Origin of the sequence: Streptomyces sp. NPDC058880 (assembly GCF_042742535.1) — a bacterium.
In the GTDB taxonomy this organism is placed as follows: Bacteria; Actinomycetota; Actinomycetes; order Streptomycetales; family Streptomycetaceae; genus Streptomyces.
Map to the genome: position 1 here is coordinate 1 of NZ_JBHYMC010000033.1, position 56061 is coordinate 56061.

Here is a 56061-nt window from a genome sequence, read left to right on the forward strand (position 1 = left end):
GGGGGGGGGGGGGTCCCCGGGGGCCCCCGCCGCCCCTCCGGGGGTTCCGCCGCGTGCGGACGTACAGGCCCGGACCCGGGTCGGCGGGCGTGCGGGCCGCAGGGCGGCGGGGACTGTGGGGATGGCTACTGCTTGTGGACGGCCCAGGCGTGCTGGATGACCAGGTCGGCCTTCAGTTCGTTCAGCTGGGCCGCGACCGCCGAGGGGGCGGTGCCGCCGCGGCCGTTGCGGGAGGCGAGCGCGCCCCGGACGTTCAGGACGGTGCGCACCTCGGGGGTCAGGTGCTCCGAGATCTTCGCGAACTGCTCGTCCGTGAGCTCGTCCAGCTCGATGCCGAGCCCCTCGCACTCCTTGACGCACTCGCCTGCCACCTCGTGCGCCACGCGGAACGGAACGCCCTGCTTGACCAGCCACTCCGCGATGTCGGTGGCGAGCGAGAAGCCCGCCGGGGCCAGCTCCTCCATCCGCTCCCGGTTGACGGTGAGCGTGGCCATCATGCCGGTGAAGGCCGGCAGCAGGACCTCCAGGGTGTCGCAGGAGTCGAAGACCGGCTCCTTGTCCTCCTGGAGGTCCCGGTTGTAGGCCAGGGGCAGGGCCTTGAGGGTGGCGAGCAGACCCGTCAGATTGCCGATGAGGCGGCCGGACTTGCCGCGCGCCAGCTCCGCGATGTCCGGGTTCTTTTTCTGCGGCATGATCGACGAGCCCGTGGAGAAGGCGTCGTGCAGGGTCACGAAGGAGAACTCCTTCGTGTTCCAGATGATGATCTCCTCCGCGATCCGGGACAGGTTGATCCCGATCATCGCGGTGACGAAGGCGAACTCGGCGACGAAGTCGCGCGATGCCGTGCCGTCGATCGAATTGCCCACCGAGCCCCGCTCGAAGCCCAGCTCCGCGGCAACGGCCTCCGGGTCCAGGCCCAGCGAGGAACCGGCCAGCGCGCCGGAGCCGTACGGGGAGACCGCCGTACGGGTGTCCCACTGCCGCAGCCGCTCCGCGTCCCGGGACAGCGACTGCACGTGGGCCAGCACGTGGTGGGCGAAGAGCACCGGCTGCGCGTGCTGGAGGTGGGTGCGGCCCGGCATCGCCACGTCCGCGTGGCTCTCGGCGAGGCCGACCAGCGCGTCCTGGAGGTCGGCGATGAGGCCGCCGATGATGCGGGCGTGGTCGCGCAGGTACATCCGGAAGAGGGTGGCCACCTGGTCGTTGCGGGACCGTCCGGCCCGCAGCTTGCCGCCGAGATCGGCGCCGAGCCGCTCCAGCAGGCCCCGCTCCAGCGCGGTGTGCACGTCCTCGTCGGCGATGGTGCCGGTGAAGGAGCCGTCGGCGACATCCGCCTCCAGCCGGTCCAGGCCGTCGATCATGCGCGTGAGCTCGTCGGCCGTGAGCAGTCCCGCCGTGTGCAGCACACGGGCGTGGGCGCGCGAGCCGGCGATGTCGTAGGGCGCGAGGCGCCAGTCGAAGTGGACCGACGCGGACAGCTTCGCGAGGGCCTCGGCGGGGCCGTCGGCGAACCGGCCGCCCCAGAGCCGGACGTCACCAGCGTTGTTGCTGCTCACAGCTACTGCTCCTCTAAGACTGCATGGATGGATGTGCAACGGCCTCCCCGCCGCGGAGGTAACGGGGAGGCCGCCTTCGGGCGGGCTGGGCAGCGCGGCGATCAGGCCGGGTCGCGCCCGGCCGGCGTCTTCGGCGACCGGTCGAAGACGTCGGTGGGGCCGGGGGGTGTGCACGCCGCCGGAGCAGGCGGGTACGCCGTACTCCATCGCGGGACTCCTCATCGGCACACCCATCGACAGGCATAACTATGCATTGCTCTGCATGTTTCGTCAATTGGCGCGCCCGCACGCATCGGCGAGCAGGGCAGCCGAAATCCTGCGACCTACACCGCAGTCGTGGGCAGATAATCTGCCCATGGGAAAGATCTACGAACGCATAGACGGCAGGCTGCGCACCTTCATCGAGGAACAGCCCGTCTTCTTCACCGCGACCGCCCCGCTCTCGGGTGACGGCCACGTCAACCTGTCCCCCAAGGGCCGCGCCGGCACCCTCGTCGTCATCGACGAACAGCGGCTCGCCTACCTGGACTTCGGCGGCAGTGGCGCCGAGACCATCGCCCACATCCGGGAGAACGGCCGGATCACCCTCATGTGGTGCGCTTTCAGCGGGCCCCCGAACATCGTCCGCATCCACGGCGAGGGCGAGGCCGTCTTCCGCGACGACCCGCGCTGGCCCGAACTGATCGAGCTGTTCGGCGAGGCCGACGGGCCCGGCGCACGGGCGGTCATCCTGGTGCACGCCCGCCGGATCGCCGACGTGTGCGGGTACGCCGTCCCCCTCATGGAGTACCAGGGTGAGCGCACCCTCCATTCGGAGTTCCTCGCCCGCAAGACGGACGAGGAGTTCGCCGAGTACTGCGAGAAGAAGGATCACATCGGGACGAGCCTCGACGGCCTGCCGGGGCTGCCCCTGCCCCTTCCTGCCCGTACCGTCTGACATGTGCTGCGTACTGCTCTCGTCACGGGCTCACTGCTCGTCACCGCCCTGCTCCCGCACGGATCCGGGGCTCCGTCCGGGCCCCTGCCCGACCGTCTCGCCGACACCGGCGGGGGCAGCCAGCTGATCACCGCTGTCGCGCCCGCGCCCGGCTCCACGACCGGCCGCCTGACCTGGTGGGACCGGCGAGCCGGGCGCTGGTACGCGGCCGGGAGCGCGCCCGCCCGGTTCGGGGCGGGCGGTCTGGCCGAGGGTGCGACCCGGATCCAGGGCACCGGCACCACCCCGACCGGCCTGTACGAGCTCCCCTACGCCTTCGGGATCCGGCGTGCGCCGGCCGGGACGGAGTACCGCTACCGGCGGGTGACCGCGGAGTCCTGGTGGTGCCAGGACAACGCCTCGGCGGCGTACAACCGGTGGGTGGAGCCGCTGGCGGCGGACTGCGCGCCGGGCGAGGCCGAGCACCTGGTCGGCTACGAGCAGCAGTACGCGCACGCACTGCTGATCGCCTTCAACTACGACCGCCCGGTGCGCGGCCGGGGCGCCGGGATCTTCCTGCACGTCAACGGCAAGGGAGCGACGGCCGGTTGCGTGTCGGTGCCCGAGCGGGACATGCGGGCGATCCTGCGCTGGGCGGATCCGGACCGGCGTCCGCACATCGCCATCGGCACGCAGGACGGGCCGCTCGCGGTCACCCGCTACTAGGCGGCGTCGGTCCCGGCCCGGCCCGAACGTCCCGCTCAGCCCTCTTTCTGCGCCAGCCGCAGGAGGTGGTCGGCGAGGGCCTGGCCGCCCACCGGGTCACGGCTGATCAGCATCAGGGTGTCGTCGCCGGCGATGGTGCCGAGGATCTCGCGGAGTTCGGCCTGGTCGATGGCCGAGGCCAGGAACTGCGCCGCACCCGGCGGGGTGCGCAGGACGACGAGGTTCGCGGAGGCCTCCGCCGAGATCAGCAGTTCCCCGGAGAGGCGCCGCATGCGCTCCTCCTTCGCGGATTCGCCGAGCGGGGCCTGCGGGGTGCGGAAGCCGCCCTCGCTAGGCACGGCGTAGATGAGCTCCCCGCCCGTGTTGCGGATCTTCACCGCGCCCAGCTCGTCGAGGTCGCGGGAGAGCGTCGCCTGGGTGACGCTCAGGCCGTCGTCGGCGAGCAGCTTGGCCAGCTGGCTCTGGGAGCGGACCGGCTGCCGGTTGAGGATGTCCACGATCCGGCGGTGGCGCGCCGTGCGGGTCTGCGGGACGGCCTGCCCGCCGTGCTCGTTGTCCTGCGCCTGGCTCATCGTCGTCTCATTCTCCGGATCCGTCCCCGCTGCTCGCGTCAAGGATGCCGGGCAGCGCCCGGACGAACGCGTCCGCCTCGGCCTCGGTGAGCACGTACGGGGGCATGAGCCGTACGACGTCGGGGGCGGGCGCGTTGACCAGGAAGCCGGCGTCCTGAGCCGCCTGCTGCACCGTGGCTGCGATCGGCTCGGTCAGCACGATACCCAGCAACAGTCCGGCGCCGCGGACGTGGGACACCAGCGGGTGCTCCGCCGACTCGATGCCCGCGCGCAGCTGCTCGCCCCGCGCCTTGACCCGGTCCAGCAGGTCGTGCGCGGCGATGGTGTCGATGACGGCGAGGCCCGCCGCGCAGGCGACCGGGTTCCCGCCGAAGGTGGTGCCGTGCTGCCCGGGCCGGAGCAGGTCGGCGGTGGCCCCGAAGGCGACCAGGGCGCCGATCGGCAGGCCGCCGCCCAGCCCCTTCGCCAGGGTGACGATGTCGGGCTCGACGCCCTCGTGGGCCTGGTGCTCGAACCACTGGCCGCAGCGGCCGATGCCGGTCTGGACCTCGTCCAGGACCAGCAGGGTGCCGGTGGCGCGGGTGATCTCGCGGGCGGCCGTCAGGTATCCGGCCGGGGGCACGACGACGCCGTTCTCGCCCTGGATCGGCTCGATGACGACGAGCGCGGTTTCCTCGGTGACGGCGGCCCGCAGGGCGTCGGCGTCGCCGTAGGGGACGTGGGTGACGTCGCCGGGCAGGGGCACGAAGGGCTCCTGCTTCTTCGGCTGGCCGGTGAGGGCGAGCGCGCCCATGGTCCGGCCGTGGAAGCCGCCCTCGGTGGCAACCATGTGGGTCCGCCCGGTCAGCCGGCCGATCTTGAAGGCGGCCTCGATCGTCTCGGCGCCGGAGTTGCAGAAGAAGACCTTGCCGGGGCGGCCGAAGAGCTGGAGCAGCCGTTCGCCGAGCGCGACGACCGGCTCGGAGGCGAAGAGGTTGGAGACGTGGCCGAGCGTCGAGATCTGCTCGGTCACGGCCGCCACGATCGCCGGGTGGGCGTGGCCGAGGGCGTTGACGGCGATCCCGCCGACGAAGTCGGTGTACTGGCGGCCGTCGGCGTCCCAGACCTGGGCGCCCCGGCCGCGTACGAGGGCGACGGCGGGCGTGCCGTAGTTGTCGGTCAGCGCGCCCTGCCACCGGGCGCCGTACTCCTGGTTGCCGGTGCCCTTCGTCATGCTGCTCCCCCTGGCTGTTGGTCGGGCACGACCATCGTGCCGATGCCGGAGTCCGTGAAGATCTCCAGCAGGATCGAGTGCGGAACCCGTCCGTCGAGGACGCGGGCGGTGCCGACACCGCCGCGCACGGCGTGCAGGCAGCCCTCCATCTTGGGCACCATGCCGCTGGACAGCTCGGGCAGCAGCTTCTCCAGCTCGCTGACGGTGAGCCGGCTGATGACCTCGTCGCTGTTCGGCCAGTCGGCGTAGAGGCCCTCGACGTCAGTGAGGACCATCAGCGTCTCGGCACCGAGGGAGGCCGCGAGCGCCGCTGCCGCCGTGTCGGCGTTGACGTTGTAGACGTGATGGTCGTCGGCGCTCCCGGCGATGGAGGAGATGACCGGGATGCGGCCGTCGGCCAGCAGCGCCTCGATGGCACCGGTGTCGACGGCGGTGATCTCGCCGACCCGGCCGATGTCGATGAGCTCGCCGTCGATCTGGGGGCTGTGCTTGGTCGCGGTGATGGTGCGGGCGTCCTCGCCGGTCATGCCGACGGCGAGCGGCCCGTGCTGGTTGAGCAGACCGACCAGCTCGCGCTGGACCTGGCCGGCCAGGACCATCCGTACGACGTCCATGGCCTCCGGGGTCGTCACGCGCAGTCCGGCCTTGAACTCGCTGACCAGGCCCTGCTTGTCGAGCTGGGCGTTGATCTGCGGGCCGCCGCCGTGCACCACGACCGGCTTGAGGCCGGCCTGGTGCAGGAAGACCACGTCCTGGGCGAAGGCGGCCTTGAGGTCCTCGTCGACCATGGCGTTGCCGCCGAACTTGATGACGACGACCTTGCCGTTGTGGCGCCGGAGCCAGGGCAGGGCCTCGATGAGGATCTGCGCCTTGGGCAGGGCGGTGTGCTTGCGGGCGGTGCCGCCGGAGGTGCCGGGCTGGCCGGCCTTGTCGTCGCTCATGAGGAGTAGGCGCTGTTCTCGTGGACGTACTCGGCGGTCAGGTCGTTGGCCCAGATGACGGCCGACTCGCCGCCGGTGGACAGGTCGGCGGTGATGCGGACCTCGCGGTCCTTCATCGAGACCAGGTCGCGGTCCTCGCCGACCGAGCCGTTCTTGCAGACCCATACGCCGTTGATGGCGACGTTGAGCCGGTCCGGGTCGAAGGCGGCCCCGGTGGTGCCGATCGCGGACAGCACGCGGCCCCAGTTGGGGTCCTCGCCGTGGATGGCGCACTTGAGCAGGTTGTTGCGGGCGATGGAGCGGCCGACCTCGACCGCGTCGTCCTCGGTGGCCGCGCCGATGACCTCGATGCGGATGTCCTTGCTGGCGCCCTCGGCGTCGCCGATCAGCTGGCGTGCCAGGTCGTCGCAGACCTTGCGCACGGCGTCGGCGAAGTCCGCGTACGCGGGCACCTCCCCGGACGCCCCGGAGGCCAGCAGCAGCACCGTGTCGTTGGTGGACATGCAGCCGTCGGAGTCGACCCGGTCGAAGGTGGTGCGGGTGGCGGACCGCAGGGCCCGGTCGAGGGTGGCGCCGTCCACGTCGGCGTCGGTGGTGAGGACGACGAGCATCGTGGCCAGGCCCGGGGCGAGCATGCCCGCACCCTTGGCCATGCCGCCGACCGTCCACCCGTCCTGGGAGACGGTGGCCGTCTTGTGCACGGTGTCGGTGGTCTTGATGGCGATGGCGGCCGCCTCGCCGCCGTTCTCGGACAGGGCCGCGGCGGCGGCATCGATGCCGGGGAGCAGCTTGTCCATGGGGAGCAGGACGCCGATCAGACCGGTGGAGGCGACCGCGATCTCGCCCGCGTTGTGCTCGCCGCCGGATCCGTGTCCGTTGAGCGTGGCGGCCACCTTCTCGGCGGTGGCGTGGGTGTCCTGGAAGCCCTTGGGGCCGGTGCAGGCGTTGGCTCCGCCGGAATTGAGGACCACGGCGCTGACGATGCCGCCGCGCAGGACCTGCTCGGACCAGTGCACGGGCGCGGCCTTGACGCGGTTGGAGGTGAAGACGCCGGCGGCCGCCAGGCGCGGCCCGTTGTTGACCACGAGGGCCAGGTCCGGGTTGCCGTTGGCCTTGATCCCGGCGGCGACGCCCGCCGCCGTGAATCCCTGTGCAGCCGTAACGCTCACGGCGCGACTCCAATCGTGGAAAGCCCGAGCTGCTCGGGCAGCCCGAGGGCGATGTTCATGCTCTGCACCGCACCGCCGGCGGTGCCCTTGGTGAGGTTGTCGATGGCGCTGACGGCGATGATCCGCCCGGCGGACTCGTCGTGGGCGACCTGGACGTGGACGGCGTTGGAACCGTGGACGGACTTGGTGGACGGCATCCGGCCCTCGGGCAGAAGGTGGACGAAGGGCTCCTCGGCGTACGCCTTCTCGTAGGCGGCGCGCAGCGACTCCGCCGTGGTGCCGGGGCGGGCCTTGGCCGAGCAGGTGGCAAGGATGCCGCGGGCCATGGGGACCAGGGTCGGCGTGAAGGAGACGGAGACGCGCTCGCCCGCGAGCGGGCTGAGGTTCTGCACCATCTCGGGCGTGTGCCGGTGGCCGCCGCCCACGCCGTACGGGGTCACGGTGCCCATGACCTCGGCGCCGAGCAGGTGCGGCTTGAGCGCCTTGCCCGCGCCGGAGGTCCCGGTGGCGGCCACGATCACGGCCTCGGGTTCGGCGAGCTGCGCCTGGTAGGCGGGGTAGAGGGCGAGGGAGACGGCGGTGGGGAAGCAGCCGGGGACCGCGATCCGTCGGGCGCCTTCCAGTGCGGCACGGCCGCCGGGCAGTTCGGGGAGGCCGTAGGGCCACGTCCCGGCGTGCGGGGCGCCGTAGAACGCGTCCCAGTCGGCCGCGTCCTTGAGGCGGTGGTCGGCACCCATGTCGACGACGAGGACGTCCTCGCCGAGCTGGGCCGCGACGGCGGCGGACTGGCCGTGCGGGAGCGCGAGGAAGACCACGTCGTGACCGGCGAGCGCCTCCGGGGTGGTCGCCTCCAGGGTGCGCCCGGCGAGCGGCACGAGGTGCGGCTGCAGGGAGCCGAGGAGCTGCCCTGCGTTGGAGTTGCCGGTCAGGGCGCCGATCTCCACCTCGGGGTGCGAGAGCAGCAGGCGCAGGACTTCTCCACCCGCGTATCCGCTCGCTCCGGCCACCGCTACACGTACCACCATCGGACCCTCCTCATCGATGGCATGACTATACGTACCGCCGCAGTTTTATGCAATGCGGTGGATCTCCCGGCGGAGGGCCCTCACCGAAAGAAAGGGCGCGAAGGGCACCCTCTGGAAGATGTCTAGCAGGAAAGGCCGCGCCGCGGCGGCGATTGCGCCGATCATGCCGGGGACGGGGCGGGTGCCCGGACCGCGGCGGGGGCCGCAGGAGCCAGCCGGGCCCGGCCGGTGTCACGGGACCGTCACGCGGGGGCCTGCAGGCACAGGTGCCATTGGCCGGGGCAGCCCGTGAGGGTCACTGTCGACAGCGGCCGGACGTCCACGTTCCAGTAGGTCAGCGGGGGCGCCTTCAAGGCGTAGACGAGAGCGGCACGGACCACGGAGGGCTCCGCCACCGCCACGATCGCGCCGCCGTCGTCCGCCGGCCGGGTGTCGAGCCACCCGCCGATCCGGGAAATGAAGGCGAGCAGCGACTCCCCTCCGTGCGGGGCGGCCCAGGGGTCGCCGAGCCACTGGTCCACCGCCCCGGGCTCCCGGGCGGTCACCTCGGCGAGGGTCAGCCCGCGCCAGCGGCCCATGTCGCACTCGCGCAGCGCCGGCTGGGCCAACGGCGCGTACCCGAGGGCCTCGCCCGTGGCCCGGCTGCGCGGGGTCGGCGAGCAGTAGCGCAGCTCGGCCGCACCCAGGGGCACGAGCCCTCGCGCGGCGGACTCCACCGCCCGCCAGCCGGCTCCGTCCAGCGGGCGGTCGTCGTCGAAGCGCTCGGCGAGCAGCGGGGAACTACGGGCTGCGGCGACCAGCGAAACCCGAACATGCATGCGGCGATGGTGGGCCGCGCGGGGCGGCGGGTCAAGCGTCCGGAGCCCTCGCCTCCTCCCGCAGACCCGCGCGCATCCGCTGGACGGCCTCCACCAGATCGCCCGGGCCGGAGACCCCGGCGAAGCCCAGCCGCACGTACGGGGCGGGCGGCTCGGCACAGAAATAGGGGCGGCCAGGAGCCACCGCAACCCCGGCGCGCAGGGCCGTGGCTGCGAAGGACGCGTCATCGCCACCCCCGGCCATCCTGGCCCACAGCTGGTAGCCGCCCGAGGGCAGATGGGCCACGGTCAAGCCGGGCAGCTCCCGCCGCAGCGCACCGGCGAGCACGTCCCGCCGGTGGCGCAGTTCGGCGGCCACCGTGCGCAGGTGGCGCGGCCAGGCGGGTGCGCCGACCAACTCCAGGGCCGCCTCCTGGAGCGGCCGGGGCACGAAGAAGCTGTCGACGACCTGGACGGCGCGCAGCCGGTCCACGACCGGCCCCCGCGCGGCCAGCGCGCCGACCCGCAGGCTGGGCGAGGTGGCCTTGGTCAGCGACCTGACGTGCACGACCACTCCGTCCTGGTCCTCGGCGGCCAGGGTCGCGGGCAGCGGCCCGGAGTCGTCGTGCCCGAGGGCGCGGGCGTAGTCGTCCTCGACCACGAACGCCCCGGCGGCCCGCGCGATCCGCAGCACCTCGGCCCGCCGCGCGGGCGCCAGCACCGCGCCGGTGGGGTTCTGGAAGAGCGGCTGGCAGACGAACACGCGCGCCCCGGTCGCTTCGAACGCGGCGGCCAGCAGTTCCGGCCGGACCCCTTCGGCATCGACCGGCACGGGCACCGGCCGGCACCCGGAGGACCGGGCGATGGCCAGCAGCCCCGGGTAGGTCGGCGACTCCACGAGGATCGGCGCACCGGGCGGGGCCAGCGCCCGCAGGGCGGTGGTCAGCGCGCTCTGCCCGCCGGCGGTCACCAGGACGTCAGCGGCCCCGACCGCCCCGCCGATCTCGCGGGCGAACCAGTCCCGGAGCTCGGGCAGCCCCTCCATGGGCGGCCGGTCCCAGGCCCCCGGGCGCCGGCCGGCCCGGGCGAGCGCGGCGGCCATGGCCCGTTCGGGCTGGATCGAGGCGTGCAGGTAGCCGCTGTTGAGGGCGATCACCGACGGCGGCGGCGCGGCAAGACAGGCCAGCACCCCGGAGGCGTCCACCGAGCGGGGGACGACGTCACCGGCCCCCTCGGCACTGAGCGCGACCTCCTGCCAGGAGGTGTCCCCGGCCGTGGGGAGCGCCGCCCGCGGGGCGGCGCGGAAGGCGCCGGCACCCGGCCGGGTGACCACGAGGCCCTCGGCGGCGAGCTGCGCCAGGGCCCGGGAGACCGTGACGGGGCTGACCCGGTAGCGCTCGATCAAAGCCCGACTGGAGGGCAGCTTTCCACCCACCGAGTAGCGGTTGAGCTCGGATCGCAGAGAATCCGCCAGCTCTACCACACTGCTACGCTCATACATGACAGCACAGAATAGCGCTACTCTCCCGACCGCGATAGCGGTGAAGAATCCGTTGGCGCGGGGCACGGTCCTCGCCGCGCTCGGCGTGGTCGCCTTCTCGCTGACCTTCCCCGCCACCGCCTGGGGCCTGGAGAGCTTCGGCCCGTGGTCGCTGGTGGCCCTGCGCTCCGTCCTGGCGGCCGCCATCGCGGGCGCCTTCCTGCTGGCCCGACGGGTGGCGCCGCCCGCCCGCGCGCACTGGGCGGGCCTCGCCGTCGTCGCCGGCGGGGTGGTCGTCGGCTTCCCGCTGCTGACGACCCTGGCGCTGCAGACCTCCACCACCTCGCACGCCGCCGTCGTGGTCGGCCTCCTGCCGCTGACCACGGCAGCCCTGTCCGCGCTGCGCACGGGCCACCGCCCCCCGCGCGCCTTCTGGGCCGCGGCCGTGGCCGGGGCCGCCGTGGTGCTCGGCTTCACGCTCGCGCAGAGCGGCGGCTCGCTCTCCGCCGGAGACGGCTACCTCTTCGCGGCGCTGCTGGTGTGCGCGGCGGGGTACACCGAGGGCGGCCGGCTCGCCCGTGTCCTGCCGGGCTGGCAGGTGATCGGCTGGGCACTGGTGCTGTGCCTGCCGCTCACCGTGGCCGGCTCCGTGCTCGGGCTCGTGTACGAGCCGGTGCACCTCACCGGCCACGGGCTGGCCGGCCTGGTCTGGGCGGCGGCCGGCTCCACCTTCCTCGGCCTGTACGTCTGGTACCGGGGCATGGCCGAGATCGGGGCACCCCGGGCCAGCCAGCTCCAGCTCGCGCAACCGCTGCTGACCCTGGTCTGGTCCGTGGCGCTCCTCGGGGAGCGGCTCGCTCCCGCCGCACCGGCCGCGGCCTGCGCGGTTCTCGTCTGCATCGCGGTGACCCAACGGGTCAAACAGCAGCAGAACGACCTAAACTGCTAGCACCGGATCGGAGCGCCACCGAGGAGGTCAGACATGCGAGCTACCGAGGGCGACCAGCTGGTGCAGCACGGCAGGATCGTCGGACAACCCGACAAGGTGGGCGAGATCACCCAGGTGCTCGGCGAGAACGGGACGCCCCCGTACCGGGTCCGATTCCAGGACGGACACGAAGCGCTGATGGCTCCCGGACCCGACTGCGTGGTCCGCCACCCTGCAGAGCCCAGGCACTGAATTCACCGCGGGGGCACGGCCGAGCCGTAATGGTCGGCGACCACACGTGCCATCGCCCCGTTGGGGTCCGCGGCCACCTGCTTCGCCGAGAAGTAGACATGGCCGCGGACCTCCGGGTATCCGCGGGCGAGACGCACGTGCCTCGACAGCTCCGCCGGATCCCGCCAGGCCGGCGTGGGGCTCGCGCCGTCGCAGCGGTACAGCGCCTCGCCCACGTACAGCTCGGTGCTGGTGCCCGCGACGGTCCGGGCCCACCAGGGGACGAGCGCCGCGTAGTCGGCCGCCGCGTGACCGATGTGCCAGTAGACCTGCGGAACGACGTAGTCGATCCAGCCCTCCCTGACCCACCTGCGGGTGTCCGCGTAGAGGTCGTCGTACGCCGCAAGGCCCCGGGTCTTCGATCCGGCCGGGTCGCGGTCGGAGTTGCGCCAGATCCCGAAGGGGCTGATGCCGAACCTGACCGCGGGGCGCAGGGCGCGCAGCCGCTGGGACATCTCGCGGACCAGGGTGTCGGTGTTGTTGCGGCGCCAGGCCGCCCTCGACCGGAAGGCGGCCCCGTACGCGTCGTAGGCGTCGTCGTCGTCGAAGTACTCGCCCGCCACCGGATAGGGGTAGAAGTAGTCGTCCCAGTGAACGGCGTCCAGGGGGTAGCGGGTGACCGCGTCGAGCATGGCCTCCTGCACGAACCGCCGCACCTCGGGCACGCCGGGGTTGTAGTAGAGCTTCCCGCCGTACTCGACCGTCCAGCCGCGCCGCCGCGCCGGGTGCTCGGGCACCAACCGGTCGAGGTCGGCGTGGTTGGCCACCCGGTACGGATTGAACCAGGCGTGCAGTTCCAGGCCGCGAGCGTGCGCCTCGGCGACGGCCGTGCCGAGGGGGTCCCAGCCGGGATCGACCCCCTGCTTGCCCGTCAGCCACTGCGACCAGGGCTCGAAGGGGGACGGCCACAGCGCGTCGGCGGTCGGCCGGACCTGGAGGACTACCGCGTTGAGCCGGCGACGGACGGCGGTGTCGAGCAGGCCCAACAGCTCCTTGCGCTGGGTCGCGGCCGATAGCCCGCTGCGCGAGGGCCAGTCCACGTTCGAGACGGACGCGATCCACATCCCACGGAACTCGGGGGTGCCGGCCCCCCGCCCGGAGTGCGGGCCCGCGGTCTGCGGCGCGGCGAACGCCGGTGCCCCCGAAGCGGCGGCGATCACCCCCGCCGCCCCTGCCAGCAGTGCCCGTCGGCCGATGTGCGCCATGTGATGACTCCGTTTCTTTGAGTGACGGTGTGCGGTGTGCGCCCAGCATGCCCGCCCCGGCCCGCGGAGCCGCGCAAGGTCGGGAGTAACGTCGGGGGGCGTGGCGGGCGCCGGAATCACACGGGGGACCCGCCGACGGATGAGCTGCGAAAGGCACGAAGTGACTGACCTCCCTTCCGACATCACACGGGTCGGCGTAGTGGGCTGTGGCCAGATGGGCGCGGGTATCGCCGAGGTGTGTGCCCGAAGCGGCCTTGAGGTCAAGGTCGCCGAGACCACCGGCGAAGCCCTGGAGATCGGCCGTACCCGGCTTCAGAACTCCCTGACCAAGGCCGCCGAGCGCGGCAAGATCACCGAAGAGGAGCGGGACGCCACCCTGGCCCGCCTCACCTTCACCACCGACCTCGGCGAGTTCGCCGACCGCGACCTCGTCATCGAGGCGGTCGTCGAGAACGAACAGGTCAAGACCGAGATCTTCCAGGTCCTCGACCAGGTGATCACCCGCCCGGACGCGATCCTCGCCTCCAACACCTCCTCGATCCCGCTGGTCAAGCTGGCCGTCGCGACCTCCCGGCCCGACCAGGTGATCGGCATCCACTTCTTCAACCCGGCCCCCGTCCAGAAGCTCGTCGAGCTGATCCCGGCGCTGACCACGGGCGAGGAGACGATCAAGCGGGCAGAGGCCCTGGTGCGGGACGTGCTCGGCAAGCACGCCGTCCGCGCCCAGGACCGTTCCGGCTTCGTGGTCAACGCGCTCCTCGTCCCCTACCTGCTGTCCGCGATCCGGATGTTCGAGTCGGGCATCGCAAGCCGCGAGGACATCGACAACGGCATGGAGCTGGGCTGCGCCCACCCGATGGGCCCGCTGAAGCTGTCCGACCTCATCGGTCTGGACACCATCGCCTCGATCGCCGACTCGATGTACGCCGAGTACAAGGAGCCGCTGTACGCCGCTCCCCCGCTGCTCCAGCGCATGGTCGACGCCGGCCGCCTGGGCCGCAAGACGGGTGCGGGCTTCTACCCGTACGGCTGACCGCCCGGGTCGCGGTGCCCTACCGGCCGAGCCGCAGGTGGTACAGCAGGAGCAGCCCGGCCGCCATGTTGGCGGCCGGGATCTCCCCGTCCGCGATCATGTCGGGAACGAGCCCCAGCGGGACCCACTCCCGGCGTGAGGACTCGAAGTCGTCCTCGGGGTGGCCGGTGTAGGTGGCCCCGTCCGCCCAGTACAGGTGGTGGCGGGCGTCGGTCAGCCCGTTGGACGGCTCGACCGTCATCAGGTGGTGGAGCGGGCCGGGCCGCCAGCCCGACTCCTCCTCCATCTCCCGGGCCGCCGCGGCGGCGATGTCCTCGCCGTCCTCGACCACCCCGGCGGGCAGCTCCCAGCCCCAGCTGTCGGTGATGAAGCGGTGCCGCCAGAGCAGCAGCACCTCGTTGGCCTCGTTGACGGCCGTGGCCACGGCGACCGGGCGCAGCCGGATCACGAAGTGGTCGAGGTGCCGGCCGTCGGGGAGTTCCACGTCGGCGAGATTCACGTCGAACCAGCGGTTCTTGTACACGGTCTGCTCACTCAGGTTCGTCCACTGCACGGTTGTGCCGCCTTCCGTTCGAGTAGGTGGCACACATCGCAGCAGCTGCCCTGTCACAGCGGAACGCGCAGGGCCCCGTCGATGAGCCGCACGGTTGCCTGCGCCTCGGAACAACCGCTGTTCAGCAGCTGCTCGCGAACCGCTCGCAGCCGGTCGCGCAGCCGCAGCGACTCCATCCCGCGAGCCCTCTCGGCCATCTCGGCCGCGCCCGCCGCGGCCCGGTCCGCCTCGCCCTGGCGGAGCTGGATCTCGCAGAGCATCGCCAGCCGGTGCACCCGGCCGCGATCGTGGGCCGGGGTACCGACGGCGGCGGCCGCGTGGACCCGCGCGGCCTCCAGATCGCCCAGACTGAGCAGCGCCTCGGCGACCTGCACATTGACGAGGCCCGGCTGTACGTAGCCGGTCTCGTCCGGCTCACTGCCCGGGCGGATCCGCGCGGCGGCCGCCTCCGCGCCCCGGATGCACGCCAGCGCGGCCTGGGTGTCGCCGAGTTGGGCGAACGCCTTGGCCTGCATGGCGTGCAGGTCGGCGGCGAGCGCCGGAGTGGTGTGCCGGCCTGCGGCGCGCAGTGCGGCCTCGGCGAAGGCGACGGCCTGGCGGTACTCGCGCAGGTGCAGGGACTGGTTGACGATCAGGGCGATCACGTACGCCCCGAGTCCCCGGTCGCCGCTCGCCTTGGCCAGGCGCAGCGCCTGGTGGAAGTAGCGCTGCGCGAGCCCGTGCGCGTCCGAGTCGTACGCGCAGATGCCCGCCACCGCCACCAGGGACCCGGTGGCCCGGTGCAGTCGGCGGCCGAGGTCGTCGGGGTAACTCCCGCGCAGCATCGGCGCGGTCTCGGTGCCGAGGAAGCGGACGATCCGATCTCGGGTGGCCACGCCGCCGGCCCGGCGGTACATCAGCTCGTAGTGGGCGCGGGCGGACTTGAGGACGTCGACGTGCTCGGGTCCGATCCGGTTCGGCCCGTCACGCGAGACGTCGGCGTCCTCCGGCGGGTTCTCCCACTCCCAGACCGGGATGACGGCCGGGGTGCCGGTGACCGCCCCGGCGGTGAGCAGTTGGGGCCGGGCCTGGCCGTCGGAGCGCCACAGGGCAGCGGCCCGGTCCACGAACCCGCTCAGCGGGGAGGCATGCAGGGCCCCGGGGTGGTCCGGCACTCCGAGTCCGATGTCGTCCAGCCCAACGGGCCGCCGCAGGCGGCCTCCGAGCACCTCGCAGATCAGGTCGGGGACCTGACCGCGGGGACGCTGCCCCTTCAACCACCGTGTCACGGCGGTGTGTTCGTAGCGCAGGGCCAGCCCGCGGGTACGCCCCGCCTGGTTCACGTGGGCGGCGAGCCCTGCGTGGGACATGCCCGCCTCGGCGAGGAGGGCGTCGAGCAGGACATTGGGCTGCATGGGCCGCTCCCGGAGCTCGTCGGTACCAGGCTAGTGGGTGTGCGGTTCACACGGGGTGTGAAGTGAGTACGCGCATAAATGCGATCCGCACTCTGCCGCACGGACCCCCGCAGGCGCTTCACTGAAGACCCTCGCCAAGAGGAGCTCGGGTCGTCGGCTCCCCCTCGAACAGTGCGACGACCCGTCACCGCGCCGCCCGTCCTGCTGTCTGCCCGACACTCCACGGCAGGCGGGCGGCGCCTTCCGGTTCCGCCGGCGCCCGGTTGGTCGCCGGGCCCCGGCAGCGGACCGGACCGGACGTGTGCCGGGCCCATCCACCAGGCCCGGCACGCGTGGCCGGCGCCGGGCATCGCGCGCCCGCCAGGGCCTCGCCGCCCGCGAGCCGCCCCGGTGCACCAACCGGACGGCTGCCCCCGGCATGGGCCGTGGGGACCTCACCCCGACAGGTGAGGCAGCGGCTCCCCGTACCCGCCATGGCGCGGGGGGGCGCATCCGGTTGCGGATACGCCCCCCATCAGGCACTGATCGGGTCCGGGGACCGTTCGGCTACGCGCCCCGGAGCACCGCCCCGGTCCGCTCGCCGGCGAGCGCCACTGCGGCGTCGCGCGCGGCCGTGGACTCCTCGGCGGTCAGCGTCCGGTCACCCGCCCGGAAGCGCAGCGCGTAGGCCAGGGACTTCTTGCCCTCGCCGACCTGCTCACCGGTGAACACGTCGAACAGGCGCAGCGACTCCAGGAGTTCGCCCGCTCCCTTGCGCAGCGCGGCCTCCACGGAGGACGCCGGGACGGAGGCGTCCACGATCAGCGCGACGTCCTGGGTCGCCACCGGGAAGGAGGAGATCCGCGGCGCCTGGACGGCCGTGCCGCCGGCCGCCGCGAGACGGTCCAGGTCGATCTCCATCGCGCTGGTGCGGGCCGGCAGGCCCATGGCCTTGACCACCCGCGGGTGCAGCTCGCCGGCGTGGCCGATGACCTGCTCCACACCGTCGACCGTGACGACCAGCTCGGCGCAGCGGCCCGGGTGCCAGGGGCCGTACTGGCCCTGGCGGACGACGAGCTCGGTACCGGCCTCGACGGCCAGTGCCCGGGCGGCCTGGACCGCGTCGGCCCAGTCGGCCGGGCGGCCCTTGCCCCACCAGCCGGCCTGCTCGCGCGCACCGGCCAGCACGACCGCGGCGTACCGCGGCTGCGCGGGCAGCGCCGCGTCCAGGGTGGCGATCTCCTCGTCGGTGGGACGCCGGTCGACGGGCAGCCGTACGGCGGCACCCGGCCGCGCGGCGGCCCGGAAGACCGAACCGGTCTCGAAGAGCGCGAGGTCGTGGCTGCCCCGGCTGTCGTTGCGGCGCAGCGCGCCGAGCAGACCCGGCAGCAGCGTGGTGCGCAGCGCCGGCTCCTCGTCAGAGAGCGGGTTGACCAGCTTGACGACCTGGCGGGCGGCGTCGTGCGCCGGCAGCTGGAGCTGGTCGAAGACGCCTTCGCCGAGGAAGGGGTAGCTGAGCGCCTCGACGTAGCCGGCACCGGCGAGCGCACGGCCGACCCGGCGGTGCAGCTGCTGCCGGGCGGTCAGACCGCGGCCGGAGGGCACCTGCGGCAGGGTCGACGGGAGGTTCCCGTAGCCCTCCAGCCGGATGACCTCTTCGGCGAGGTCGTTGGGCGCAGCGAGGTCGGGCCGCCACGAGGGCAGCGTGACCACGAGCTCGTCCTGGCCGTAGACGTCGCAGCCGATCTCCTGGAGGCGGCGCACGACGGTCTCGCGGCCGTACTCCATGCCCGCGACCCGGTCCGGGTGGTCGGCGGCCATCGCGATGGTGCGCGGCGCGCCCGGGGCGACGACCTCGGTGACCCCGGCCTCCGCGGTGCCGCCGGCGAGGAGCACGAGCAGGTCGACGGTCCGCTGGGCGGCCGCGGCGGCCGCCTGCGGGTCGACGCCCCGCTCGAAGCGCTTGGAGGCCTCGGAGGAGAGCTTCATGCGGCGGGCGGTGCGCGAGATCGACACGGAGTCGAAGTGCGCGGCCTCGATGACCACGTCGGTGGTCCCGGTGACGGCGCCGGTCTCCGGGTCGGTGACGGAGTCAGCGATCTCGGTGTTGGCGCCGCCCATGACGCCGGCGAGGCCGATCGGCCCGCTGTTGTCGGTGATCACCAGGTCCTCGGCGTCGAGCGTGCGCTTGACCCCGTCGAGGGTGGTGAACTTCTCGCCCTGCTCGGCGCGGCGGACGCCGATGGTGCCGTCGATCCGCGAACGGTCGTAGGCGTGCAGCGGCTGGCCGAGTTCGAGCATCACGTAGTTGGTGATGTCGACGGCGAGCGAGATCGGACGCATGCCGGCCTTCTGAAGGCGGCGCTGGAGCCAGATCGGCGAGCGCGCCTCGGGGTCGAGACCGGTGACGGTGCGGGCGGTGAAGCGGTCGCAGCCGGCCGGGTCGTCGATCCTGACCGGGTAGCCGTACGAGTTCGGGCCGGGCACGTCGAGCAGCGCGGGGTCACGCAGCGGCAGGCCGTAGGCGGTCGCCACCTCGCGGGCGATGCCGCGCAGGGACATGCAGTAGCCGCGGTCCGGGGTGACGTCGATGTGCAGCACCTCGTCGACGAGCTGGAGCAGCTCGATCGCGTCGGTGCCGGTCTCGTGCTCCGGCGGCAGCACGATGATGCCGTGCGTGCCGTCGTCGCCCATGCCGAGCTCGTCGCCGGAGCAGATCATGCCGTGCGAGGTCTTGCCGTACGTCTTGCGCGAAGCGATCGCGAAGTCGCCGGGCAGGACGGCACCGGGCAGGACCACGACGACCTTGTCACCGACGGAGAAGTTCCGGGCGCCGCAGACGATCTCCTGCGGCTCGCCGGTGCCGTTGGCGGTGCCGACGTCGACCGTGCAGAAGCGGATCGGCTTGCGGAAGCCCTCAAGCTCCTCGATGGTCAGCACCTGGCCGACGACGAGGGGGCCCTTGAGCCCGGCGCCGAGCTGCTCGACCGTCTCGACCTCCAGGCCGGCGTCGACGAGCTTGGCCGCGACGTCGCGACCGGATGCACCGGCGGGGAGGTCGACGTACTCCCGCAGCCACGAAAGCGGGACCCGCATCAGATCTCCATCCCGAAAGGCCGGGTGAAACGAACGTCACCCTCGACCATGTCTCGCATGTCTTCAACGTTGTGACGGAACATCAGCATCCGCTCGATGCCGAAGCCGAAGGCGAACCCGCTGTACTTCTCCGGGTCCACACCGCAGGCGGTCAGCACCTTGGGGTTGACCATGCCGCAGCCGCCGAGCTCGATCCAGCCCTCGCTGGAGCAGGTCCGGCACGGGCGGTCGGGGTTGCCCACCGACTCACCGCGGCACACGTAGCACTGCATGTCCATCTCGGCGGACGGCTCGGTGAACGGGAAGAAGTGCGGGCGCAGCCGGGTGGTGGTCTCCTCGCCGAAGAGCTCCTTGACCATGTGGTCGATGGTGCCGCGCAGGTCCGCCATGGTCAGGCCCTCGTCCACGGCGAGCAGCTCGACCTGGTGGAAGACCGGGGTGTGCGTCGCGTCGAGCTCGTCGGTGCGGTAGACGCGGCCCGGGCAGACGATGTAGACGGGCGGCTTGCGCTCCAGGAGCGAGCGCGCCTGCACCGGGGAGGTGTGGGTGCGCAGCACGACACCGGACTCGTCTCCCTCGGTGCCCTCGGGGCCCCGGACGAAGAAGGTGTCCTGCATCTGGCGCGCCGGGTGGTCGGGCGTGAAGTTGAGGGCGTCGAAGTTGAACCACTCCGCCTCGACCTCGGGGCCCTCCGCGACCTCGTACCCCATGCCGACGAAGATGTCCGCGACGCGGTCCATCAGCGTGGTCAGGGGGTGCCGGGCGCCCGCGGGGGTGCGGTCGTACGGCAGCGTGACATCCACCGCCTCCTCGACCAGCACCCGCTCGTCGCGCTCGGCCTCGAGCTCGGCGGTGCGGGCCCCGAAGGCCTTGTTCACGGCGCCGCGGGCCTGGCCCACGCGCTTGCCCGCCTCGGCCTTGGCCTGCGGGGGCAGGGCGCCGATCTCGCGGTTGGCGAGCGCCAGGGGCGAGCGGTCGCCCATGTGCGCGGTCTTCGCCTCGCGCAGCGCGTCGAGGTCGCCGGCGGACGCGAAGGCGGCGAGCGCCTCGTCCCGCATGCGCTCGATCTCTTCCGGTTTCAGTGCCTCGACCTCGACAGGGTCGTACGACTTGTTCGGTGCCGACATCTCTTCCCGTACTTCCGATGGCTGGCTGGTTGGGTCCCCCGCGCGACGCGCAGGACGCGCTCGGCACAAGGACACAAAGGTGCCAAAGGACGAGTCTAAGCGCCGCTGGGGGTGGAGGAGCCCGTGGGCCGCCCGGCGAGACGCTCAGCAGGGCTACTGCGTGAGGTAGGCCGGGGCGCTCACGGGCAGGATAAATCGGAACTCGGCGCCGCCGCCGGGGCCGCGGCCGACCGTGATGGTGCCGCCGTGCGCCTCGACGATGCCCTTGACGATGTAGAGGCCCAGGCCGGTGCCTCCGCGCTTGCTCCCCCGCCAGAAGCGGGTGAAGACGCGGGCCATCGACTCCTCGGGGATCCCGGGGCCTTCGTCGGACACGGTGATGGCGGTTCCCTTCTCATGCGGCGACACCCCGATGGTGACCGTTCCCTCGCCGTGGCGCACCGCATTTTCGAGGAGGTTGCCGAGGATCTGGTCGATCTTGTCCGGATCGGCCCACAGGTCGGGGAGCGGACGGCTGATGCTGACGAGGAAGCGCTCGGGCGCCTGGCCGTTCGCGGTGAGTGCCTGTACGTGGCGGCCCACCGCGGTGGCGATGTCGACCGGCTGGCGGCGCACCTCCAGGCGGCCGGAGTCGATGCGCGAGATGTCGAGGAGCTCGGCGATGAGGCGGGTGACCCGGTTGGCGTCGGCGTCGACGGTCTCCAGCATCAGCCGCTTCTGGTCGTCGGTGAACCGCTCCCACTTGGCGAGCAGGGTCGCGGTGAACCCCTTGACGGAGGTCAGCGGGGAGCGCAGCTCGTGGGCCACCGTCGCGATCAGCTCGGCGTGGCTGCGTTCGGTGCGGCGGCGGGCCTCGGTGCCGCGCAGGGTGACGACGAGCCGGCGGACCGGGCCGGTGGGGTGGGTGCGGATGTAGCTGGCCGAGACGAGCACCTCCCGGCCGCCGGGAAGCAGCAGGTTCCGCTCGGGCTGGCCGCGGCGGGTGGCGAGGCCTCCGTACGGGTCCGTCAGCGCCCACCAGCGGCGCCCTTCGAGGTCCTCCAGCGGGAGGGCCCGGTCGATGGGGGCGCCGAGCGCCTCCTGCGGCGCCAGAGCGGTGATCCGCGCGGCGGCCGCGTTGAAGCAGACCACCCGGCCGGTGTCGTCGGCGACGACGAGCCCGTCGGGCAGGTGGTCCGGGTCCACCTCGAAGCCGAGTCCGGCGCCCGGGACCTCGGCGGCCTCCCGCGCGGCGGGGACCACGGGCCGGGCGGCGCGGGCGCGGCCCGAGTCCACCGCCTGGGGCGGTACGCCGCACAGCCCGTCGGCGGCCGCGACCGGAGGGTCGAGGGCGTCCAGGAACGGCTCCTCGGCCGCGTCCGCGGCTCCGGGCCAGCTGTTCGTACCGACGGTCATGTCCCCGTACCCCACATCTCCGAGTAGCGCAGTGGGCCCCCCGGGCCGCCACACTACTAGCTGGGGGTCACGGAGCGGCACCCTCCGGGCGCCCGCTGTGCACGCGCGGACGCGTAGAGACACACGGCGGCGGCCGTCGCCAGGTTCAGACTCTCCGCCTTCCCGTGGATCGGGACCCGTACGACGGCGTCCGCGAGCGCCCGGGTCTCCTCCGGAAGGCCCCAGGCCTCGTTGCCGAACACCCAGGCGGAGGGGCCACCCATGGTGCCGGCGTCCAGTTCGGCGTCGAGGTCGTCCTCGCCGGCCCCGTCGGCCGCGAGGATCCGTACGCCGGCGGCGCGCAACCCTGCGACGGCCTGCTCCACCGGAACGCCGACGGCGACCGGCAGGTGGAAGAGGGAGCCCACGGAGGCCCGTACGGACTTGGGGTTGTAGAGGTCCACGGAGGCGTCGGTCAGCACCACCGCGTCGGCCCCGGCGGCGTCCGCGCAGCGCAGCACCGTACCCGCGTTGCCGGGGTCGCGCACGTGCGCGAGGACGGCGACGAGTCTGGGCCCGGCCTTGAGGATCTCTTCGAAGGGCGAGTCGAGGAAGTGGCAGACGCCCACGATCCCCTGGGGGGTGACGGTCTGGGAGACCTCGGCGAGCACCTCGTCGGAGGCGTGGTGCACACGGGCCCCCGCGTCCAGGGCCGCGCCGATGATCTCGGGATGGCGCTCGGCGGCCTCGACGGTGGCGAACAGCTCGATCAGGGTCGGGGCGCCCGTGGGACCGCGGTGCTCGACGGCCTCGCGGACCGCCTGCGGGCCCTCGGCGATGAACCGGCGCTCCTTGGTGCGGAAGTTGCGCCGCGCCAGTCGCCTGGCGGCGGCCACCCGCGGGGATCGGGGGGAGATCAGCTCGGCGGGGGTAGCCATGGTCTGCGGTTCTCTCTCGGGGTTCCGGAGCGCGCGCGGGCGCGGCCGGCGGGCGGACGTGGTGCGGGGCGAAAGCACACGGACCCGCAGGCGAATGCCTGCGGGTCCGTGGGGGCCGGCCGCGTGATCGCGGGCCGGCTAGCCCTTAGGCAGCGGCCTTGGGGGCGTTGACGTCGGCCGGGAGCGCCTTCTGCGCGACCTCGACGAGGGCGGCGAACGCGTTGGCGTCGTTGACGGCCAGCTCCGCGAGGATCTTGCGGTCCACCTCGATGTTGGCGGCCTTCAGACCCTGGATGAGGCGGTTGTACGTCATGCCGTTCTGGCGGGCAGCGGCGTTGATGCGCTGGATCCACAGCTGACGGAAGTCGCCCTTGCGCTTCTTGCGGTCGTTGAAGTTGTAGACCAGCGAGTGGGTGACCTGCTCCTTGGCCTTGCGGTACAGGCGCGAACGCTGACCGCGGTAGCCGGAGGCCGCCTCGAGGATCGCCCGGCGCTTCTTGTGGGCGTTTACTGCCCGCTTGACGCGTGCCACTTTTTAACTCCTTGTAGCGGGGCCGTGGGTGTCTTCACACGACCCGGAAATTCGATGGGGTCCCGGTCTCGACATGCTTCCGCTCCCGGCAGGGGGAGCGGAGATGTCAGATGCCGAGAAGCTTCTTGATCTTCGCGGCGTCGCCGGGAGCCATCTCCGCGTTGCCGGTGAGGCGACGGGTCAGGCGGGACGACTTGTGCTCGAGCAGGTGGCGCTTGCCGGCGCGCTCGCGGAGCACCTTGCCGGAGCCGGTGACCTTGAAACGCTTCTTGGTACCGCTGTGCGTCTTGTTCTTCGGCATGGCGCCGTTATCTCCTCGTCGGTGGCGCTCCCTCGCCGGTCCGCACCGGACCGGCTCGGGGGAGCGTCATGGTGTGTAGGTGATTCGAGACAGGTGCCTCGGAATCAGGCCTCGGCGTTCGCCTCACCGGCGTCGGCCTCGGTGACCTTGGCATCCTTGGCGTCCGTCGCCTCGACCGGGGCGGCCTCCTGGGAGGGAGTCGCTTCGTCGGCGGCGGCGGCGCCCTGGCGCTCGGCCTTGCGTGCGGCCTGCGCCTCGCGGGCTTCGGCCATGGCCTCGGTCTTCTTCTTGTGCGGACCGAGGACCATGATCATGTTTCGGCCGTCCTGCTTCGGGTTCGACTCGATGAAGCCGAGCTCCTCGACGTCCGAAGCGAGACGCTGCAGCAGTCGGTAGCCGAGTTCCGGCCGGGACTGCTCGCGACCACGGAACATGATCGTGATCTTGACCTTGTCGCCCTGCTTGAGGAACCGAACGACGTGACCCTTCTTGGTGTCGTAGTCGTGCGGGTCGATCTTCGGCCGGAGCTTCATTTCCTTGATGACCGTGTGCGCCTGGTTCTTGCGCGCCTCACGGGCCTTCATGGCCGACTCGTACTTGAACTTGCCGTAGTCCATGAGCTTGCAGACCGGCGGGCGTGCGGACGCCGCGACCTCGACCAGGTCGAGGTCGTACTCCTGTGCCAGCTCAAGCGCCTTGGCAAGCGGCACGATGCCGACCTGCTCGCCGCTGGGACCGACGAGTCGTACCTCGGGAACGCGAATCCGGTCGTTGATGCGGGGCTCGGTGCTGATGGATCCTCCTCGGTAGCACCACACGACTGCCTGGCAGACAGCCGCTGACGTGTATTTCCGTCAGACCGACCACAGCGGGAGAATGAAAAAGCCCCGCCGGGCACAGGCAGGGGCTCCAAAACGACCGGAGCACCGCCGCATGCAGCACGCGGGGCGCAGACTCGGGCGGCTTTCCATCGTCCGTACGGAACGATGGATGCCGCCTGACCGGTGACCCGCCGCCCCGGAAGGCGGTCAGGTGGGAGAACGGAGCCTCCACTTGTGGGCCGGACACCATGGCATCCGGCCGGTCGATGTACATACTAGCACCCGCGTTGCAAGCCCGCCGCACGGCATATCGTGGGGCTCATGACTGACGCGACACCCTCCACCGACCCCGCTGCCGACGGCGCCCCCGACTACGACGCCATGACCCGCGACATCGCGGACGTGCCCGCCGTCGAGGTGATCACGACGGTGGCCGTGCACCTGCTGAGCGCCGCGGCGGTCAACCTGGGCCTGGACAAGCCGGACTCCGAGCACAAGGACCTCGACGAGGCCCGCAAGCTGATCACGGCCCTGGCCGGACTCGTCACCGCGAGCGCCACCGAGATCAGCTCCTTCCACGCCGCCCCGCTGCGCGACGGTCTGAAGTCGCTCCAGCTGGCCTTCCGCGAGGCCTCGGTCGTCCCGGACGAGCCGGGCCAGGGCCCGGGCGAGAAGTTCACCGGTCCCGTCTTCGGCTGATCCGGGGACGAGCACCACGCGGGAGGGGCGGGCCGTGACGACACGGCCCGCCCCTCCCGCGTCGTTCAGCGGGTGTAGAGGGGCTCGCCGGGCGGGACCGGAGCGTCCGGCGGCAGCAGCGCCAGGTCGAGGCCGCGCACCAAGCGGGCCCGCAGGGTGGTGTCCGCCGCCAGGGCCTCGGCGACGCGGCGGGCCGCGGCGGGGGCCTGGGCGTCGGCGGCCAGCACGATCGCCAGGGTTCCGTCAGCGTCGGCGCCGCCCGGGCCGAGGTGGGCGCACCGCACGGCCGGCTCGGCGGACACGGCGGCCCGTACGGCCTCCCGCACGGCGGGGTCGGCCAGTGGGTCGGTGTTCGTGCGGCCCTCGGCGAGCGCGAGCAGCGCAGGCCCGGTCAGCTGGTAGGCGACCGGGCCGGCCAGGTCCAGCACGACGGTGTCGGCCTTCTCGTGCGCGGCGGCCGCCAGAGCCTGGTGCAGCGGGACGGCCACCGGCCGGGCGGCCGGGTCCCAGAGCGCGAGCGAGGCGATCGAGGTGAAGGCCGGCAGGGCCCGCCGGTCCCCCGCCCGCAGGGTCGGGACGGCCATGTCGCTGGTCTTCTCCCGCTTGAGTCCGGTCTCCGGGTCGGTCTCCACCTCGCCGAGGACGGCCACCACCGGGACCAGCAGGCGGGCGCCCTTCAGTGCCGCCAGGACGCGCGGCTCCTGCGTGCGGTCCTCGGCCCATGCGGCGAGGGCCGCGGTCAGCTCGGGATCGGCGGAGCCGTCGTCGTCGGAGAAGCCCGGGTCGGGAATGTTCTTGTTCGCCATGTTCGCCACAGTTACCCGACCCTACTGTGCCGGGTCCGCGCCGCCGCCCCGGGGACCACGTCGCGGGCGCCGGGCCAGTACGGCGGCCAGCACGAGCAGCACCGCTCCGGCGGCCGCGGCGGCCGGAGCGCCGAGCCGGGCGCCGCGCTCCGGCGGGCGGACCGGCTCGGGGCCCGGGCCGAAGTACCGGGCGGCGGCCGGGGCCGGGGCGGGTACCGCAGCCTCGGGCCGCATCTCGTCCGCGACCTGGAGGGCGGCTGCGGGATCGACCATTCCGTGGCCGCGGGCGTCGTCGCGACCACCGGCCGGGGAGTCGGAGGCGGTGTCCTCCAGCAGCTTCTTGATCTGGGCGGGGGACAGATCGGGGTGCGCGGCCCTGACCAGGGCCGCCGCTCCGGAGACGAAGGCGGCGGCGGCGCTGGTGCCCCAGCCCTCGTAGTAGGAGCGGTCCGGGTCGGCGATGACGACGTCGACTCCGGGGGCGCTCACGGTGGCATACCAATTGCGCGTGGAGAATTTCGCCTTCCGGCCGCGGCGGTCGACCGCAGTCACGGCGATGACCCCCGGGTAGGCGGCCGGGTAGGAGACGCGGTCGCCCGACTCGCCGCCGTTGCCTGCGGAGGCCACGACGACCACCCCCTTGGCGAGCGCATACTGGACCGCCTCGTCCTCGCCCGCCTCGTGGTGGGCGGAGTCGCTGTCGTCGCCGAGGGACAGGTTGATCACGTCGGCCCCGTGGTCTGCGGCCCAGCGGATGCCTTCGGCCAGGGCACCGCCCTTGCTTTCGCGTGCCTTGGCCCGGCCCGGGTCGCTCTCTTCGAGGATCACCCGTACGGGCAGGATCCGCGCCTGCGGCGCGACGCCGAGGACTCCCTGGCTGCGGCTCGGACCGTGCCCGTGCCCGGCGATGATGCTCGCCATGGCAGTCCCGTGGCGGGCCCAGGCCCGGTCGCCGGGGCCGGCGCCCATGCCGATGAGGTCGGTGCCGGCGAGGACCTGGCCGGACAGGTCCGGGTGGGACTCGTCGACGCCGGTGTCGAGGACGGCGACGGTCACGCCGTCCCCGCGGGTGGTGCCCCAGGCCTCCTCGGCGCGCAGGGCCAGGAGCCCCCACTGGCGGTCGCGGATGGTGTCGGCAGCGGCCGGGGCGGCAGTGGCGGTGGCCAGGAGAGCGGCGGCGGCGAGCACGGCCGCACCACGGGGGAGGGCCCGGGCGGAGGCTCCGGCGAGGGTCATCGTGCGGCCTTCGGGGCTGGGGTGACGGGCGGTGCGGCGAGGGCCGCCAGACCGTCCCCGATGCGGTCGGCGACCGCCGTGGCCTCGTGGCCGAGGCCCGCCTGAGCGGCGGCGCCCGTGGCGCCCTTCGCGACGAGGTCCCCGGCCGGGCGCGGGGCCTCCTGGGGGCGGCCGTCGGCGAAGGCGGAGACGGCATAGACGACAACGGGGGCCTCGGTGCGTACGGAGGCGGCCCAGGCGGCGCGCTGGTCGTCGGCGAACCCGTAGGCGGGCGGGGCGGTGAGTCGGCCCCGGAGGGAGCTCATCGTGGGCCCGTCGGCGGGAGTGAAGACCATGCCGACGGCGATCAGGGCGCTGCGGGTGGCGTCGGTGTAGGTGGCGCGGAGCACGCGGGTGCAGCCGGTCTCGGCCACCGCGGCCAGCCAGTCGGCGGGCAGGGCGGCGGGGCAGTCGGCGTCGGGGGCGAGCGCGACGCGGGTCCAGGTGCGGTCGGCGCCGCCGGGGCCGGCCGAGGGGCCGGCGAGGACGGGCGGAAAGAGGCTGTCCACGGGGGCCGCGCGCCACAGCGAGCCGGCCTTGCGGTAGGCGGCGTCGGCGGGCAGGGGGCGGTTCGCGGCGCGGTGTTCGGCCCAGGTGGTGAGGGCGGCTCCGCCGACGAGGCCGCCGCCGAGGACGAGGCAGAGGGTGGCGGCCACGACGCGGCCGGGGTGACGGCGCGGCGGGACGTGGGTGGGCCGGGGCGGCGGGGACCAGGGGTCGGGCTCGCCCGGGATCGTGGTCCGCGGTGTCGTCGTGGTCATCCGGCGGCTCCGCCCCCCGTTCCGTACGGCTGCCTGCCCGTACTCTACGGGGTTCGCGGACACCCACCCGGCGGAGCGGTCCCGTCGGGCCACGTTCTACGTCCCGGCCGACGCCCCGACCTGTCCCCACCCCGGCCCGGCAGATCCCCCTCACCACTGCCGCGCCGCCTCTCCCCCGGCCACGCTGCCCCTCGGCCTCGCCCCCTCCAGCCTCGCCGGTGTTCGAGGCACGGGGTCCGGGCGGAGCCCCGGGGGTTGGCCCGGGGCCCTACCCACCGGTAGAGACCTCTGGCAAGCTGCCGCCCATGAACTCCCCCGCCGCCGACCGCGCCCGGTACGACCGGGCGACCGCGCACCTGGACGCGCCGCTGGCCATCGTGGATGTCGAGGCCTTCGACGCCAATGCAGACGATCTCGTGCGCCGGGCCGGCGGCAAGCCGGTCCGGGTCGCCAGCAAGTCGGTCCGGTGCCGTGCTTTGCTCGAACGGGTGCTGGCCCGCCCCGGGTTCGCCGGGATCATGTCGTACACCCTCGCCGAGTCGCTCTGGCTGGCCCGTTCCGGGTTCGAGGACGTGCTCCTCGCCTACCCCTCCGCGGACCGGGCCGGTTTCGGCGAGCTGGCCGGCGACGCCAAGCTGGCCGCGGCCGTCACCGTGATGGTGGACGACCCCGCGCAGCTGGACCTGGTCGACGCGGCCCGTGACGGCGGTGCCGAGGAGATCCGGGTGTGCCTGGAACTGGACACCGCCCTGCACCTGATGGGCGGCCGGATCCGGGTGGGCGCGCGCCGGTCGCCGCTGCGCGAACCGGCGGAACTGGCGGCGCTGGCCCGGGCAGTCGTCGCGCGCCCCGGGTTCCGGGTGGTGGGGCTGATGGCGTACGAGGGCCATGTCGCCGGGGTCGGGGACGCTCTGGCGGGGCGCCCCCTGCGGTCTCGGGCGATCCGGCTGATGCAGGGCGCGGCCCGCAGGGAGTTGGCGGCGCGCCGGGCCGCGGTGGTGGCGGCCGTACGGGCCGTCGTACCGGACCTGGAGTTCGTCAACGGCGGCGGCACGGGCAGCGTGCAGCAGACCGCGGCCGAGGAGGCGGTGACCGAGATCGCCGCTGGGTCGGGGCTGTACGTGCCGCGGCTCTTCGACAACTACACCTCGTTCAGCGGCCGACCGGCCGCCCTCTTCGCCCAGCCGGTGGTACGCCGGCCCGGGGTGGGGGTGGTCACGGTGCTCGGCGGCGGCTACCCGGCGTCCGGGGCGCCCGGCCCGGACCGGCTGCCGGTCCCGTACCTGCCGCAGGGGCTGCGCTACGACCCGCAGGAGGGCGCGGGCGAGGTGCAGACGCCGCTGCTGGGGAGCCCGGCCGACGACCTGCTGATCGGCGACCGGGTCTGGTTCCGCCATGCGAAGGCCGGCGAACTGTGCGAGCGGTTCGACACCCTGCACCTTGTGGAGGGCGACCGGGTCTCGGGCAGTGTGCCGACCTATCGGGGCGAGGGCCTCACCTTTCTGTGACGGCCTGGAACACGGTGTCCGCCTGATCCGGAATGACGCTCGTGTCGTCGCGGCGGACCGGGCCGGCGGTGCCGTCGTGGTCGATGTAGCCGGTGGTGGAGCAGGGGTAGGGGCTGGTCCTCTGCTTCTTGGGCTCGATGAACATCGGGTTGACGATCCATTTGCCGTCGCTGTTGTCGTAGGCCCGGCACATGAGCTCGGTCTTGTTCCGGTTCACCGCGAGCCGCAGGACGGTCGCGTCCCGCAGGAACGTGATGTCGGTGTCGGAGTCTCCCGCCGCGAACACCGGGCGGCGGGCGGGCGGCTGGACCGTCCCGGCGGCGGGGCCGCGCACTCCGAAGACCTCTTTGTTGATCCAGCAGCGCTTGCCGTCGATGTACGTGATCATCGTGTCGGCTCCGTCCGCGACGGAGCCGCATCCCTGGAGGTGGGCGGTGTACGCCCCGCCGCGGGTCGTGGTGTTGCGGATGCCGATGACGCGGTCGGCGCCGATGCCGACGGCCGCGGCCCAGACCTCGACGACCGGCTGGGGGGAGGCCGAGCTGATCCAGACGTCGAAGCCGGCCTTGACGAGGCTCTTGATCAGGTCCTTCTGCTGGTCGTAGTAGCGCACCCACCCGGTGGCGCTGCCGGTGCCGACCTGCTGGGTGGCGCCGACGGGCGCGTCGAGGTTCTCGGTGCGGGCGGCGGCGGCGAAGCCGCGGATCTCGTGGGCGGTCCAGCCCTGCATCAGCTGGGGCAGCCAGGCGTACCCGGGTTCCATCGTGCGGCGGTCCCAGCCGGTGAAGGCGGTGGCTCCGGTGCGGGTCGCGGCGGTGCCGTAGACCGCCCTGATCTCGTCCGCGCAGCCGGCTCCCGCGGGGGTCCCGGTGGGCAGCGGGGTGCCCGGGCGGGCGAGGGCGGCGCAGGCGTCGGCGAGGGCCCCGGCGGCGGCCGGGCTCAGGAAGCGGCTGGTGGTGGTCCAGTCCCCGCGGGCGGGCTGGCGGACCTTGCCGTTGCGGAGCAGCCAGAACATGGTGGCGTCGCCGACGTCGTTCTTGACGACGGTGTTGTCCCAGTCGAAGACGGCGACGGGCCTGGCGCGGGTGGGGCGGTGGGGGCCGCAGCGGCCGTAGCGGTCGATGAGCTGCTGGAGGCGCGCCTGGTTGTCGCCGTACCAGCCGGTCGTCAGCCGCGGGGTGGCGCAGTGCGCAAGGGGGCCTGCGGCCGCGGCGGTGGGGCCGGCGGCGACGAGGGCCGCCACGGTGACCGCGGCGGCGGCGAGCGCCTGGAGGCGCTGGGTGGTGGTGCGTGGGGACACGGGTGATCGCTCCTGGCGGTGAAGGCGTCACGGGCGGTGGAGCACGACAGCCGGGCGTCGTGCGACGCCCGGCTGTCGGGTGGGTGGTGGTGGGTGAGCTCTAGAGGGGCGTGACGTACGCGCCCGAGATGCCACCGTCGACGAGGAAGTCGGTGGCGTTGATGAAGGAAGAGTCGTCGCTGGCGAGGAAGGCGACGGCGGCGGCGATCTCGGTGGGCTCGGCGAACCGGCCCAGCGGGATGTGCACGAGGCGGCGGGCGGCGCGCTCGGGGTCCTTGGCGAACAGTTCCTGGAGCAGCGGGGTGTTGACGGGCCCCGGGCACAGGGCGTTGACGCGGATGCCCTCGCGGGCGAACTGGACGCCGAGCTCGCGCGACATGGCGAGGACGCCGCCCTTGGAAGCCGTGTAGGAGATCTGGGAGGTGGCGGCGCCCATGATGGCGACGAAGGAGGCGGTGTTGATGATGGAGCCGCGGCCCTGGCGCTGCATGTAGGGCAGTGCGGCCTTGCAGCAGAGGTAGACGGAGGTGAGGTTGACGTCCTGGACGCGGCGCCAGGCGTCGAGCTCGGTGGTGAGGATGGAGTCGTCGTCCGGGGGCGAGATGCCCGCGTTGTTGAAGGCGATGTCGACGGAGCCGTAGGTGTCGAAGGCGGTCTTGAAGAGGGCCTCGACGTCTTCCTTGTCGGTGACGTCGACCTTCACGAAGAGGCCTCCGACCTCCTCGGCGGCGGCCTTGCCGGCCGTCTCGTCGATGTCCGCGCAGACGACGTTGGCGCCTTCGGAGGCCAGTCGGCGGGCGGTGGCGAGGCCGATGCCGCTGCCGGCTCCCGTGATGACGGCGGTGCGGCCGACGAGGCGGCGGCAGATGATCGCGTTGGGCTCTACGGACATGGGGTCAGGCCTCCGTGCTGATGAAGACGTTCTTGGTCTCGGTGAAAGCGGTGAGGGCGTCGGGTCCGAGCTCACGGCCGAGCCCGGACTGCTTGTAGCCGCCGAAGGGGGTCCAGTAGCGGACGCTGCTGTGGGAGTTGACGGACAGGTTGCCGGCGGCGACGGCCCGCGAGACGCGCAGCGCGCGGCCGATGTCCCGGGTCCACAGGGAACCGGAGAGGCCGTATGCGGTGGCGTTGGCCAGGCGTACGGCGTCCTCCTCGTCCTCGAAGGGCAGGACGACGGCGACGGGCCCGAAGACCTCCTCGACGGCGACGGGCGCGGCGGGGTCGACATCGGTGACGAGGGTCGGCGGGTACCAGAAGCCGGGGCCTTCGGGGGCGGTGCCGCGGACCGCGGTGAGGTCGTCGGTGACGAAGGACCGGACTCGGTCCAGCTGGGACCGGGAGATCAGCGGGCCCATCTGCGTCTTCTCGTCGAGCGGGTCGCCGACGGCGACGTCCGCGATGCGGGGGGCGACGAGGTCGAGGAAGCGGTCGTACGCGGAGCGCTGGACGAGGATGCGGGTGCGGGCGCAGCAGTCCTGGCCGGTGTTGTCGAGGAAGGACATGGGGGCGGCGGCCGCGGCGGCCTCCAGGTCGGCGTCGGCGAAGACGATGTTGGGGCTCTTGCCGCCGAGTTCGAGGGTGACGCGCTTCACCCGTTCGGCGCACTTGGCCATGATCTGCTTGCCGACCCGGGTGGAGCCGGTGAAGACGATCTTCGCGACGCCGGGGTGTTCGACGAGGGCGTCGCCCGCGGTGTCGCCGCGGCCGGGGAGCACCTGGAAGAGGTGCTCGGGGATCCCGGCCTCAAGGGCGAGTTCGGCGAGGCGCAGCGCGGTCAGGGGGGTGGTCTCGGCGGGCTTGAGGATGACGGCGTTGCCTGCGGCGAGGGCCGGGGCCAGGCCCCAGGCGGCGATCGGCAGGGGGAAGTTCCACGGGGCGATCACGCCGATGACGCCGAGGGGTTCGAGGAAGGTGACGTCGATGCCGCCGGCGACGGGGATCTGACGGCCGGAGAGCCGTTCCACGCCCCCGGCGGCGAAGTCGAGGAGGTCGCGTACGTTGCCGGCTTCCCAGCGGGCGTTGCCGATTGTGTGGCCGGCTTCGCGGACCTCCAGCTGCGCCAGTTCCTCGACGTGTGCGTCGACGACCGCGGCGAAGCGGCGCAGCAGGCGGGCCCGGTCGGCGGGGGCGGCCGCCGCCCAGGCGCGCTGGGCCGCGGCGGCCCGGGCGACGGCGGCGTCGACGTCGTCCCGTGTGGCGGCCGGGACGACGGCGACGAGTTCCTCGGTGGCCGGATTGAGCACTCTCAGATCGAAGGGGGCCAGCGCATCGGACACGTGGTGCCTCACAGTTTCGGTTCGGTGGCGTGGATGACTACAGGCGTTCGAAGGAGCGGCGAAGCTCCCAGTCGGTCACCGCGGAGTCGTAGGCGTCGAGTTCCACGCGGGCCATGTTCCGGTAGTGGGCGACGACCTCGGGGCCGAACGCGGCCTTGGCGATCTCGCTGTTCTCCCAGAGTTCGGCGGCCTCGCGCAGGGTCGCGGGGACGTGGGCGTAGTCGCCGGTGTAGGCGTTGCCGGTGCAGATCGGGGGCAGTTCCAGGCGGTTCTCGATGCCGTAGAGGCCGGCCGCGACCAGGCCGGCGACGGCGAGGTAGGGGTTGACGTCGCCGCCGGGGAGGCGGTTCTCGAAGCGCATGGAGCGGCCGTGGCCGACGACGCGCAGGGCGCAGGTGCGGTTGTCGAGGCCCCAGGCGACGGCGGTCGGCGCGAAGGATCCGGGCCGGAAACGCTTGTACGAGTTGATGTTCGGGGCGTAGAGAAGGGAGAAGTCGCGCAACGCGGCGAGCTGGCCGGCCAGGAAGTGGCGCATCACCGGTGACATACCGTGTTCCTCGTGGCCCTCTCCGGCCATCGCGTTGCGTCCGTCGGCGTCGGTGAGGGAGAGGTGGATATGACAGGAGTTGCCCTCGCGCTCGTCGTACTTGGCCATGAAGGTGAGCGAGACGCCTTCCTGTGCGGCGATCTCCTTGGCGCCGGTCTTGTAGACGGAGTGCTGGTCGCAGGTGGTGAGCGCCTCGTCGTAGCGGAAGGCGATCTCGTGCTGGCCGAGGTTGCACTCGCCCTTGGCCGACTCGACGGTCAGACCGGCGGCCTGCATCTCGTTGCGGATCCGGCGCAGCAGGGGTTCGACACGGCCGGTCCCGAGGACCGAGTAGTCGATGTTGTACTGGTTGGCGGGGGTCAGGCCGCGGTAGTTGGCGTTCCAGGCCTGCTCGTAGGTGTCCTGGAAGACCATGAACTCCAGCTCGGTGCCGACCATCGCGGTGTATCCGTGCTCGGCGAGGCGTTCCAGCTGGCGGCGCAGGATCTGGCGGGGGGCGGCCACGACGGGGGTGCCGTCGTTCCAGGCGAGGTCGGCCAGGATGAAGGCGCTGCCGGGGTTCCAGGGGATGCGGCGCAGGGTGGCGGGGTCGGGATGCATGGCGAAGTCGCCGTAGCCCCGCTCCCAGGAGGACATCTCGTAGCCGTCGACGGTGTTCATGTCGGTGTCGACGGCCAGCAGGTAGTTGCAGCCCTCGGTGCCGTGCGCGAGGACCTCGTCCAGGAAGAACTGTGCGGCGAACCGCTTGCCCTGGAGCCGCCCCTGCATGTCGGGGAAGGCCAGGACCACGGTGTCGATCTCACCGCTGGCGACGAGGGCACGGAGCTCCTCGGGCGCGAGCGGCGGCTTGCGGTCTACCACGGGAATCTCTCCTTCGGTGAGCCGAGGAGGCCTAAGGTATTGAATAGAACCATTGCTTGGGAAGGGGAGGGACCGAGATGACCGATACGGCGAGCGAGGGCGACGCCGCCCGGCGCCTGAACCCGGTGCTGCGCCAGGTGCGGGCGGGCAACGGCTTCGAGGAGGCGCTGCAGCAGATCCTCCAGGTGGTCCGCCTGGGCCTGGTGCCCGGCGGCGAAAGGCTGCCGCCCGAGCGCGAGCTGGCCGAGCGGATGGGGATCAGCCGGGTCACCCTGCGCGAGGTCCTGAAGGTACTTCAGGACCAGGGCCTGGTGGAGGCGCGGCGCGGCCGGTACGGCGGAACGTTCGTGCTGCCCCGTCCCGACACCCCGGCCGGCGGCACGGAGGAGGAGCTGCGCAGGCGGGTGGCGGGCGTGGACATCGAGGACGTGCTGCGCTTCCGCGAGGTCCTGGAGGTGGGGGCGGCCGGGCTGTGCGCCTCCCAGGGGCTGACCGAAGAGGGCACCGAACGGCTGCTCGCGGCCCTGGACGCCACCCACGACGCCCCGCTGGCGGACTACCGCAGGCAAGACACGCTCTTCCACCTCGCGCTGTGCGAGCTCGCCGGGTCGGCCACCCTGACGGCCCAGTACGCGGCCGTCCGTGCCACGGTCAACGACCTGCTCGACTGCATCCCGCTGCTGGTGCGCAACCTGGAGCACTCCCAGCAGCAGCACAGCGCGCTGGTGGAGTCGGTATTGGAGGGGGATGCGGCTCGGGCCCGCGCGACCATGCGCGAGCACTGCTGCGGCACGGCCGCACTGCTGCGCGGCTTCCTCGCCTGAGCCGGCCGGGGGGCGGGGATCTCGGGGCGCCCGAGAGGCTTTCGTAACTTCTGTTTTACGCAGAGGTCTTGCGCGCTCCGCTCCACTAGGACAAAGGTACGCCCCACAACCATTGCCCTGAGGCAGGAGCGCACGATGGCCGACGACACCGAGGCACGGCTGGCAGCCGTACCCGCACCCACCACGTCACCCGCCGGCGGCGACGGCCCGGACGACTACCTGGAGCGCCGCACGCTGCGCCGCGGCAGTGCCGGGTGGCTGCTCCTGACCGGCCTCGGCGTCGCCTACGTCGTCTCCGGGGACTTCTCCGGCTGGAACGTCGGGCTCGACAAGGGCGGCTTCGGCGGTCTCGCCATCGCCACCGTCCTGATGGGCGCCATGTACGCCTGCCTGGTCTTCTCCCTCGCCGAGCTGTCGACGATCCTGCCGACGGCGGGCGGCGGCTACGGCTTCGCCCGCCGCGCGCTGGGCCCCTGGGGCGGCTTCCTGACCGGCACCGCCATCCTCATCGAATACATCCTGGCCCCCGCGGCGATCGTCATCTTCATCGGCGACTACGTGGAGTCCCTCGGCCTCTTCGGCCTCACCTCCAGCTGGCCCGTCTACCTCGGCTGCTTCGTGATCTTCATCGGCGTGCACCTGTGGGGCGTCGGCGAGGCGCTCCGCTTCAGCCTCGTCGTGACCGCCGTCGCCGTCGCCGCACTGCTGATCTTCGCGGTCGGCGCCTTCACGGAGTTCAGCGCGGACGGCCTCAACGACATCCCGGTCGACCCGACCGCCTTCGGCTCGAACTCCTGGCTGCCGCTGGGCGTGCTCGGCATCTGGGCCGCCTTCCCCTTCGGCATGTGGTTCTTCCTCGGCGTGGAAGGCGTACCGCTGGCGGCCGAGGAGGCGAAGGACCCGGTCCGTTCCATGCCGAAGGCGCTGTCCATCTCCATGGGCATCCTCGCCCTGCTGGCCCTGATCACCTTCTTCGCGGCGACCGGCGCGCAGGGCGCAGACGCCGTCAAGACGGCCGGCAATCCGCTGGTGGTCGCCCTGGAAGGGGACGGCGGCCCGACCGCACTGAGCCGTTTCGTGAACTACGCGGGTCTGGCGGGCCTGGTGGCCTCCTTCTTCTCGCTGATCTACGCGGGATCGCGCCAGCTCTTCGCCCTCTCCCGGGCCGGCTACCTGCCCCGCTTCCTGTCCCTGACCTCCAAGCGCAAGGCCCCGTACCTCGGCCTGGTCATCCCCGGCGCGATCGGCTTCGCCCTGGCCGCGGCCACCGGCAACGGCGCCCGCATGCTCAACATCGCGGTCTTCGGCGCGACCATCTCCTACGCCCTGATGGCGCTCTCGCACATCGTGCTGCGCCGCCGGGAGCCGCAGCTGGCGCGTCCGTACCGCACCCCGGGCGGCATCCTGACCTCCTCGGTGGCCTTCGCGCTCGCCCTGTCGGCCCTGGTCGCGACCTTCCTGGTGGACAAGGACGCGGCCTTCATCGCCCTGGCCGTGTACGCCGTCGCCCTGGCCTACTTCGCCTTCCACAGCCGCCACCACCTGGTGGCCTCGGCCCCCGAGGAGGAGTTCGCGGCCCTCGCGGAAGCCGAGGCGGAGCTGGCCCGCGACTGAGATCCTGTCCTGTCCCGTCCTGTCCTGTCGTCCGCCGTCCCGTTCACGGAGGTAGAGAACGTGCCCAGGCCGCTCATCGGCATCACCACCTACGTCGAGGAATCCACCCGCTACGGGGTGTGGGACCTGCCTACGTCCCTCGTACCGGCCGGGTACTACGCACTCGTCCAGGCGGCGGGCGGCGCGGCCGTACTGCTGCCCCCGGACGAACCCGGTGCGGCGGCGGAGGTGTTGAGCCGGGTGGACGGCCTCGTGGTCGCGGGCGGCCCGGACCTGGACCCGGTCCACTACGGCGCCGCACGCGACCCCCGTACGGGCCCGCCCGCGACGGTCCGCGACCACTGGGAGCTGGCCCTGATCAACGCGGCGCTGGAGGCGGACGTGCCCGTGCTCGGCATCTGCCGGGGGATGCAGGCGCTGAACGTGGCCCTGGGCGGCACGCTGGTCCAGCACATCGACGGCCACGTCGACACCCCGGACGTCACCTCCTGGCACCCGGTGCGCCCCGTCCCGGGCACCCGGTACGCCGAGCTGGTCCCGGAGGAGGCGCAGGTACCGACCTACCACCATCAGGCGGTCGAGCGCCTGGGGCGCGGCCTGGTCGTCTCGGCGCACGCGCTCGACGGGACGGTGGAGGCGATCGAGCTGCCCGACCCGGCGCGCTGGGCGCTGGGCGTGCAGTGGCACCCGGAGCGTGACAAGGACACGCGGGTGATGTCCTCGCTGATCGAGGCGGCCGCGGCGCACCGCGGGGTTCCGGTGGCCTGACCGGCGTACGGCGACGGCCGCCCCGCCCCCGCAACCGCGCGGGGCGGGGCGGCCGAGGTCCGCCCGGACAGCGCCGCCCCCGAGCCCGCATGGCCCCGGAACCCTCACATGTGCACGCTGGAGGGAGGGGGACGGAGTCACACGGCACGGCCGCCGCCCTGCTGTCCGACAGATCACAGTGACGGACGGGACGCCGCCTCCTACGATGCGTGATCGATACACCGATCTCTGCTCGTTCCCACCCGCCCGAGGAGACAGACCCGTGACCACCGGCGACGCCCTGCCCGAGAGCTACTACGAGCGGACGGGCGGCCACCGCTACAAGCCCACCGCCCACGCGGGCGGTGCGTGGAACACCGGCGAGCAGCACTTCAGCCCGCTCGCCGGCCTCGTGGTGCACGCGATCGACGGACACCTGGCGGGGCGGCCCGCACCGTCGGCACTCGCGCGGATCAGCTACGACATCCTCGGCCGTATCGCCCTCGACGAGTGCGAGATCACCGTCGAGACCCTGCGCCCGGGCCGCACCATCGAGCTGCTGGAGGCGACCGTGGCCATCGGCGGCCGGCCGGTGGTCCGCGCCCGCGCCTGGCTGCTGGCGACCCTGGACTCCTCCTCGGTGGCCGACAGCCCGCACGAGCCCCTCCCCGCTCCCGGGGAACTCGACGTCTGGGCCATGGACGAGGAATGGGACGGCGGCTTCGTCTCCTCCATCGAGGTCCGCCGGACGCCGCCCTCCCGCCGCGGCCGCACGGCGGCCTGGGTGTCCTCGCCGCTCACCCTGGTCGCGGGCGAGCCCAGCAGCGCCCTCGCCTCGTACGTCGCCCTGGTGGACACCGCGAACGGCGTCGCGGTCCAGCAGGACCCCACCGCGTGGATGTTCCCGAACCTCGACCTGACGATCCACCTGCACCGACAGCCGCGCGGCCCATGGACCGGCCTGGACACCACCGTCACCTTCGGCCCGTCGGGTCAGGGGCTCACCAGCAGCGTCCTGCACGATCTCGACGGCCCGGTCGGCCACGCCGAACAGATCCTCACGGTCCGTCCGCTGCCCTAGGGTCCGTCCGATGCCCTGGGGTCCGTCCGCCGGCCCGGCCCCTGGGCGGTGCCCCGGGTCAGGGACAGCAGGTCCCGGGCCGGGCCCGCCGGGCGAGCGCCCGCGGGCCACACCGCCCGCAGGGCCCGACCCAGCCCGGCGCCCGTCACCGGCACCGCCACCAGCCTGCGCGCCGCCAGCTCGTCCACCACGGCGAGCTCCGACAGCACGCACGGCCCGGCGCCGCCCAGCGCGGCCGCCTTCACCGCCGTCGTCGACGCCAGCTCCAGCAGCGGCGCGGCCAGCCCGCCGTGCCCGGCGAGCGCCGCGTCCAGCACCTGCCGCGTCCCCGATCCCCGCTCCCGCAGGATCAGCGGCGTCGCGGCGAGTTCCGCCGCCTCCACGCCCCGCGCGCGCCGCGCCCACGGGTGCGCCGACGCCACCGCCACGACCAGCCGGTCCTGCGCGATCACCGCCGAGTCCAGGCCCTCGGGCACCGTCAGCCCCTCCACGAAGCCGAGGTCGGCCTCGTGCGCGAGGACCCGCTGCACGACCAGCGCCGAGTTGCCCGCGTGCAGTGACACCGCCGTGTCCGGACGCTGACCGCGCAGCGCGATCAGCCACCCGGGCAACAGGTACTCCGCGATCGTCATGCTGGCCGCCACCCGCAGCCGCGAGTCCCGCCGCCCCCGCAGTGCCTGTGCGCCGGCGTCGAAGGCCTCGGCCGCCTCCACCACCCGCCGGGCCCAGTCCGTGACCAGCGCGCCTTCGGCCGTCAGCGTCGAGCCACGCGGGGAGCGGTCCACCAGGGCGACGCCCAGCCGGGTCTCCATTGCCCGGATCCGGCTGCTCGCCGCGGGCTGGGTGATGCCCAGCCGCCGGGCCGCGCCGCTCAGGCTGCCCATCCGGGCCACCGCGAGCAGCAGCTCCAGTGCACCCAGGTCCGGTACGCGGTGTGCCAGCGGAATCATGTTCTCCTCACCCATAACATCAGTTTATGGCCTTATAGAGAGGTGATCCCTGCCGCGCGTCCCGCCCCGGCGTGACGCTGGACCCATGGCCACCACCCTCGTGCGACCCCGCTCCCTCACCGAGCCCGCGCCCGCCGCCCACAAGGCACCTGCGCTGCGCCACCTCGGCCCCAACTGGTACGCCTCCGTCATGGGCACCGCGATGGTCGCCAACGCCGGTGCGACCCTCCCGTACCAGCTGCCCGGCCAGCGCGTGGCCTGCCAGCTCGTCTGGGCACTCTCCGCGGCCGCCCTCGCCGTCCTGCTGGTCGCCCGTGCCGGGCACTGGCTGCACCACCGCGACCAGGCCCGCGCCCACCTGCTCGACCCCGCCGTGGCCCCCTTCTACGGCTGCCTGTCCATGGCGCTGCTGGCCGTCGGCGGCGGCACCCTCATCGTCGGCAGGGACCTCGTCGGAACCGGCGCCGCCGTGGCCGCGGACACCGTGCTGTTCACCGCGGGCACGGCGATCGGCCTGGTCGCGGCTGTGGCCGTGCCCTACCTGATGGTGGTGCGCCACAAGGTCGAACCGGGGCAGGCGAGCCCGGTGTGGCTGCTCCCCCTCGTCGCCCCCATGGTCTCGGCCGCCCTCGGCCCGCTGCTGATCCCCCACCTGCCCGCCGGCCAGCCCCGCGAGGCCATGCTGCTCGCCTGCTACGCCATGTTCGGCACCAGCCTGCTCGCCACCCTGCTCGTGCTCCCCCTCATCTTCGGCCGGCTGGTCGTGGGCGGTCCCCTCCCCCTGGCCCTCACCCCCACCCTGTTCCTGGTCCTCGGTCCGCTCGGACAGTCCACCACCGCCGTGAACCAGCTCGCCGACATGGCCCCCGGGGCCGTCGGCGCCCCCTACGCCGACGCCCTCGCCGGCTTCGCGGTCGTCTACGGGGTGCCCGTGATGGGATTCGCCCTGCTCTGGCTGGCACTCGCCGGGTGCATGCTGGTGCGGGCGGCCCGGGGCGGCATGGGCTTCGCGATGACCTGGTGGGCGCTGACCTTCCCCGTGGGCACCTGTGTCACCGGCGCCGCCGGCCTGGCCCGCCACACCGGGCTCACCGCCCTCGGCTGGCTGGCCGCGGCACTCTTCCTCGCCCTGCTGACGGCCTGGCTCCTCGCCGCCGCCCACACCCTCCGGGGCCTGTTCACGGGCCGGCTGCTCGCCGGCTGACCGCCCCCTTGCGGGGGGGGGACAGGCGGATCCGGGCGCGGTCCCGTCCTGGCCGAGATCGCCGTCACTCGCCGAGCCGGGGAGGCACTCCGCCGTGGCACCACCGCACCGGCACCGTCCCGCCCCGGCAACCGGCCACTCCGAGAGGAACCGAAGAGCGAGCCGAACCGCTCAGCGCGCGGCGGCCAGCGCGGCGGCCAGTACCGTCGGCGCGTCGGCCAGCGAGGGCCCGTACCAGGTCAGGTGCCTGCCGTCGACCAGGGCCGCCGGGAGGCCGGGGAAGGCCTCCGGGCCGTCCGCGGCCGTGAAGCGGTACGGCTCGTCCGGCAGCACCACCAGATCGCAGCCGGCCGCGGCCAGCTCCTCCACCGGGATCTTCGGGTACCGCTCCGCGTGCCCGGCGTAGACGTTGCGCACCCCGAGCCGTGCCAGCAGGTCGCCCGCGAAGGTGTCCCGGCCGAGCACCATCCACGGCCGCCGCCACACCGGTACGAAGGCCGTGAGCTCTCCCACCGGTTCCACGCGGGCCCACGCCGCCTCCGCGTCCGCCAGCCACGCCGGTCTCGGCAGTCCCAGCGCGCCCACCAGCACCCGGTCCAACTCCCGCAGCGCCTGGGGGAGGTCGCGGATCTCGGTGACGAGCACCTCCACGCCGGCGGCCCTCAGCGCGGCGAGGTCCGGTGCCCGGTTCTCCTCCTCGTTGGCGATCACCAGGTCCGGGCGGAGCTCCGCGATCCTGCGCACATCGGGGTTCTTCGTCCCCCCGATCCGCTCCACCGTCCCGAGGCCGCCGGGGTGCGTGCACCAGTCGGTGACCCCGACGAGCCGCCCGGGCGCGCTCACGGCCACCGCCTCGCTCAGCGACGGCACCAGCGACACGACGCGCCGCACGCCGGGGCTCACCGGCCGGGAGACGGGGGCTCGGACGTCGCGTGGATGTGCTCCCCCACGGCGACGACCAGGATCCGGGTGTCCTCGGTGACGGCCCGCCAGCGGTGGCGCACACCGCCGGACAGGAACAACGCGTCCCCGCTCTCCAGCCGGTACGCCCGCCCTTCGGCCTCCACCTGGCAAGCACCCTCGACCACGTACATCAGCTCGTCGTTGCGGTGCTGGTACTCGCGCCCGGCGTCCTGGTCCCCGGTGAACTCCATGGCGTGCAGCTGGTGATGCCCGCGTACGAGGGGCCGTACCCCCGGGACCGGGGTGAGCCCGGACTCGTCCCCGGCCCGTACGAGATCCACGGTGCGCGCGGTGTCGGAGGCGGCGAGCAGCTCCACGGCCGTGGTCTCCAGCGCGTCGGCGACACGCTCCAGGGACCGCATGCTGGGCCGGGCGCGCTCGTTCTCTATCTGACTCAGGAAGGGCACCGACAGGCCGCTTCGCGCCGACACGGCGGCCAGCGTGAGGTGGAGCGCGCGGCGGCGCTTGCGCACGGCCACACCCACCCGCAGCGGTTCCTTGCCGTCCTTGTCCTTGCTCTTGTCGTCCCTGTCGTCCAGCGTGCCGCTCGGGCCGTCCGTGCCGTCCCTGTCGTTCATGTCGGGGCTGCCCTCCCCATGTCCGTCGCACATCGGTGTGCTGTAAGCACCTTACGCAGCAACCGGCTCCGGTTTCGCCCGCACGGACCTTCTCGTACTCGTCCGCTCACCGTGCGTGGCGCCTCGGGGTGGGCCGGGAGCCCGCCGGAGCGTCCCGGCCGCCGCCCCTGCGGCCGGGACGGCGGCGAAGCCGCTTGCGGCATCATCGTTCCCGTGACGACACGACGCCTGATGCTCCTGGACACCGCCTCCCTCTACTACCGCGCCTACTTCGGCGTACCGGACTCCGTGAAGGCCCCCGACGGCACCCCGGTCAACGCCGTGCGCGGGCTCCTCGACTTCATCGCCCGGCTGGTCCAGGACCACCGGCCGGACGACCTGGTGGCGTGCATGGACGCGGACTGGCGGCCGCACTGGCGGGTGGAGCTGATCCCCTCGTACAAAGCCCACCGCGTCGCCGTCGAGACCGCGACGGGCCCCGACGTGGAGGAGACTCCGGACACGCTCGCCCCGCAGGTGCCGATCATCGAAGCGGCGCTGGACGCCTTCGGCATCGCCCGGGTCGGCGTCGCCGGGTACGAGGCGGACGACGTGATCGGGACGCTCACCGCCCGCGCGACGGGACCGGTCGACATCGTCACGGGCGACCGGGACCTGTACCAGCTCGTGGACGACGCCCGGCAGCGGCGGGTGCTGTACCCGCTCAAGGGAGTGGGCACCCTACAGCTGACGGACGAGGCGTGGCTGCGGGAGAAGTACGGGGTGGACGGCCCCGGTTACGCGGACCTCGCCCTGCTGCGCGGCGACCCGAGCGACGGTCTGCCCGGCGTCCCCGGCATCGGCGAGAAGACGGCGGCGAAACTGCTCGACGCCTACGGCGACCTGGCCGGGATCATCGCGGCGGTCGACGACCCGAAGTCGAAGCTGACGCCCGCCCAGCGCAGGCGGCTGGACGAGTCCCGGCCGTACCTGGCGGTGGCACCGAAGGTGGTCAAGGTGGCCTCCGACGTGCCGCTTCCGCAGTTCGACGCCGCACTTCCGGCCGTCCCGGCGCAGCCCGAGCTGGTCGACGCACTAGCCCATCGGTGGGGATTGGGCGGTGCTGTGTCCCGCCTGGGCGGCGCCCTGCGCCGCTGAGGTGCTAACTTAGGTAAGGCTAAGTTTCATGGGAGTCAGGGGAGTCACCGTGGCAGAAGGACGCGGCCGCACCGTCGGCACCGCCGTTGTCGTACGCACCGAGCGGCTTTCGCCGCACATGGTGCGGATCGTGCTGGGCGGTGAGGGGCTGGCCGACTTCGGTGCGGGCGAGTACACCGACCACTACGTGAAACTCCTTTTCGCTCCCGAGGGTGTCACTTACCCCGCGCCCTGGGACCTGGAACGCATCCGCGGCGACTTTCCGCGGGCCCAGTGGCCGCGCCAGCGCGCCTACACCGTGCGCAACTGGGACCCGGCGCACCTGGAGCTGACGCTCGACTTCGTCGTCCACGGCGACGAGGGCCTGGCCGGCCCCTGGGCGGCTCGGGCCCAGCCGGGCGAGCTCGTGCGCTTCCTCGGCCCCGGCGGCGCCTACGCCCCGGACCCGGCGGCCGGCTGGCACCTCCTGATCGGCGACGAGAGCGCGCTGCCGGCGATCGCCGCGGCGATGGAGCGGATGCCCGCGGGCGCGGACGTCCGCGCCTTCGTGGAGATCGACGGCCCGCAGGACGAGCTGAAGGTGGCCACCCCCGACGGCATCACCCCGGTCTGGCTCCACCGCGGTAACCGCCCGGTCGGCGAGGCCCTGGTCGAGGCCGTCCAGGCGCTGGAGTTCCCCTCCCCGGACGTCCACGCCTTCGTCCACGGCGAGGCCGGCTTCGTCAAGGACCTGCGCCGCCACCTCCGCCTGGAGCGCGGCATCGCACGCGAACGCCTGTCGATCTCGGGCTACTGGCGCCTGGGCGAGACGGACGAGGGCTGGCGCGCGATCAAGCGCGACTGGAACGCCACGGTCGAAGCCGAACAGGAACACCGCGCGGCGGCCTGACCCTCTCCGGGGCGGAGTCCGGGGTGCGGGGCGCGAGGCAGCCTCCTCGCAGCGGAGCCCCACCCCGCCCTCTCCCCCGGAGCCGCGGCGCGCGCGACGAGGCGTACCGCGGGAGAATGCTCGTATGCGTACGCTCCGCGCTCTCGGAGCGGCAGGGGCCGCGGCCCTCCTCACCGCCACGGCGGCCACGGCCGCACCGAGCCCGCCCCCCGCTCCCCGCCCTCAGCTCACGGACGCCGCCGTCGACGCGGCCGTCGCCCGCCTCGACGGCACGGTCACGGACCTGATGCGCCGCACCGGTGTCCCCGGCGTCGCGGTGGCCGTCGTCCACGACGACAAGGTCGTCCACCTCAAGGGCTTCGGCGTCCGCCGCACCGGCGAGAGCGCCACCGTCGGCCCCGACACCGTCTTCCAGCTCGCCTCGCTCTCCAAGCCCGTCTCCTCCACCGTCGTCGCCGGCGCCCTCGCCGACCCCGACGGGTGGGACCGCCACGCCTCCCTGCCCGGCTTCTCCCTGAAGGACCCCTGGGTGACCGGGCACGTCACCACCGCCGATCTGTTCTCCCACCGCAGCGGCCTGCCCGACCACGCCGGCGACCTCCTCGAAGACCTCGGCTACGACCAGTCGTACATCCTCGACCACCTGCGCCTGGAACCGCTCACCCCCTTCCGCGCGAGCTACGCCTACACCAACTTCGGCTTCACGGCCGCCGCCGAGGCGGTCGCCCGGGCCAAGGGCACCAGCTGGCAGAAGCTCGCCGACGACACCCTCTTCAAGCCCGCCGGCATGGGGGACACCAGCACCGAGTTCTCCGCCTTCGCCAACGCCCCCGACCGCGCCGCCACCCACGTCGAGGACCCCGACGGCACCTGGAGCCCCCGCTACGTACGCGACCCGGACGCCCAGGCCCCGGCCGGCGGTGTCAGCTCCACCGCCCGCGACATGTCCCGCTGGCTGCGGCTCCAGCTCGCCGACGGCACCCTGGACGGCAAGCGGATCATCCCCGCCGATGCGCTCGCCCGCACCCACGTGCCCGCGATCGTCTCGCATCCGCCCTCGACCCCCACCGCCCGCACCGGCTTCTACGGCCTCGGCTGGAACGTCTCGTACGACGACGCGGGACGACTGCGCCTGAGCCACTCCGGTGCCTTCGAACTCGGCGCGAACACCAACGTGACCATGCTCCCGCTGGAGCGGCTCGGCATCGTCGTCCTCACCAACGGCGCCCCCGTGGGCCTGGCCGACGCCGTCGCCCTGGACTTCTTCGACTTCGCCGAGCACGGCAAGGCCACCGCCGACTGGCTGGCGCTCGCCGGCTCCCTGTACGCGCAGATGGACGCCGCGGGCCGGTCCGCCACCGACTACGCCCACCCGCCCGCCGGTGCGAAGCCGGCCCGCGACAGCGCCGCGTACACCGGCACCTACGACAACCCGTACTACGGCAGGGCCACCGTGACGGCAGACGACGACGGCGCCCTCACCCTCGCCCTCGGCCCGAAGCCCCTGCGGTTCCCGCTGACCCACTACGACGGCGACACCTTCAGCTTCGTGACCACGGGCGAGAACGCCGTCGGCCGTACCGGGGTGACCTTCGGCGACGGCACGCTCCGCGTCGAGTACCTCGACGCCAACCACCTGGGCACCTTCACCCGGCAGTAGCCGCATAGCCTGTCCTCCGATGAGACGCAGAACCCAGGCGCCCCCCTCGCCCCTTCCCCAGCAGGCCGGTATCGACCCGGTCAGGCTCCGGCTGCCGCCCGACCCGGACCGGAGCTGGCCGGACCTCGGCAGCTACCTCACCGCCCGCTACGCCGGCACCCGCGGCGCGGAGTCCATGGCGCGGCTGCTGGCCGCGGGCCGGGTACTGGGCGCCGACGGGCAGGTGCTGCGCGCCGGGGACCCGTACGAGCCCGGCCGCTACCTGTGGTTCCACCGCGACATGGAGGCGGAACCCAAGGTCCCGTTCGCGGTCGGCGTGGTCCACCGGGACGAGCACCTCCTCGTCGTGGACAAACCACACTTCCTGGCGACCACCCCGCGCGGCAGCCACATCACCGAGACCGCCCTGGCCAGGCTGCGCGAGGAGCTCGCCCTGCCCGACCTCAGCCCCGCGCACCGCCTGGACCGGCTCACCGCCGGTCTGGTGATGTTCAGCGTCCGCCCCGAGGACCGCGGCGCCTACCAGCTGCTCTTCCAGCGGCGCGAGGTCCACAAGGAGTACGAGGCCGTCGCGCCCCACGACCCGGCGCTCGCCTTCCCGCGCACCGTCCGCAGCCGCATCGAGAAGCTCCGCGGGGTGATCGCGGCGACCGAGGTACCCGGCCCGCCCAACGCCGAGAGCCTCATCGAGCTCGTCGACGTCCGCGGCGCCCTGGGCCGCTACCGGCTCACCCCGCACACCGGCCGCACCCACCAGCTGCGGGTGCACATGAACAGCCTGGGCCTGCCCATCCTGGGCGATCCGGTGTACCCGGAGGTGACCGACCCGGCTCCGGACGACTACCGCCGACCCCTTCAACTCCTGGCCCGGGTGCTGGCGTTCACCGACCCGGTGACCGGAGCCGCCCACCGCTTCGAGAGCACCCGCACCCTCCGGGCCTGGCACGACCACCCCGGCTGGGACACCGGCGGCTAGGGCATGCTGCCCAAGCCCACCGGCCCACAACGCCCGGCACCGGGACCCACTAACCGACCGAGCTGTAGGCCACGACCCCCCGCAGGAGCGCGTCCACGGCCTTGCGGGCGTTCTTCGCGACCGTACTTCCGCTGTCGCCATGGGCGGAGGGGGCGGCCGCCGCGATCTGCCCGAGCACGTCGATGACCTGCTTGCACCAGCGCACGAAGTCACCGGCGGGCATCTCGGCCTCGCGGAGCACCTCGTCCAGGCTCTTGTCGGAGGCCCACTGGTATGCCGCCCACGCGAAGCCGAGGTCCGGCTCGCGTTGGCCCACGCCCTCCGCCTGGTTGATGCGGTGTTCCTCCTCCAGCGCGTCCAGCCGGCCCCAGATGCGGACCATCTCACCGAGCGCCACCTTCGCCGCGCCACCGGGAACCTTCGGCGCGACCGCGTCGTCGGACTGCCGGGCCTCGAAGACCAACGCCGAGACACAGGCGGCCAGTTCCGCCGGGCTCAGACCCTCCCAGATCCTGGCGCGCAGGCATTCGGAGGCCAGCAGGTCGAGCTCCCCGTACAGCCGGGCGAGCCGCTTGCCGTGCACGGTGACCTCGTCCTCACGCAGGTAGTCCAGCTCGGTCAGCAGCGCGTGGATCCGGTCGAAGGTGCGGGCAATGGTGTTGGTCCGGCCCTCGATCCGCCGCTCCAGCTGGTGGGTGTCCCGCTGGAGCCGGTGGTAGCGCTCCGCCCAGCGGGCGTGGTCCTCGCGCTCGTCGCAGCCGTGGCAGGGGTGCGCCCGCAGCTCGCTGCGCAGCCGGGCGATCTCGCGGTCGTCGGCGGCCGCCGCCCTGCCGCGGGAGCGTCGCTCCGGGGTGATGTGCCCGGCCTTGCTCCGCAGCTGGGAGGCGAGGTCCCGACGGGACTGCGGCGAGCGCGCGTTGAAGGTCTTGGGGATCCGCATCCGGTCCAGCGCCTCGACCGGGACCGGGAAGTCGATCGCGGCGAGCCGCTTGACCTGGCGCTCCGCGGTGAGCACCAGCGGGCGCGGGCCCTCGGCGTACTCGTGACCGCGGTGCCCGTGGACCCGTCCGGCCGGCACGCCCGGGTCCAGGACCAGGGCGAGGCCGGCGAACTTGCCCGTCGGAACGTGGATGATGTCGCCCGGCTTGAGCTTCTCCAGCGAACTGGCCGCCTGCACCCGTCGCTGGGCCGCGCCCTGCTTGGCCAGCTCCGTCTCACGGTCCTTGAGGTCGCGGCGCAGCTGCGCGTACTCCTCGAAGTTCCCCAGGTGGCAGGTCATGCCCTCGCGGTAGCCGGCCAGGCCCTCCTCGTTGCGCTGCACCTGCCGGGAGATCCCGACGACGGAGCGGTCCGCCTGGAACTGCGCGAAGGAGGTCTCCAGCAGCTCCCGCGAGCGGTGCCGCCCGAACTGGCTCACCAGGTTGACGGCCATGTTGTACGAGGGCTTGAAGCTGGAGCGCAGCGGATACGTGCGGGTGCCCGCGAGTCCGGCGAGCCCGGCCGGGTCCATGCCCCGCTGCCAGAGCACGACCGCGTGCCCCTCGACGTCGATGCCGCGCCGACCGGCCCGGCCGGTCAGCTGGGTGTACTCGCCGGGGGTGATGTCGGCGTGCTGCTCGCCGTTCCACTTGACCAGCTTCTCCAGGATCACCGTGCGCGCGGGCATGTTGATGCCCAGCGCCAGGGTCTCCGTGGCGAAGACGGCCTTCACCAGGCCGCGGACGAAGAGCTCCTCGACGACCTCCTTGAAGGTGGGCAGCATGCCCGCGTGGTGCGCGGCGATGCCCCGCTCCAGGCCTTCGAGCCACTCGTAGTAGCCCAGGACGTGGAGGTCCTCGGTGGGGATGGCGGCGGTGCGTGCCTCGACCAGCTCGCGGACCTTCAGCCGCGCGGACTCGTCGTTGAGGCGCAGGCCCGCGTACAGGCACTGCTGGACGGCCGCCTCGCAGCCGGCCCGGCTGAAGATGAAGTTGATGGCGGGCAGCAGCCCGTCGTTGTCCAGGCGGGCGATGACCTCGGGACGGGAGGGGGTCCAGATCCGGCCGCGGGAGCGCCGCTCGCGCTCGCGGTCCGCCTCGCGGACCATCTTGCCGCGCCGCCGGTCCTTGGGGTTGTAGGTGCGGCTGTTCTCCTCGCGCGCCATGCGCAGCAGGTCGGGGTTGACCTCGCGGCGCGCGGAGCCGCGGCCGCCGTGGTCGGACTCCTCCTCGAAGAGGTCGTAGATCCGGCGGCCGGCCATGACGTGCTGCCACAGCGGGACGGGCCGCTCCTCCGAGACGATCACCTCGGTGTCCCCGCGCACGGTGTCCAGCCAGTCGCCGAACTCCTCGGCGTTGGACACGGTCGCCGACAGGGAGACCAGGGTGACCGATGCGGGGAGGTGGATGATCACTTCCTCCCAGACGGCTCCGCGGAACCGGTCGGAGAGGTAGTGGACCTCGTCCATCACGACGTGGCCGAGGCCGAGCAGCGACTGCGAGCCCGCGTAGAGCATGTTGCGGAGCACCTCGGTGGTCATCACGACCACCGGCGCTTCGGAGTTGACGCTGTTGTCGCCCGTCAGCAGGCCCACCTTGTCGGCGCCGTAGCGCTTGACGAGATCGGCGTACTTCTGGTTCGAGAGCGCCTTGATCGGCGTCGTGTAGAAGCACTTGCGGCCCTGCGCGAGGGCCAGGTGCACGGCGAACTCGCCGACAATGGTCTTGCCCGAGCCGGTCGGGGCGGCGACGAGGACGCCCTTGCCTGCCTCCAGCGCCTTGCATGCCTCCACCTGGTACGCGTCCAGGTCGAAGTCGTACATCTCGCGGAAGGGGGCCAGGGCGGTGGCTTCTTCGGCGGCGCGGATCCGGGCAGCGGCGTACCGCTCGGCGGGTGAGAGTTCTTCGGTCATCTTGTTGTCGAGCCTACCCGCCGGGTCCGACAACAGTCGCGATCATTTGTGGGAGGAGCCGGACCCCCGCGCACGCCCCCGGCGGTCACCGGGAAGGCGCCGGAGCCCGTTCCCGGGCCGGGGCGCGCGCGGGGCCTTCGCGTCAGGTGGCGTCGTCGTAGCCGTTGATCCGCCGGCGTCCGCCGTCCGCCTGTCCGGGCAGCGCCGCGGGGGCCGGCACCGGATCCATCTCACCGATGGGCGCCGGGGTCAGGTCCAGCTGGGAGGCCTCGTCGTCGCTCAGTCCGGCGTCGGGGTCGTTGCGGCGGCGCCTTCGGTCGTTGAGGAGGCAGAGGCCCACGGCCGCGAAGTAGAGGGCCACGATGGGCAGGGCCAGTGCGAGCATGGTCGGCGGGTCGCCGGTGGGCGTCGCGAAGGCGGCGAAGATCGTGATGCCCAGGACCATGCCCCGCCACCAGCCGGCCAGCCGCTTGCCGGTGAGCACACCGGTGAAGTTCAGCAGGATCAGCAGCAGCGGCAGCTCGAAGGCCAGGCCGAAGACGATCACCATGCGGGTGACCAGGTCGAGGTAGTCGTCGACCGGGAGCAGGTTGCGCGCGTGGTCGGGCGTGAACTCGAGCATGATCGTCGCGGTCTGCGGGAGGATCTTGTACGCGAGGACGGCGCCGGTGAGGAACAGGGGTGCGCCGACCGCCACGAAGCTGCGCGCGTACTTCTTCTCGTGGCTGTGCAGACCGGGCGCGGCGAACGCCCACAGCTGGTACAGCCACACCGGGGCGGAGAGCACCACACCGGCCATCAGCGAGACCTTCAGGGCGATCGAGAACGCCGAGATCAGGCCGTTGACGGTCATGTCGGCGCAGGGGCGTCCGTTGCGCTGGGTCACCACACCGTTGGTGCAGCCGACGGAGTCCAGCATCGGCTTCAACAGGAAGTTGATGATCTCCCGGTAGAAGAAGGCAGCGACGATCGTGATCACGAGGATCGCCAGGACCGACTTCAGCAGGCGGTTACGCAGTTCGCGCAGGTGCTCGACGAGAGGCATGCGCCCTTCGGCGTCCTTTGCCTTTCGTTCTTGTTTCCCCTGCTTGCGGGCAGACTTGAGCAACCCACGTCCCTTGTCTCGTTGCAGATGACTGGCGTGAAGGGCGTCCCTCAGCCCTGGGCGGTGCGGTTCGGCTCGCTGACCGGCCGGGAGCTGGTGACGTCACCGGGCGCGGCCTGGATGGTGCGCGGGGCGACCGGCTGCTGGGCGGACTGGTCCGCGGCGGGAGCGGCGGCCGCGTCGTCGGCCTCGCCGTCCTTCTTCATGGCCTTGGCCTCGCTCTTGAGGATGCGGGCCGACTTGCCGAGGGAGCGAGCCATGTCGGGGAGCTTCTTGGCGCCGAACAGCAGGATGACGACTCCGAGAATGATGAAGATTTCCCAACCCCTGAGGTTGCCGAACATAGGTATCTTCCTTTTCTCCGAGGTTCACAGCACACCGGCACGGGCGCCATGGGACTGTCTCTACCGAGGATCGTAACCCCAGGGGGTTAACGCCCGGCAATCCCCCGGCATACCGGGTCTTGCGTCCTGGCCGGTTGTCAATCCCCCGGTCACACGGCTGTCGCGTGCGTCACGGCCGCGCGTCGGCGCCCGCCCGCGCCAGCCCCAGCGCCTCCCGCTCCAGGTCTGCGGACGCGGCGGTGATCCGGCGGCTGGCCAGCGCGACCTGCGCGGAGAGCCTGCGCACCTCCACGTATACGCGGACGGCCAGCACGGCGAGCACGGCGACTCCGAGGAAGCCCAGGGCAATTGCGAACATCGGCCACAGCATGGGGCCGAGCCTAGGCCACCGGCCCCTCACATGCTGCGCAGGGTGCTCACGCCGCCCCCGGTCAGCAGTTCCACGATGCGGTCGCCGGCCGGCTTGCGGACGGCGGCACCGCATTCAGGACACGTGAAGGAGTAGAAGGTGGCCCTGCGGCTGCCGCCGATGGCCAGCCGCAGGGCGCCCGCGTCGAGCTCGAAGCGGGCGCGGCACTCGGGACAGGAGGCCTTGAAGGCGACCGGCCCGGACGTTGGCGACATCGTCCGCGCTCCCCTCAGACCTGTTCCCCGTACCCCGCGAGGGCCTCCCGGGCGGCGCTGCGCGCGCTGTCCGCCAGCTCGGCGGGAGCCACGATCCGGCCGTCGCGGCCCAGTCGCAGCGCGAGCCGGCGCAGCGAGGCCGGGTCCGGGCTGCGCAACGTGATGCGCAGGCCACCGTCCGCAAGCTCCTCCGCGGTGTCGTGCGGGTAGTACTCGGCGACCCAGCGCCCGCCCGGCCCGACCTCGACCACGACTTCCGGGTCCTCGGCGGCCGGCTGGACGAGGCCCTCGGACAGGTCGCGTGGCTCGATGGCGGGCGGCTCGGCCCGCTCGTCCAGCAGTCGGATTTCGGCCACCCGGTCGAGCCGGAAGGTACGCCGGGCCTCGGAGAGGTGGCACCAGCCCTCCATGTACGTGTGCCCCACCGCGAAGAGCCGGATCGGGTCGACCTCGCGCTCGGTGAGTTCGTCGCGCGCCGGGGAGTAGTAGCGCAGCCACAGCCGCCGGCGTTCCGCGATGGCGCGGTCGACGTCAGCGAAGACCCCGCCCTCGGACTCGAAGGTCACCGACAGCCGGGAGCTCGCCCCGGCCGCCTCGCCTGCGGCCGCCTCCAGCTTGGCGGTGGCCCGCAGCAGGGCGTCCCGGTCGCTCTCGCGCAGCCCGGGCAGGGTGGCCACCGCGCGTGCGGCCACCAGCAGCGCGGTCGCCTCGTCGGCGGCGAGCCGCAGCGGCTCGGCGGTGGACTCCCCCGAGGCATCAGGATTGCGCCACCAGATGCGCTCCCCGTCGGTGTCGATGTCGAGCAGGTCCCCGCCCCGGAAGCTGGTGCCGCACATGGGCAGCACATCGAGGTCCGAGATCAGCTCGTCCTCGGTGATGCCGAAGGCGCGCGCGACGTCGGCGACGTGCGCACCCGGGCGCTCGCGCAGGTACGTCACCAGGGACAGCATCCGGCGGGTCTGGTCGATGGCGTTGGCAGCCATGCTGGTACGTCTCCCCCTCAGGGCACGTCTGTGGATGTCGCGGTCTTGAGTGGTACGGCGGCCGGCCCCGCACCGCGGGCGGTACCCGGCCAGCGTGTCAGGCTCCGGCCACGGCCCGCAGCCGGTCCAGCACGTCCGCCCGCAGATCGGCGGGGCCGACCACGACGACATCGGGACCGAACTCCACCAGCCAGGCGTCGAGCCCGTGCCCGTAGGGGATCTCCAGCTCGTCCCAGCCGTCCGTGCCCTCGCGCACCGCCGTGGCCTTGGCCCGCAGCGGGTAGCCCGCCCCGGCCCGCAGCCGGATCAGCGCGGAGCGCTCCGCGCTCTCCCCGGCCCAGCTCGCCACGGTCTCCCGTACCGTCACCACGTCCGGCACCTCCGCGGTGTACTTCGCCGCGCGCGAGCGGACCTTCCCGGTGATCCGCGAGAGCCGGAACACCCGCTCCGCCCCCCGGTCCCGGTCGTAGCCGGCCAGGTACCAGTGGCCGCGCCAGCACTCCAGCGCCCAGGGCTCCACCTGGCGGGTCTCGGGCCGGGCCGCGGTCGACTTGCGGTAGTCGAAGACCACCGGCCGACGGTCCCGGCAGGCCAGCATCAGCGGTTCGAAGGCGGCCTCGTGGACCGGGATGCGCGGCTCGATGGCGCTGTGCTGGCCCTCGTACGGGTTGTCCGCCTCCGGCATCCCGCCGGCCCGCAGCTTCTGCAGGGCGCCGCTGGCGGCTCCCGCGAGGCGGGCCTGCTGCCAGACCTTGGCGGCCAGCCCCAGGGCGGCGGCCTCCTCGGCGTCGAGGGAGACCGGGGGCAGCCGGTTGCTGTCCCGGCGGGCCAGATAGCCCGTCTCGCCCTCCAGGTTCTCCACCGTCTCGATCACCAGGCCGAGCTCGCGCAGGTCGTCCTTGTCCCGCTCGAACATCCGGTTGAAGGACTCGTCGTTGCCGGCTTCCATGTAGGCCTCGATGGAACCGCGCAGCTCGCGCTTGCTCAGCGGCCGGCGGGTCCCCAACAGACACAGCGCCAGATTCATCAGGCGCTCGGCCTTGGCAATCGCCATCGACGCCCATCCCCCGTTCTCGACACACACTCGTGACCGTTGACCGTACCGCCCCGGCGGTCCCGGACAAAAGCGAGGGCCCCCGCCTCACGGCGGGGGCCCATGCGCGCGACGCGGCCCGGTATCAGGCGGCCATCAGGTCGCAGACGAAGATCAGCGTCTCGCCCGGGGCGATCGCGCCGCCTGCGCCGCGGTCGCCGTAGGCGAGGTGCGCGGGGATCGTCAGCTTGCGGCGGCCGCCGACCTTCATGCCCTGGACGCCCTTGTCCCAGCCCGCGATGACCTGGCCGACACCGAGCTGGAACTGCAGCGCGGAGCCGCGGTTCCAGGAGGCGTCGAACTCCTCGCCGGTGGAGAACGCGACGCCCACGTAGTGGACGGAGACGCGCGAGCCGGCCGTGGCCTCGGCGCCGTCGCCCTCCCAGATGTCCTCGATGACGAGGTCGGTGGGGACCGGGCCCTCCGGGAAGTCGATCTCGGGCTTCTCGAGCTTCTCAGGCTTGCTGCTCACGGAACTGCTCCTCAAACTATGGGACAACCGGGACAGTCTTACATCACTGCGAGGATGTCGAGGCTGAAGACCAGCGTCGAGTTCGCCGGAATGGTCCCCTGCTCCTTGTCGCCGAAGCCCATGTCCGGGGGAATGACCAGCAGGATGCGGCTGCCGACCTTCTTGCCGACGATGCCGTCCTTGAGGCCCTTCACCTGGAGCTGCTCCAGCGGCCAGGTCACCGACTGGCCCGAGGTGTAGGTGCTCTCGAACGTCTTGTCGTCCTTCCACGTCTTGCCGTGGAACTTGACGGTGACGTTGTCCTTGTCCGTCACGGCCGGGCCGTCGCCCTCCAGAACGTACTCGGAGACCAGCTTCGACGGCGGGGTGGCGTCCTTCGGGACGGCCACGGAGACTTCCTTGCCGTCCGTGTTGGTACCGACCTTCGGCAGGTCCTTGTTGTCCTGGGGGACTTCCTTGCCGGTCGCCGAGGGCGGGACCGTGGCGCCCTTGAGGATGTCCACGACGAAGACGAGGGTGGCGTTCCCCTTGATCTTCGGGGGCGATCCCTGGGCCCCGTAACCGAGGTCCGGCGGGATCACCAGCTCGACGCGGCTGCCGACCTTCTGGCCCTCCAGGCCCTGGTCCCAGCCCTTGATGACGGCGCCCGCGCCGATCGTCACGTCGAACGGCTGCCCCTTGCCGAAGCTCTGGTCGAACGGCTCGGTGCCGTCCCAGACCTGGCCGTAGTAGTTGACCTGGGCGATGTCGCCCTTCTTCAGCACCTGGCCGGTGCCCTCCTTGACGGTCACCACCTTCAGCTCCTTGGGCGGCTCGCCCTTCCCCTTGGACAGGGTGGGGGTCTCCCCGAACTCGGCGCCCTTGGTGATCGCGGGCGCCCCGTTCTTCATCTGGGCGGAGTCGGAGCCGCTGTCGTCGCCACAGGCCGCTGTCGACAGCAGCAGAAGGGGTACGACAAGCAGGCCGGCAAGTCGGCGCACGGGTTCCTCAGATCTCTGACGGCTGGACGGTCGACCGCCACTCTAAGCCGTGCACTGGGCCCCGTACGAGAAACGTACGGGGCCCAGGTGGGATGCGGGGCGTCCGCCGGCCGCCTACATGCCGGCGATCAACTTCTCCACGCGGTCGTCGACGGACCGGAACGGGTCCTTGCACAGCACCGTCCGCTGCGCCTGGTCATTGAGCTTCAGGTGCACCCAGTCGACCGTGAAGTCCCGCCGCTGCTCCTGCGCCCGGCGAATGAAGTCGCCGCGCAGCCGGGCCCTGGTCGTCTGCGGAGGCACCGACTTGCCCTCGAAGATCTTGAGGTCGTTGCAGATCCGCGCCGCCTGCCCCTTGCGCTCCAGCAGGTAGTACAGCCCGCGCCGGCGGTGGATGTCGTGGTAGGCGAGGTCTATCTGAGCCACCCGCGGATTCGACATGGTCATGTTGTGCTTCTCCCGGTACCGCTCGATGAGCTGGTACTTCATGACCCAGTCGATCTCGGTGCCGATCCGGTCCAGGTCCTCCGCCTCGATCGCGTCCAGCGTGCGGCCCCACAGCTCCAGCACCTGGTCCACCACACCGGTGCGGATGCCCCGGCGCTCGGCGAAGTCCACGGCCTTGTCGTAGTACTCCCGCTGGATCTCCAGCGCGGAGGCCTCCCGGCCGCTGGCCAGCCGCACCTTGCGCTGGCCCGTGATGTCGTGGCTGACCTCGCGGATCGCCCGGATCGGATTCTCCAGGGTCAGGTCCCGCATCACCGTGCCCGCCTCGATCATGCGCAGCACCAGGTCGGTCGCCCCGACCTTCAGCAGCATGGTCGTCTCGGACATGTTCGAGTCGCCCACGATCACGTGCAGACGGCGGTAGCGCTCCGCGTCCGCGTGCGGCTCGTCGCGGGTGTTGATGATCGGCCGCGAACGCGTCGTCGCGGAGCTGACGCCCT

Annotated in this window: 54 protein-coding genes (1 of these 54 only partly in view); 16 read left to right on the forward strand and 38 right to left on the reverse strand. The window is 72.7% G+C overall.

From position 1 onward, the window contains the following. Positions 1-125 precede the first annotated feature (125 nt). A complete protein-coding gene (gene argH, locus ACFW2G_RS19550; protein WP_037925946.1) occupies positions 126-1556 on the reverse strand; it encodes an argininosuccinate lyase in 1431 nt (476 codons plus the stop codon). A 355-nt stretch (positions 1557-1911) separates the two neighbouring features. Here argH and ACFW2G_RS19555 point away from each other — a divergent pair, with 355 nt between their 5' ends. Further along, positions 1912-2493, forward strand: coding sequence for a pyridoxamine 5'-phosphate oxidase family protein (locus tag ACFW2G_RS19555; RefSeq protein ID WP_037925944.1), 582 nt, complete (start codon positions 1912-1914; stop codon positions 2491-2493). 6 nt (positions 2494-2499) lie between these two features. After that, positions 2500-3198 (forward strand): L,D-transpeptidase family protein, encoded by a 699-nt coding sequence (locus ACFW2G_RS19560; RefSeq protein ID WP_037926478.1) that lies wholly within the window; start codon positions 2500-2502, stop codon positions 3196-3198. 35 nt (positions 3199-3233) lie between these two features. Here ACFW2G_RS19560 and ACFW2G_RS19565 read toward each other — a convergent pair whose 3' ends face one another. The 7 genes from ACFW2G_RS19565 to ACFW2G_RS19595 all read right to left on the reverse strand — a co-directional run bounded on the left by ACFW2G_RS19565 (position 3234) and on the right by ACFW2G_RS19595 (position 10416). Then, positions 3234-3770: an arginine repressor gene (locus ACFW2G_RS19565; RefSeq protein WP_037925941.1), complete on the reverse strand. Its 537-nt coding sequence runs from the start codon at positions 3768-3770 to the stop codon at positions 3234-3236. A gap of 7 nt (positions 3771-3777) precedes the next feature. Next, positions 3778-4983: an acetylornithine transaminase gene (locus ACFW2G_RS19570; protein WP_384451798.1), complete on the reverse strand. Its 1206-nt coding sequence runs from the start codon at positions 4981-4983 to the stop codon at positions 3778-3780. Next, entirely contained in the window at positions 4980-5924 is a 945-nt protein-coding gene (argB, locus tag ACFW2G_RS19575; RefSeq protein WP_384451801.1) for an acetylglutamate kinase, read from the reverse strand. Before argB ends, ACFW2G_RS19570 begins: the two co-directional genes overlap by 4 nt. Next, positions 5921-7093 (reverse strand): bifunctional glutamate N-acetyltransferase/amino-acid acetyltransferase ArgJ, encoded by a 1173-nt coding sequence (gene argJ / locus ACFW2G_RS19580; RefSeq protein WP_384451804.1) that lies wholly within the window; start codon positions 7091-7093, stop codon positions 5921-5923. The genes argB and argJ overlap by 4 nt, the downstream gene beginning before the upstream one ends. Then, positions 7090-8118, reverse strand: coding sequence for an N-acetyl-gamma-glutamyl-phosphate reductase (gene argC, locus ACFW2G_RS19585; RefSeq protein ID WP_384451807.1), 1029 nt, complete (start codon positions 8116-8118; stop codon positions 7090-7092). The genes argJ and argC overlap by 4 nt, the downstream gene beginning before the upstream one ends. 242 nt (positions 8119-8360) lie before the next feature. Continuing rightward, positions 8361-8936 carry a histidine phosphatase family protein gene (locus tag ACFW2G_RS19590; RefSeq protein WP_384451810.1) on the reverse strand — a complete coding sequence of 192 codons (576 nt, stop codon included), beginning with the start codon at positions 8934-8936 and terminating at the stop codon, positions 8361-8363. Between the two features lie 31 nt (positions 8937-8967). Then, positions 8968-10416: a PLP-dependent aminotransferase family protein gene (locus tag ACFW2G_RS19595; RefSeq protein ID WP_384451814.1), complete on the reverse strand. Its 1449-nt coding sequence runs from the start codon at positions 10414-10416 to the stop codon at positions 8968-8970. Here ACFW2G_RS19595 and ACFW2G_RS19600 point away from each other — a divergent pair. Both ACFW2G_RS19600 and ACFW2G_RS19605 read left to right on the forward strand, forming a co-directional pair. Continuing rightward, positions 10415-11344 (forward strand): DMT family transporter, encoded by a 930-nt coding sequence (locus ACFW2G_RS19600; protein WP_384451816.1) that lies wholly within the window; start codon positions 10415-10417, stop codon positions 11342-11344. The two genes, ACFW2G_RS19595 and ACFW2G_RS19600, sit on opposite strands and share 2 nt — an antisense overlap. 33 nt (positions 11345-11377) lie before the next feature. Beyond that, a complete protein-coding gene (locus ACFW2G_RS19605; RefSeq protein ID WP_030656039.1) occupies positions 11378-11575 on the forward strand; it encodes a DUF1918 domain-containing protein in 198 nt (65 codons plus the stop codon). Between the two features lie 2 nt (positions 11576-11577). Here ACFW2G_RS19605 and ACFW2G_RS19610 read toward each other — a convergent pair whose 3' ends face one another. Next, the gene (locus tag ACFW2G_RS19610; protein WP_384451819.1) at positions 11578-12819 is read right to left on the reverse strand and encodes a glycoside hydrolase family 10 protein; all 1242 of its coding nucleotides are present in this window, start codon (positions 12817-12819) and stop codon (positions 11578-11580) included. 139 nt (positions 12820-12958) lie between these two features. Between ACFW2G_RS19610 and ACFW2G_RS19615 the strand changes: the two genes are divergently transcribed. Then, on the forward strand, positions 12959-13852 hold the full coding sequence (locus ACFW2G_RS19615; RefSeq protein ID WP_046780433.1) for a 3-hydroxybutyryl-CoA dehydrogenase: 894 nt from the start codon (positions 12959-12961) through the stop codon (positions 13850-13852). Between the two features lie 19 nt (positions 13853-13871). Here the strand turns inward: ACFW2G_RS19615 and ACFW2G_RS19620 are convergent, their stop codons facing one another. The 9 genes from ACFW2G_RS19620 to infC all read right to left on the reverse strand — a co-directional run bounded on the left by ACFW2G_RS19620 (position 13872) and on the right by infC (position 23964). Continuing rightward, on the reverse strand, positions 13872-14405 hold the full coding sequence (locus ACFW2G_RS19620) for an NUDIX hydrolase (protein WP_037925912.1): 534 nt from the start codon (positions 14403-14405) through the stop codon (positions 13872-13874). A gap of 53 nt (positions 14406-14458) precedes the next feature. Continuing rightward, on the reverse strand, positions 14459-15799 hold the full coding sequence (locus ACFW2G_RS19625) for a transcriptional regulator (protein WP_384451824.1): 1341 nt from the start codon (positions 15797-15799) through the stop codon (positions 14459-14461). Positions 15800-16345: 546 nt separating this feature from the next. Beyond that, positions 16346-18874: a phenylalanine--tRNA ligase subunit beta gene (gene pheT / locus ACFW2G_RS19630; RefSeq protein ID WP_037925906.1), complete on the reverse strand. Its 2529-nt coding sequence runs from the start codon at positions 18872-18874 to the stop codon at positions 16346-16348. Further along, positions 18874-20001 carry a phenylalanine--tRNA ligase subunit alpha gene (gene pheS / locus ACFW2G_RS19635; RefSeq protein ID WP_037925903.1) on the reverse strand — a complete coding sequence of 376 codons (1128 nt, stop codon included), beginning with the start codon at positions 19999-20001 and terminating at the stop codon, positions 18874-18876. Before pheS ends, pheT begins: the two co-directional genes overlap by 1 nt. A gap of 153 nt (positions 20002-20154) precedes the next feature. After that, complete coding sequence (locus ACFW2G_RS19640) at positions 20155-21396, reverse strand: ATP-binding protein (RefSeq protein WP_384580484.1); 1242 nt, start codon at positions 21394-21396, stop codon at positions 20155-20157. Between the two features lie 56 nt (positions 21397-21452). Next, on the reverse strand, positions 21453-22313 hold the full coding sequence (locus tag ACFW2G_RS19645; protein ID WP_384451829.1) for a TrmH family RNA methyltransferase: 861 nt from the start codon (positions 22311-22313) through the stop codon (positions 21453-21455). A gap of 145 nt (positions 22314-22458) precedes the next feature. After that, complete coding sequence (rplT, locus tag ACFW2G_RS19650) at positions 22459-22845, reverse strand: 50S ribosomal protein L20 (RefSeq protein ID WP_007263143.1); 387 nt, start codon at positions 22843-22845, stop codon at positions 22459-22461. 106 nt (positions 22846-22951) lie between these two features. Further along, positions 22952-23146, reverse strand: a complete 195-nt coding sequence (gene rpmI, locus ACFW2G_RS19655) for a 50S ribosomal protein L35 (RefSeq protein WP_030770466.1) — start codon at positions 23144-23146, stop codon at positions 22952-22954. Between the two features lie 104 nt (positions 23147-23250). Beyond that, positions 23251-23964: a translation initiation factor IF-3 gene (gene infC / locus ACFW2G_RS19660; protein ID WP_037925892.1), complete on the reverse strand. Its 714-nt coding sequence runs from the start codon at positions 23962-23964 to the stop codon at positions 23251-23253. A 324-nt stretch (positions 23965-24288) separates the two neighbouring features. Here infC and ACFW2G_RS19665 point away from each other — a divergent pair, with 324 nt between their 5' ends. Beyond that, on the forward strand, positions 24289-24666 hold the full coding sequence (locus ACFW2G_RS19665; protein WP_037925889.1) for a DUF1844 domain-containing protein: 378 nt from the start codon (positions 24289-24291) through the stop codon (positions 24664-24666). A 65-nt stretch (positions 24667-24731) separates the two neighbouring features. Here ACFW2G_RS19665 and ACFW2G_RS19670 read toward each other — a convergent pair whose 3' ends face one another. Genes ACFW2G_RS19670 through ACFW2G_RS19680 form a run of 3 tightly spaced genes read right to left on the reverse strand, consistent with a single transcriptional unit; the run spans position 24732 to position 27508 of the window. Further along, positions 24732-25472, reverse strand: coding sequence for an SseB family protein (locus tag ACFW2G_RS19670; protein WP_384453484.1), 741 nt, complete (start codon positions 25470-25472; stop codon positions 24732-24734). A gap of 21 nt (positions 25473-25493) precedes the next feature. Beyond that, on the reverse strand, positions 25494-26708 hold the full coding sequence (gene mycP, locus ACFW2G_RS19675; RefSeq protein WP_384580486.1) for a type VII secretion-associated serine protease mycosin: 1215 nt from the start codon (positions 26706-26708) through the stop codon (positions 25494-25496). Then, the gene (locus ACFW2G_RS19680) at positions 26705-27508 is read right to left on the reverse strand and encodes a hypothetical protein (protein WP_384453478.1); all 804 of its coding nucleotides are present in this window, start codon (positions 27506-27508) and stop codon (positions 26705-26707) included. Before ACFW2G_RS19680 ends, mycP begins: the two co-directional genes overlap by 4 nt. A 305-nt stretch (positions 27509-27813) precedes the next feature. On the opposite strand from ACFW2G_RS19680, the gene ACFW2G_RS19685 reads away from it, so the two are divergent. Next, positions 27814-29016, forward strand: coding sequence for an alanine racemase (locus ACFW2G_RS19685; protein ID WP_037925883.1), 1203 nt, complete (start codon positions 27814-27816; stop codon positions 29014-29016). On the opposite strand, the gene ACFW2G_RS19690 is transcribed toward ACFW2G_RS19685, so the two are convergent. From ACFW2G_RS19690 to ACFW2G_RS19705, 4 genes are all read right to left on the reverse strand, one after another. Then, positions 29003-30316, reverse strand: coding sequence for a haloacid dehalogenase-like hydrolase (locus tag ACFW2G_RS19690; RefSeq protein ID WP_384453475.1), 1314 nt, complete (start codon positions 30314-30316; stop codon positions 29003-29005). The genes ACFW2G_RS19685 and ACFW2G_RS19690 overlap by 14 nt on opposite strands. Positions 30317-30416: 100 nt before the next feature. Continuing rightward, the gene (locus ACFW2G_RS19695) at positions 30417-31208 is read right to left on the reverse strand and encodes a 3-oxoacyl-ACP reductase (protein WP_037925877.1); all 792 of its coding nucleotides are present in this window, start codon (positions 31206-31208) and stop codon (positions 30417-30419) included. Positions 31209-31212: 4 nt separating this feature from the next. After that, positions 31213-32592 carry an aldehyde dehydrogenase gene (locus ACFW2G_RS19700; protein ID WP_037925874.1) on the reverse strand — a complete coding sequence of 460 codons (1380 nt, stop codon included), beginning with the start codon at positions 32590-32592 and terminating at the stop codon, positions 31213-31215. 37 nt (positions 32593-32629) lie between these two features. Then, positions 32630-34000, reverse strand: a complete 1371-nt coding sequence (locus ACFW2G_RS19705) for a glutamine synthetase family protein (protein WP_384453470.1) — start codon at positions 33998-34000, stop codon at positions 32630-32632. A 77-nt stretch (positions 34001-34077) separates the two neighbouring features. On the opposite strand from ACFW2G_RS19705, the gene ACFW2G_RS19710 reads away from it, so the two are divergent. From ACFW2G_RS19710 to ACFW2G_RS19725, 4 genes are all read left to right on the forward strand, one after another. After that, the gene (locus ACFW2G_RS19710) at positions 34078-34824 is read left to right on the forward strand and encodes a FadR/GntR family transcriptional regulator (protein WP_384453467.1); all 747 of its coding nucleotides are present in this window, start codon (positions 34078-34080) and stop codon (positions 34822-34824) included. A 135-nt stretch (positions 34825-34959) separates the two neighbouring features. Further along, positions 34960-36438 carry an ethanolamine permease gene (gene eat, locus ACFW2G_RS19715; RefSeq protein WP_037925863.1) on the forward strand — a complete coding sequence of 493 codons (1479 nt, stop codon included), beginning with the start codon at positions 34960-34962 and terminating at the stop codon, positions 36436-36438. 60 nt (positions 36439-36498) lie between these two features. Beyond that, positions 36499-37206 (forward strand): gamma-glutamyl-gamma-aminobutyrate hydrolase family protein, encoded by a 708-nt coding sequence (locus ACFW2G_RS19720; protein ID WP_037925860.1) that lies wholly within the window; start codon positions 36499-36501, stop codon positions 37204-37206. 262 nt (positions 37207-37468) lie between these two features. Then, positions 37469-38266 carry a thioesterase family protein gene (locus tag ACFW2G_RS19725; RefSeq protein ID WP_384580488.1) on the forward strand — a complete coding sequence of 266 codons (798 nt, stop codon included), beginning with the start codon at positions 37469-37471 and terminating at the stop codon, positions 38264-38266. Here the strand turns inward: ACFW2G_RS19725 and ACFW2G_RS19730 are convergent. Next, on the reverse strand, positions 38263-39231 hold the full coding sequence (locus ACFW2G_RS19730) for a LysR family transcriptional regulator (protein WP_384453461.1): 969 nt from the start codon (positions 39229-39231) through the stop codon (positions 38263-38265). The genes ACFW2G_RS19725 and ACFW2G_RS19730 overlap by 4 nt on opposite strands. Positions 39232-39301: 70 nt before the next feature. Between ACFW2G_RS19730 and ACFW2G_RS19735 the strand changes: the two genes are divergently transcribed. Beyond that, positions 39302-40420 (forward strand): TDT family transporter, encoded by a 1119-nt coding sequence (locus ACFW2G_RS19735; protein WP_384453458.1) that lies wholly within the window; start codon positions 39302-39304, stop codon positions 40418-40420. Between the two features lie 171 nt (positions 40421-40591). Here ACFW2G_RS19735 and ACFW2G_RS19740 read toward each other — a convergent pair whose 3' ends face one another. Next, on the reverse strand, positions 40592-41311 hold the full coding sequence (locus ACFW2G_RS19740) for a helical backbone metal receptor (RefSeq protein ID WP_384580490.1): 720 nt from the start codon (positions 41309-41311) through the stop codon (positions 40592-40594). A gap of 8 nt (positions 41312-41319) precedes the next feature. Continuing rightward, positions 41320-41961 carry a helix-turn-helix domain-containing protein gene (locus tag ACFW2G_RS19745; RefSeq protein ID WP_236647779.1) on the reverse strand — a complete coding sequence of 214 codons (642 nt, stop codon included), beginning with the start codon at positions 41959-41961 and terminating at the stop codon, positions 41320-41322. Positions 41962-42192: 231 nt separating this feature from the next. Here ACFW2G_RS19745 and ACFW2G_RS19750 point away from each other — a divergent pair, with 231 nt between their 5' ends. The 4 genes from ACFW2G_RS19750 to ACFW2G_RS19765 all read left to right on the forward strand — a co-directional run bounded on the left by ACFW2G_RS19750 (position 42193) and on the right by ACFW2G_RS19765 (position 46623). Then, positions 42193-43098 (forward strand): 5'-3' exonuclease H3TH domain-containing protein, encoded by a 906-nt coding sequence (locus ACFW2G_RS19750; protein ID WP_384453497.1) that lies wholly within the window; start codon positions 42193-42195, stop codon positions 43096-43098. A 49-nt stretch (positions 43099-43147) separates the two neighbouring features. Next, positions 43148-43987 carry a siderophore-interacting protein gene (locus ACFW2G_RS19755; RefSeq protein ID WP_384453452.1) on the forward strand — a complete coding sequence of 280 codons (840 nt, stop codon included), beginning with the start codon at positions 43148-43150 and terminating at the stop codon, positions 43985-43987. A gap of 124 nt (positions 43988-44111) precedes the next feature. Then, on the forward strand, positions 44112-45647 hold the full coding sequence (locus tag ACFW2G_RS19760) for a serine hydrolase (protein ID WP_384580492.1): 1536 nt from the start codon (positions 44112-44114) through the stop codon (positions 45645-45647). Positions 45648-45666: 19 nt separating this feature from the next. Continuing rightward, positions 45667-46623, forward strand: coding sequence for an RluA family pseudouridine synthase (locus ACFW2G_RS19765; protein WP_384580494.1), 957 nt, complete (start codon positions 45667-45669; stop codon positions 46621-46623). 49 nt (positions 46624-46672) lie between these two features. On the opposite strand, the gene ACFW2G_RS19770 is transcribed toward ACFW2G_RS19765, so the two are convergent. From ACFW2G_RS19770 to pafA, 10 genes are all read right to left on the reverse strand, one after another. Further along, on the reverse strand, positions 46673-49513 hold the full coding sequence (locus ACFW2G_RS19770; protein WP_037926458.1) for an RNA helicase: 2841 nt from the start codon (positions 49511-49513) through the stop codon (positions 46673-46675). A gap of 142 nt (positions 49514-49655) precedes the next feature. After that, complete coding sequence (gene tatC, locus ACFW2G_RS19775) at positions 49656-50621, reverse strand: twin-arginine translocase subunit TatC (RefSeq protein WP_384453442.1); 966 nt, start codon at positions 50619-50621, stop codon at positions 49656-49658. Between the two features lie 47 nt (positions 50622-50668). Continuing rightward, the gene (gene tatA / locus ACFW2G_RS19780; protein WP_037925838.1) at positions 50669-50962 is read right to left on the reverse strand and encodes a Sec-independent protein translocase subunit TatA; all 294 of its coding nucleotides are present in this window, start codon (positions 50960-50962) and stop codon (positions 50669-50671) included. A 169-nt stretch (positions 50963-51131) separates the two neighbouring features. After that, positions 51132-51332, reverse strand: a complete 201-nt coding sequence (locus ACFW2G_RS19785; protein ID WP_037925835.1) for a hypothetical protein — start codon at positions 51330-51332, stop codon at positions 51132-51134. Positions 51333-51358: 26 nt separating this feature from the next. After that, positions 51359-51586 carry a hypothetical protein gene (locus ACFW2G_RS19790; RefSeq protein WP_384453438.1) on the reverse strand — a complete coding sequence of 76 codons (228 nt, stop codon included), beginning with the start codon at positions 51584-51586 and terminating at the stop codon, positions 51359-51361. Positions 51587-51600: 14 nt separating this feature from the next. After that, a complete protein-coding gene (locus ACFW2G_RS19795) occupies positions 51601-52569 on the reverse strand; it encodes a YafY family protein (protein ID WP_037925829.1) in 969 nt (322 codons plus the stop codon). Between the two features lie 97 nt (positions 52570-52666). Beyond that, positions 52667-53623 (reverse strand): helix-turn-helix transcriptional regulator, encoded by a 957-nt coding sequence (locus ACFW2G_RS19800; RefSeq protein WP_384580496.1) that lies wholly within the window; start codon positions 53621-53623, stop codon positions 52667-52669. A gap of 124 nt (positions 53624-53747) precedes the next feature. After that, positions 53748-54134, reverse strand: a complete 387-nt coding sequence (locus tag ACFW2G_RS19805; RefSeq protein ID WP_037925824.1) for an FKBP-type peptidyl-prolyl cis-trans isomerase — start codon at positions 54132-54134, stop codon at positions 53748-53750. Between the two features lie 38 nt (positions 54135-54172). After that, a complete protein-coding gene (locus ACFW2G_RS19810) occupies positions 54173-55114 on the reverse strand; it encodes an FKBP-type peptidyl-prolyl cis-trans isomerase (RefSeq protein WP_384453432.1) in 942 nt (313 codons plus the stop codon). 114 nt (positions 55115-55228) lie between these two features. Next, positions 55229-56061 carry the 3' portion of a Pup--protein ligase gene (gene pafA, locus ACFW2G_RS19815; protein ID WP_037925818.1) on the reverse strand. 529 nt of this gene lie beyond the right edge of the window, so the window shows 833 of its 1362 coding nt (coding positions 530-1362); its start codon lies beyond the right edge, outside the window; its stop codon occupies positions 55229-55231.

Coding starts and splice junctions, on each gene's coding strand:
- ACFW2G_RS19555 (WP_037925944.1), top strand. CDS start 1,912: ATGGGAAAGATCTACGAACGCATAGACGGCAGGCTGCGCACCTTCATC.
- ACFW2G_RS19565 (WP_037925941.1), bottom strand. CDS start 3,770: ATGAGCCAGGCGCAGGACAACGAGCACGGCGGGCAGGCCGTCCCGCAG.
- ACFW2G_RS19570 (WP_384451798.1), bottom strand. CDS start 4,983: ATGACGAAGGGCACCGGCAACCAGGAGTACGGCGCCCGGTGGCAGGGC.
- argB (WP_384451801.1), bottom strand. CDS start 5,924: ATGAGCGACGACAAGGCCGGCCAGCCCGGCACCTCCGGCGGCACCGCC.
- argC (WP_384451807.1), bottom strand. CDS start 8,118: ATGGTGGTACGTGTAGCGGTGGCCGGAGCGAGCGGATACGCGGGTGGA.
- ACFW2G_RS19590 (WP_384451810.1), bottom strand. CDS start 8,936: ATGCATGTTCGGGTTTCGCTGGTCGCCGCAGCCCGTAGTTCCCCGCTG.
- ACFW2G_RS19600 (WP_384451816.1), top strand. CDS start 10,415: ATGACAGCACAGAATAGCGCTACTCTCCCGACCGCGATAGCGGTGAAG.
- ACFW2G_RS19595 (WP_384451814.1), bottom strand. CDS start 10,416: ATGTATGAGCGTAGCAGTGTGGTAGAGCTGGCGGATTCTCTGCGATCC.
- ACFW2G_RS19605 (WP_030656039.1), top strand. CDS start 11,378: ATGCGAGCTACCGAGGGCGACCAGCTGGTGCAGCACGGCAGGATCGTC.
- ACFW2G_RS19610 (WP_384451819.1), bottom strand. CDS start 12,819: ATGGCGCACATCGGCCGACGGGCACTGCTGGCAGGGGCGGCGGGGGTG.
- ACFW2G_RS19615 (WP_046780433.1), top strand. CDS start 12,959: ATGAGCTGCGAAAGGCACGAAGTGACTGACCTCCCTTCCGACATCACA.
- ACFW2G_RS19625 (WP_384451824.1), bottom strand. CDS start 15,799: ATGCAGCCCAATGTCCTGCTCGACGCCCTCCTCGCCGAGGCGGGCATG.
- pheT (WP_037925906.1), bottom strand. CDS start 18,874: ATGCGGGTCCCGCTTTCGTGGCTGCGGGAGTACGTCGACCTCCCCGCC.
- pheS (WP_037925903.1), bottom strand. CDS start 20,001: ATGTCGGCACCGAACAAGTCGTACGACCCTGTCGAGGTCGAGGCACTG.
- ACFW2G_RS19640 (WP_384580484.1), bottom strand. CDS start 21,396: ATGACCGTCGGTACGAACAGCTGGCCCGGAGCCGCGGACGCGGCCGAG.
- ACFW2G_RS19645 (WP_384451829.1), bottom strand. CDS start 22,313: ATGGCTACCCCCGCCGAGCTGATCTCCCCCCGATCCCCGCGGGTGGCC.
- rpmI (WP_030770466.1), bottom strand. CDS start 23,146: ATGCCGAAGAACAAGACGCACAGCGGTACCAAGAAGCGTTTCAAGGTC.
- ACFW2G_RS19665 (WP_037925889.1), top strand. CDS start 24,289: ATGACTGACGCGACACCCTCCACCGACCCCGCTGCCGACGGCGCCCCC.
- ACFW2G_RS19670 (WP_384453484.1), bottom strand. CDS start 25,472: ATGGCGAACAAGAACATTCCCGACCCGGGCTTCTCCGACGACGACGGC.
- mycP (WP_384580486.1), bottom strand. CDS start 26,708: ATGACCCTCGCCGGAGCCTCCGCCCGGGCCCTCCCCCGTGGTGCGGCC.
- ACFW2G_RS19680 (WP_384453478.1), bottom strand. CDS start 27,508: ATGACCACGACGACACCGCGGACCACGATCCCGGGCGAGCCCGACCCC.
- ACFW2G_RS19685 (WP_037925883.1), top strand. CDS start 27,814: ATGAACTCCCCCGCCGCCGACCGCGCCCGGTACGACCGGGCGACCGCG.
- ACFW2G_RS19695 (WP_037925877.1), bottom strand. CDS start 31,208: ATGTCCGTAGAGCCCAACGCGATCATCTGCCGCCGCCTCGTCGGCCGC.
- ACFW2G_RS19710 (WP_384453467.1), top strand. CDS start 34,078: ATGACCGATACGGCGAGCGAGGGCGACGCCGCCCGGCGCCTGAACCCG.
- eat (WP_037925863.1), top strand. CDS start 34,960: ATGGCCGACGACACCGAGGCACGGCTGGCAGCCGTACCCGCACCCACC.
- ACFW2G_RS19730 (WP_384453461.1), bottom strand. CDS start 39,231: ATGGGTGAGGAGAACATGATTCCGCTGGCACACCGCGTACCGGACCTG.
- ACFW2G_RS19735 (WP_384453458.1), top strand. CDS start 39,302: ATGGCCACCACCCTCGTGCGACCCCGCTCCCTCACCGAGCCCGCGCCC.
- ACFW2G_RS19745 (WP_236647779.1), bottom strand. CDS start 41,961: ATGAACGACAGGGACGGCACGGACGGCCCGAGCGGCACGCTGGACGAC.
- ACFW2G_RS19750 (WP_384453497.1), top strand. CDS start 42,193: ATGCTCCTGGACACCGCCTCCCTCTACTACCGCGCCTACTTCGGCGTA.
- ACFW2G_RS19760 (WP_384580492.1), top strand. CDS start 44,112: ATGCGTACGCTCCGCGCTCTCGGAGCGGCAGGGGCCGCGGCCCTCCTC.
- ACFW2G_RS19765 (WP_384580494.1), top strand. CDS start 45,667: ATGAGACGCAGAACCCAGGCGCCCCCCTCGCCCCTTCCCCAGCAGGCC.
- ACFW2G_RS19770 (WP_037926458.1), bottom strand. CDS start 49,513: ATGACCGAAGAACTCTCACCCGCCGAGCGGTACGCCGCTGCCCGGATC.
- tatA (WP_037925838.1), bottom strand. CDS start 50,962: ATGTTCGGCAACCTCAGGGGTTGGGAAATCTTCATCATTCTCGGAGTC.
- ACFW2G_RS19785 (WP_037925835.1), bottom strand. CDS start 51,332: ATGCTGTGGCCGATGTTCGCAATTGCCCTGGGCTTCCTCGGAGTCGCC.
- ACFW2G_RS19790 (WP_384453438.1), bottom strand. CDS start 51,586: ATGTCGCCAACGTCCGGGCCGGTCGCCTTCAAGGCCTCCTGTCCCGAG.
- ACFW2G_RS19795 (WP_037925829.1), bottom strand. CDS start 52,569: ATGGCTGCCAACGCCATCGACCAGACCCGCCGGATGCTGTCCCTGGTG.
- ACFW2G_RS19800 (WP_384580496.1), bottom strand. CDS start 53,623: ATGGCGATTGCCAAGGCCGAGCGCCTGATGAATCTGGCGCTGTGTCTG.